Genomic DNA, 51,174 nt, shown 5'->3' with positions numbered 1-51,174 from the left:
CGCCGCCCACACCCTCACATCACCAAAGAGCCCACCCATAACCTGACCAACGACCAGCCTGGCTACCAGTCACGCCAAACACCGTTGCAGTACTAAGCCTCCGGACCGCGAACCGCCGGCCGGCTGGCGCTGGACCGGCTCACCGGTGCGCTCCTCGCAGACCTCGTCCAGTACGACATCGAGGAAGCATGGTGGCGCCGCACCGTCCAGGTCGAGCAGGCGGTGTCCCTGAACCTGGAGGAGGTCCACGGACTGGCCTTGGGGGCCCTCCATTGGTACGGCATCGGTGTGGTGAACCAGGAACTGGCCGACAACTGCGCCCTCCTCGCGGAGCGGGCCGAGCACTGCGGCGAGCTTCGTCTCGCGGGCGTCCTCTGGGACACCCGGGGCAAGGTCCTGCAGCACCCGAAGCTCGCGTCGGCGTCCAACACCGAGGAGGCGATCAGGGCGTACGAGCGGGCGGTGACGCTCTACGAGGAGCTGGAGCAGCATGCCGCGGCGGCGACGGTCAAGCACCATCTCGCGGGCGCGCTGTCCGAAAGGGCTCGGGACCGGGCCGCCTCCATCGAGCGGGGCATCGCCCTGCTGGAGGAAGTCATCGCCTCTTGGACGGCCCTGCCCGACCCGGAAGGCGTGGCCATGGCGCGCACCAACCTCGCCGTCCTCCTGCTGGACCGCAAACGCGGTGCCGTGGCGGACAACGCACGGCGCGCCCTCGACCAGTGCCGGGCCGCGCTGCGGTACGGGTCCCTGGAGCGGGACCCGGTGGACTACTTCTACTCGCTGGCGAACCTCGCGCTGGCGCAGCAGCGACTCTCCGAGAGCGACGATCGCTACCTACGGGACGTCGTGAGCACCTACGGAAAGGCCTTCGGGGCGCTGTCCTCCGACCTGGCGCCCTGGCTGCGCGCCCGGTTGCACAGCAACTTCACCGACTTCCTGGTAGCCACCGCGGAGAAGCTGCCGGACCGGCGGGACCAGCGCCTCCGCCGGGCCGAGGAACACAGCCGTCATGTGGTGGCCATCCACGGCGCACACGGCCATGCCGAGCTGCCGTTTGCCCAGAGGCAGCTGGCGCGGGTCCTGGTCTGCCGAGCAGAGTCCGACCCCGCCTCCGCCTCCCTGCACGAGGCGCGCTACCTGTACCTGGCGGCCCTGGAGGTCCTGACACCCGGTGAGTACCCGGCGGACTGCATGAGGGTCGCCGACAGAGCAGCGGAGCTGTCCGTGCGTCTCGACGACTGGCGAACGGCGTCCCGGGCGCGCATGACGGCGCTCGCGGCATGGCGGGCGACCGGCGGGGACCTCGTGAGCCGAGGAGACCTCCCCCATGAGACAGGTCCTCTCGCGGACATGCTCACCAACGTCGAACAGGAAGGACGGTACCGGGACTGCGCGTACGCGCTCTTCCGCGCGGCGTGGCAGGAGATCGCTGACGGCCACGCCGCCGACACTCCACAGGTCCAGGCCCTGCTCAGCGAGGCGGTCCGGCTCATGGAGGACGGACGCGCCACCACGCTGCGCACCGGCACCGGAGCCGACGCCGCCGACCTGGCACGGCTCCGCGCGATCGACCCGGAGCTGGCCGAGGAGTACGTCACCGCCCTGCGGGAGGCACGGGAGGAGTCGGCCGAGGCCGAGCCCGCCGCCGGCGGGACCGAGGAGACCGAACGGCGGACCCGCGCGGCTGGAAGCCCTCCTGGAGGCTGTCCGGGCCCGGCCCGCAATGGCCGGATTCGCCCGCAGGCTGCCGCCCTCGCTGCCGGACGCGCGCAGGGCCCTGTCCGATCGGCAGGCACTGGTGTACCTGATCCTCTGTCCCCAGGGCAGCTGCGCGCTCATCGTGACGCCGTCGAGCCACCCCGTCCCCGTCATCGGCCTTGACCTGTGGACTCTCAGAAGCGGCAGGGTCGTCACACTGACCCTCGGTCTGGGAATGCGGGAGGACGGCAGCCCGGACGGGATCTCGCCCGGGCGTCCCCGTTTCGGAGAGGAGTACTCGGTGGCGCCGAGCACTCCGGACTGCCGCGGTTCGGGCTGCTCCTGCGGAAGATCCTCGGAGAACTCGGGCCCCAGCTGGCCCAGCCTCTGGAGGAGGCTCTGCGCAGGACCTCCGTCACGGACGCCGTGTTGATCCCCTGCGGGAGGACGGCCAGTATTCCCTGGCATGCCGCCACCTGGCGGGACGAGCGCGGGACGACTTCCCTGTCCGCGACCCTGAAGTCCGTCGCCTACGCGCCCTCCGCGGGATCGTGGATGTCCGCACGGGAAGGGGCGGTTCGAACCGCGCGGCTTCCCGCACACCTCGTCGGCATCGCCAACCCGCGCGGATCCAGCCCGCCACTGTTCGGGGCGGAGGCGGAACTGCGGCAGATCTCAACGGGCTTCGCCCCGGAAGCCCAGGACGTCGCGTTCGGGTCGGACGCGACCGGCGCCTTCCTGACCCAACAGCTGCCCCGGGCCACGCATCTGCACCTCGGCTGTCACGGGAAGATGTGGCACGACGGCAAGGACCGCGCCGCGCTGACCCTCGCCGACGCCGAGCAACTAACCATGAGCCGCATCCGCCGCCTCGCCGGCGAGAACCTGCGCCTGGTGGTGGCCGCGGCATGCGAGTCCGGGACGCTGGAACTCTTCCAGCAGCCCGAGGAGGCAAACGGCCTGTCCACGGCCTTCCTCCACGCCGGCGCGGCCGGTGTGCTGGGGGCGCTCTGGCAGATCCCGGACCTGCCCACGGCACTCCTCCTCACCAGGTTCTACGAACTCCTCGGGGCCGAGCCCGACGGAGATCCGGCGAGGGCACTGACCGAGGCCCAGACGTGGATGCGCACCCTGACCCGCAGGGCGGCCAGACGCTATCTCGCCGAACGCCCGCTGCTCAAAGCACTCCAAACATCGGGAACCCTGCGCGGAGCGGGCAGGAGGGCGCGGCCGAGGCCGACCCATCCGTTCCGTCACCCCTCCGCCCTCGAACGGCTGCGCATGCCCTACGCGGGACCGGAGTACTGGGCAGGCTTCATCCTGCACGGCTGCTGAGCCCGTCGCATCGCCGGGACGGAGCTCCTGTCGCTCCTCGAACGCCGAGGGCCGACAGGAGGTCGGCGCGCAGGGCTGCGCGGCCAGCCGGTGGTGCCCGCCGGGGCTGGCGGGTGGGCGCAGGTCGTGGGAGATCCGACCGGCGTTCAACACCAGAACGCGGTCAGCGAGCGCGAGCGCCTCGTCGATGTCGTAGGTGACCAGCAGGACGCAGGGCCAGGTCTCAGTGGACCATCGAGAACCGGCTCCATTGCGTCCGCGACACCACCTTCGCCGAGGACGCCTCCAAGATCCGCACCGGCCACGGCCCGGAGAACATGGCAACCCTTCGCAACCTGGCGATCAACGCCCCTCCGCACCGCCGGGTACCGCAACATCGCCGCCGGCCTCCGCCACGCCTCCTACGAGCCCTTCACCCGCCCGCTCGACCTCCTGGGCATCGCCTGACCAGCGCACTCACGAGATCACCCGACTTTGCAACACCCCTGGGTCAATACCCGTCCGGTCATTACCCTCATCTCCTTTTCTTCCACGCTACGCTGCAGGCGGTGAGATCCCTCCCGGCTACTCGGCAGAGGCGCTTTCTGCTTTCCCAATCACCTGCCGGACAGCATACGCGGTGAAAGCCCGAGCCTAATGCCGTCTACGCTTGGCTTGAGGGCCGGCCCCGAAAGCAGGGTCCTCGGGGACTCGGTAGTCATTCACCAGCCCTTCGAGCGGAATCTCAAGGGCGGGGTCATCAATGTACCGGTTGAACATCTCGACGTGGTACCGAGCGGGGCGGTCAAGGATTGACGGGATCTCGTCGTCCATCGTCACGACGATATCAAATGCGGTGAGCTGCCCCGGGGTCAATGTGCCGACCCTCTGGCCGTCTTCTTGCTTGTACACCGGTACAGGGCCGACCGCGGAAAAGAATTCTGTCCCGACCGGCGGATAGTGCCGCACGACCGTTGGACCAAAGACCAAAGGCTGCTTCGGGTCGGTAACGAGAGTCCCAATCGGGGTGTGCACGACCCAGTGCACCACCCACATCGCTACAGCCGGAAAATCACGGTCCTTCTGGAGAGAGCGGATGATGCCGAACTGCGGAAGATCCGAGTTTTGCTCTACCCTGAAGGGCGTGGTGCGGACCTCTTCAGGTGCATCTTTCAGCCCAGGGGAACCCCTGAGAGGATTCGGCGCATCAGCGCCATGCCTGAGGATAGTGACGGGCATCAGCGGAACATCCTGCTGCACATGACGAGGTCCGCGATGCATGATCACGAATCCGTTCTGTCCTTCAAGCTCGAATTCGGTATCGAATCCGTCCAGTTTTACTGTGCAGGTGCACTTGCCTCTCAGTAGTTCGACACCGCCGCGCGGAGGGAAGCGCCGGGTCTCGAACCCCTGGTAGGCCTCGTTCACGAAAGGGAAATGATCGACGATCCGCCCAGCACGCTCAATGGCGGCTAGCGCCCCTACGCACTCGTTGCTTGCTGCAGCTTGCATGCGGCTGGTTGGCATCTTCCAGCGGAATACCCAAATAACAGACCGGCGGTTACCGGCGTCAAAGAGCACTTTTACGGGGTTGGAGTCAGCGAAACCGTGATCACGTAGAACGGCCCAGTATTCGCGAACGACATCGATCAACTCCGCTGCGCCGCCGGTAGGTTCAGCGATGCCTACCTCCAGCAGCGAGTCCTTGCTGCGGAAAGCTTCGATGGGCACCAGCCCCCGGTGCGGCACAGAGGCACCGTCACAAGAATCGCCCGGCTCTACGTGGCCACACTTTTCGCGCTCGACCATGATGCTACCTAACTGCTGGCAGGGTCTGCCGATCTAAACTCGGGCAGACCGTACCAACAAGAAAGCCGCGAGTGAGGTAGCCTGACCCTGCGGAACCAGCGAGTCAGTAGAATTCACTCTGACGCATCAAAGATGCAGCGTCTGGCCAGGCCCGTGCCGCCACAAAGCCAGGTCCGCTCGGTCGTCCGACGGGATGCGCCGGAAGCGCCTCACTGCGGCTGCGGTCAGCTCTGGCCAGCGTGACTACTCAAGACGACTTGGACAGTGGCGGAGGATCGTTTTCGCCCACAATCTGCAGCACCTCAGCCGAAGGGGCGTACTGTTTCGTCACGATCTGCGGGCAACGCCGGCACATGTCGGAGCCCTCTTGATGGAACCAGCGGCACTGCGCCCGGATCGAGCAATGCGGCAGGCGCTGTGTGACTTCGCCCAGCAGTTCGGTGCTGCGCGCAGCGATCTGGCAGGCTTCGTTCTTGAAGTGAATACAGGCTGAGGTCCTACACCTGCTGGCAAAACGGAAGACTTCGCCCGGTGACACCGGTCGCGCCAAGTCGATGATCTCCTGATCTACCGGCATCGCCTCCTCTGTCGGAATGATTCGCGGTTCCTCGCGAGTACCGGACACGACCCCGATCAGAACCGACTCTGCGGGGTGCGCAGGCGCACTCGGGCACAGCAGTTCTTTTTCGTCCGGCATCAAGGGCTGCCTGCATACTTCTGTGGACGGACGCTCTTAACAGCGATCCCTCCTGAGGCTGCATCCCGCTCCAGCGTCACCTCGAAGAGTTCCTCCGGAAAGTTTCCCATGACGATGGGCCCCCTGGCCTCCAAATCATCCAAGTCGCCAGAAACACCCCGGGCGGAAAGTGCGATCGCTACGCCTTGAGCAGCGGCACGCGCAATCTGCTCCGCCTTGATTCTCTCAGCTTCCATTCTTCCTCCGGTTGCCGGTTCGGGCTCGATGACTACACGGTGACACGGTTTTGCTGCTGCCGCAGAAATATCGGGCCGTTCGGGTGCTGGCTCCTTTCAGCCGGGGTTCGGCAGGGCTTGGAGTTCGTCGGGATCCCACGCCCAGCTGGTGTGCATCGTGCGCCCCTGATTCGCCCACAGCCCTCACCGACTGGTGAATACGCGACTCCCGATGACGCGAGGTCGCCAGTTTCACACCCCTATGAAGGGCCCCGCTCGGAAACCTTGACCATCCTGACAAGACAGCACGAGCCGTCAGGGAACGCCCGGGGAATGCGGCCGGGTCAGAGTTCGGGCACGAAGTGCAACCCGCGTCTGAAGGAGGCCGTGATGAGGCTCGAACCGGCGCGCAAGGCCCCAGACATCGAAGGCTCTGACGTGTCCGGCGAGAGCGTATCGCCGCCAAACCTGGCCGGGCGGACCGTCATCCTGAAGTTCTACCGCTTCGCCGCCTGCCCGATCTGCAACCTGCATGTGCGTGAGCTGGTGCGCCGGGCCGGTGAGCTGGAGGCCGCCGGGGTGGTGCCGGTCGCGGTGTTCCACTCTCCCGCGCACAGGCTGCGCAAGAGCCTGGACGGCTACTGAACTTGAATACGTGATGTCGGTCTGATCGTGGTCAGTCGTCCATGGTCAGGCCGGTTCCCGTGAGGCATCCATCGACGAGGTGCGGTCGGTACTGAATCTGCTTGAGGGTTCGTTTCACGGCCCTGGCCAGCTGGTCGAGGTTGGCGGCAGCGAGGTTGCCGATAGGGGCGGTAGGCGTCCAGCCGCGTGGTGTGGATGGCACGGTCGGCGAGTGCTTCGGGGTTTTCGCAGCGCGCGTAGCGGCGGGTGGTGTGGCGGGCCAGTCCGAGTTCGCGCCCGATCGTGCGGCAGACCCCCATCGCTCCACCGACCGCTCGCTCACCCGCAACGCAGCCGCGATCTGCCGGTTCTTCTCCCCGCCCACGAAGCATTCCACGGCCTGCAACCGGATCCGCTCCCGCGCAGCCCTCGGCGTCGGTCAAACCGCCGCCCTGCGCGTACCTCACAGCCCAGAGCTACCGGAGCCGACCGGTCACCGTCCGGCGAACAGCCCCGACATCACCCAATCAAGTTCAGTAAAGCACCAAGCCAGCGCTGGCCGCGTCACCCAGAACGCCTCTGACGAGGTGACCTGGCTGCTTGCAAGGCTGCGAAAAGCTCGGGAGGACGGGGAAGCGGTCCCGTGGCTGGCCCGTCCCCCCGGCGGCCGTCTCGACCCGGACGACCCGTCAGCCGTTGCGTGGCTGCTGGACACTCAAGGGAAACGGAATCCCATCGGGGCGGATGACCATATTCGGTTGCTGGCCCGGGCCCCCATTGACGGGCTATTCCTGGGCGATCCGCAAGACGTAGCCTGACTGTTGGACAGCCTGCTGAGGGCCGGGGCGAAGGAACAGGCTGCCGTTCTTGTCAACCGTCTCACTGCCGAGGGGCGCTTCGACGTGTTCCTCGCAATCAGGCCTGATCGGGAACGCTTCAGGTTCGGGCGGGAGCCCGACGGGAGCCCCGCGGCCCGCTGGGCATGGGAGGACCTGGTGTGATCCGTACCTGACCGAGTAGCCGCTGGTGCTGAGCGGGAGGGCAGGGATGGAGATTGTGGGTGAAGCAAGAGAGTGGTGCCCCCGGCCTCTGGCCAGTCCGCCCCGCCCATGGACTGGGAACCTGAAAGCCATTCAGCGGGCACGTCGGGTCGGACCGGCTCACCAAACAAAGCTGGACGACCGCCAGGTGCCGCTTGCGCCCGCCCACCTTCTTCCCGCCGTCCCACCCCGCTGTCGAGCGCGGGACGTTCGTCGCGGCCCGCACCGACTGCGAGTCCACGATTGCGGCCGTCGGGTCCACGCCTCGGCCCTCCTTCACGCGCATGCGCTCCCGCAGCCGGTCGTGGAACTCGGCCAGCAGGCCTGCGGCCTGCCAGCGGCGGGCGAAGGGAGACACCCGCCCGTACGGCGGGAAGTCCTTCGGCAGGTTCGCCCACTTCACCCCGTTGTCGACCACGTAGCGGACCGCGTCCAACATCACGCGGTGGCAATAGCCCTCCGGGCGGCCGCCCCGGCCCTCCAGCCACGCCGGCACCGGCATCGACGCCCGCACCACCTGCCAACCACGTCCTCGCCATCGGATGCGCACCGGTCGAGCACGGCTTCGCCCACCTCAAGAACTGGCGAATCCTCGCCAAGCTCCGCACCGAGCCCGCCCGCACCACCCCCGCCTCCTGCGCGCTCTGCTCGTCCTGACGAACCTCGAAATCAACCGCTGACGGATGAGCTACTCCGCGGACTCCCGCCCACGACCAGCATGAGTACCCCGAGAACCGATCACACCAGCCCTTTGACCTGCGACTTCAAGTTGGCGGCAACTCAGCGACTTCAGCGCGTCTGTGGCCGCCGTCCGGGCCAGCACGGTCAGCCGGGAGGTCTTCCCCGTACGGCGATGCGCGCGCTCGACGTTGGCCCACAGCATCAGCCGGGCGAGGCGACCGGCCCGGGTGCCGAGGACATCGGCGATCAGAACCAGGAACCCTGCCCGCTCGAATGTTTGTACGCAAGGGCTTGTCCAGGCCATCCCGGGGGCACAGCACCCGGCGGCGGTGACGAGCATCTGCGTAGGTTGCCGAGGTCTTCGTCTGGGCGACAGAGCGGAACATACCGCCAAGGCGTGCCATCGCCACCCGGTGGGCGAGGTCCGAGGCGACCGCGGCGTGCAGGTCGCGACGCCGCCGTCATCCCGAGACGCTCGCGGACCAGCGCCTGGAACTCGGTGCGGTGGTCCATCAGCCAGGCCATGTAGAAGAGCCCCTGCGACAGCACGCCCGGGTCCGTGGCTCGCTTGTACTCGATGATCACCGGAGCACCGTTCTCGTCGAGCCCCAGCGAGTCGATGCGTCCACCGTGAACGGGTCCGGTGCTGTACTCGGAGGCAAGGAATCGCACCCCGAGCATCGCCTCCATCGCGCCCTCGACCAGGGCCTGCACATCGGCCTCAGCCTCAGCCAAACGCGGCGTGACCTCGGCCACGCCGTTTTTCGTGTAGAACAGCTTCAGACTCGACACCCCCTTGTCGTACGCGCCGAGGGGTAACAGCCACAGGTGCAGGGTTATTCCCTCCTCCAGGTGGACCAAGATCCGGACCAATCCCGGACCAGCGCAACGCCACCACACCCCAGTTGCCGCGTCTCCGCCGGTCAGGGCGCCGCGTAGCTTGTGCCACCAGCAGACGAAGAACCTGCTGTCGACTGAAGCACAGCTTCATCAGATGAGCGAGTGAGCATGGCAGCTGGTAGGCCGAGCTACCACAAGGGCCGCACACGACCCATCTTAAACAGTGCCCACCCCGGGGCTTGATCCATGAGGTGGGCACCCCCTGGACACTCGGCGGGGCATGGGCCCCAACCGAGCGACAGCGGCCGCTTCGACTCCGTGCTTTGTTGACTGTCCACAACGCTGCGCACGGACTTCCGCGACACACCGACCGCAGGCCGCGGCCTCGACCGAGAGCCCACCTGGAGCTGCCCGCGGCCGCCGAAGAGCCCTGGACCAGGCCCCTCGGCATGACGTTCCCCTGCCGGGTGGCGCGCCCGGACTCCCCCCTCGACATCTAACTACTCGTCAGTAAAGTCAGCAAAGGGTCAGCATTCGCCCGACCAGACCTGACCACAGCCTGCTTCACATGAGACTCGACCTCGAGATCGAGAGTCGCTCCCAAAGGCCTCGCAGACGTACGACGGACCTTCAGAAGCGGAGCGACAGCGCACCCACTACCCTAACCTCACCCTCAGGACATACGCACAGTTCAGCGCACTCTTCCCCTGGGCTTCAGGCGAGTTGGAGGGAGTTCCGGGGCCGGAAGCGGAGCACCGCCGTAGCCCTTCACTTCGCCGAATCTCGTCCCATTCATCCAGTCCTCGCGGGCCTGTGCGATATCCTCTTGGGACCGTCCGATCCAGTTCCAGAACCATTGGATCGGTCGGCATTTCCGCAGGTCAGAGCCTTGCAGATCCCTGAAAGTCAGCAAACGTCAGCATCGGAGCACTCATCCACGGGTCTGACCAGGGGGATTTGTTCCTTCCGGAACTGGATCGGTGCGCGGCTCCGCCGCCCCACCTACCCAGTGACAGCCCATAATTGCAGCAGGCCGCAGCGTGCGGCATCGCCGATCTGGGCAAGCTGACGGTACGACAGAATGCCGACGGCCTCGCGACCGGAGCGCGAAGGCAGGTGCAGGTCGCATTTCGACGACCGCCACCAGCCACCGCAACTCACCCAGCCAGGCCTGCCGTCAGACCACATCACGATGCGCCGCAGGCTGCGAGGCTCAGGAGCAGCAGTCACAGCCCGGCTTGCAACCGCACCCGTCCGCAACCTCAACGGGGTCCGGCGAGGCGCCGTGCGCGGTGGGCGCGCAGCAGTCCTTTCCCTGCCAGGCGTCGCGGCCTTCCTTGACGGCGATGCCAGCGATGACGAGGGCGGCGATGGGGTCGGCCCAGGTCCAGCCGAGGGGGGCGTTGAGGAGGAGGCCCACGAGGAGGACGGCCGACAGGTACGTACACGACAGGGTCTGCTTGGAGTCGGCGACCGCGCCGGCGGAGCCGAGTTCGCGGCCCGCGCGGCGCTGTGCGGCGGACAGGAAGGGCATGACCCCGAGGGAGAGAGCGGCGATGACGATGCCGGGAGTCGACTCGTCGGCTTCGGTGGTGCCGGTCAGAGCACGAACGGCATCGATACCGACGTAGGCGGCGAGGGCGAATAGGGAGAGGGCGATGATCCGCAGGGTGGTCTTCTCCCGTGCCTGGCGTGCGGTGTGGTCGGCGGCGGAGAACTGCCAGGCGACGGCGGCTGCGGAGGAGACCTCGATCATGGAGTCGAGGCCCTGCGCCGTCTTTGGCGCCTACCTCGCTCTCCTTCAGGTCCCTCCAGGTAGCCGCGCCTCCCAGGCAGCCGACGCCGCCTCCTCCTGCGCCGTAACCGCCGCCCCATCCGTGCCGGGGACCGACACCTCGTTTAAAGCCTCCGCCGCCTGCGCCGCCACCGGCGGGAGCGGCCAGGCTGGACGCTCCCTTACCGTCCACGTCGACGAAGACAACCGACCTGGCACCGCCGCCTCCGCCCCCACCGGGTGCCACTTCGTTGCTGCTATCGCCGCGTGACGACGGCTTCTTATAGGCCCCACCCTGCCAGCCTCCCGCACCGCCCCCGCCGACCCGCACAGCGATCTTCCCGATGTCCTTCTGGCCCCGGTCGACGATGCACCCTGCGACGCCAGCTGCGCCGCCGGCCCTCCAGTGGCGCCCCACCCCATGCTCAGCCCGCCCGCAGCCGCTCGCTCGGGGCGCGGCCGCCGTCGTCGGCCTCCCGGCGCACGACGTCCACTGTGTGCGGGCTGTCCGCATTGAGCCCCCAGCCGTGTCCCGTGACCAGGCTGGGGGCTCGCCCTGAAGCGCCGACGGGTGTCAGTCGCCGGGCTTCATCTTGGTGGCGGTGGCACCCGTGGCGGCGGTCGTCGGGGGCTTGACCTGGATCCAGCCCGCCTTGCTCGGTGCGCCTTCCTCGTTGAGGAGGAAGAGCATGTAGTGACCGGGCGGGGCCGCGGCGGCGGTCGGTGGGGCCTGGAGCTCCAGGAAGTTGCCGCCGCGGCTCTTGATACGTAGTTCGAGGTGACGCTGGCTGGTGTTGATCGAGTGGGTGGCGGTGGTCGGGGCCAGCAGGACGGCGCGGGTGACGTCGTTGGGCGTGCTCGTGCTGACCGTGATCTTCTCGTTGTAGACGACGCTGGGGTTGAAGATCAGGCCGAGCGAGGGGCGGCTGCCCTGGTGGAGGTAGGCGGGCTCGTAGATCTCGATGCTGCCGTTGTTGTTGTCGGTGATGTCGGGGTCGTTGGCGAGCTGCTGTAGCTCGTCGCCCGTGATCATGACTCGGCCGTCCGGGAGGACCACGGCGTTGGAGTGGTAGCCGCGCGGAAGCCGCTGCACGGGGCCGAGCTTCCAGTCGCCGTTCTCGTCGCGCAGTTCGACCTGGCGGTACTTCAGATCGGCGTTGGGGTTGTACGGTCCGTTGCCGTAGTCGCGGATGTCGAAGGCACCGTTGACGGTGAGCAGGTTGCCGTTCGGCAGGAGCAGGGTGTCGTCCTGGGTGCGGCCGAAGGCGCGGGGCTTCTCGGTGTTCCACTTGCCGCCGGCCAGACGGTAGGTGTTCGGGTCGTTGCGGTCGCCGCCGAGGACCAGGACCGAGTCGGGGCCTCTGAAGCCGGTCGGCAGGGGGACGGCGGAGCCGTAGTTGCGCCTCCACTCCCCGCCGTCCGGGCCCGGCTTGCCCTTGTTGATGTCCGGGCGGTTCGGCAGGTCGGTCTTGGTGTCGGCGGCGGTGTCGAAGAGCCATTGCTGGTCCACGGAGCGGCCGAGTCCGTAGATCTTCCCGTCGCGCAGCGAGAACAGCTGCGGATAGTCCCACTTGAAGGGGGCTTCGGTCTTGAGCTGGTCCACTCCCCAGCCGATCGGCTTGACCGACTTCTCGAAGGGCACCTGGTGGGTCGCGGCGGGGAAGCGCTCGACGACGGGGGTGGGAGTGCCCCAGCCGAGCTCCGACTGACCGGACATGATCACCTGGCGCCCGTCGGCGCCGGTGACCACGCTCGGGTACCACCGGCCGACGGACATGTCCTTGTTCAGGTACCACTCCTCCGCCCACGGGTCGAAGACCAGGGACAGCTTGGCGCCGCTGCCTCCGTTGCCGCCAAGGTTGCCGCCGAAGACGCCGAGCATGCCGTTGGGCAGGTAGGAGTGGCCGGCGCAGAAGAACGGGGCCGGGCGGGGTTCGTTCTTGCCGTCGGGCATGTTGATGACCGGCGGCTTCTTCTCGGTGAACGCGCCGGTGCCGGTCCCCTTGGCAGGGTCCCAGATCCAGGCACGGCCGGCGTTCTCCTTGCCGATGGTTTGGGTGGGGGCGGGCTCATTCTGCGGGTTGGTCTCGATCCGCTCGAAGGAGAACAGCAGGACTTTGCCGGTGGGCAGCAGCGCGACGTGGGCCGCGAAGTCCGGGGACTGGAAGTACTCCTGGAACCGGCCGAACTCGGCCGGGTCGAAGGATGTGTTGGCCTTCTCCTGGGAGGCGGTCAGCGCCTTGAGCCGCTCCGTACGGGTGGTCTGCGGGTACTCGCCGACGCCGGCCATGGCCATCCGGGTGCGGGCATGCTCCTCGGCGTGTTCCTTGCCGAGCGTCGCAGCCTCCTCCGGGTCGACGGTGACCGGTGCGCTCGCCGCCCGGGAGGCGGGGCCGTACGGGACGGCATCGCCCTCGTCTCCGTGACCGGTGTGGGCGAGTACGGGGCCTGCCGACGCCAGGGCCATGGACACGGCCATCGCGGTGGCGGCACAGACTGAGATCGCCGTGGCGAGCCTCCGGCGGGCGGGTAGGCGCGGATTGCTGCGGGACATGGGACTCCTTGCTGGCGAGAGGAAGGCGCAGCAGCCCCGGCTGGGGGACACGTCGGGTGACACGGGCTGCACCAGGACTGCCACATGTTCACGCACAGTGACGATCTTCAGTGTTGAGGCGCGCCGGTCGGCTGTCGCTCCGAGATGCGCAGGCGGGTGACTCCGACCAACCCAAAGGTTTCTTCACGCCTTCTACCAGCGCATTCGAGGCGGAAATGGGTGGCGGTCGGCGTAATCGGCCAGTCGGTCGGCGGGAGGGCACGGGAGCGCCGCATACGTTGTTGATTACTCTGCGCAGCATCGGCGCGGAGGTGTCGATCTTCTAGGGAGAGCATCGTGGACGATCTCAAGCTGCGTGAGAGCGACGACATCCAGGGCGACGTGATCGCCGGCTTCAAGAAGGACCAGATGACCCTGCTGTTCCTCAAGTTCGAGGATGCAGCGCGGGCGCGCACCTGGGTCAAGGCGCTGGAACCGCAGATTTCCACGACGAGGCAGGTGGCGACCTTCAATGCCGCCTTCAGCAAGGCCAGGAAGGCCTCGGCCGGCGACGACCCGAAGGCGCTGAAGGCCACCTGGATCAATGTCAGTTTCACCTGCGCGGGCCTGCGTGAGCTGACCGGAAAGGACCCGCTGCCCACCGTCAAGCCCGGCAGCGGTCTGGAGGCCTTCAAGCAGGGCTCGGACAAGCGGGCACTCGGGGACACCGGCGACAGCTCGCCGGAGATGTGGCTCTTCGGCAACGGCAGGGGCCAGGTCGTCCACGCCGTGCTCACCGTCGCCTCGGACACCGTCCAGGACCTCCAGGCGACGGTCAGACAGCAGCGCGAGGCGTGCGCCGCGGCCAAGATCGTGATCGTGTTCCAGCAGGACGCCGCCACCCTGTCCGGCAGCCGGAGGGGGAAGGAGCATTTCGGCTTCAAGGACGGCGTCAGCGAGCCCGGTGTCATCGGCTTCGACGAGCCGGACCCCGTCAAGCCCGAGTACGTCAAGGGCCATCACGGCACCCGGCTGATCCCGCCCGGCGAATTCGTCGTCGGGCACGACCGGGTCGGCGGCGTGCCGCACGAGACGCCCGAATGGGCTGACAACGGCAGCTTCCAGGTGGTGCGCCGGCTCGGCCAGGACGTCCCCGGCTTCTGGTTCCAGGTCGCCGGGCAGCTGAAGGCGCTCAAGCAGGCCAAGGTGGTGCCGCCCGAGGCCACCACGGAGTGGCTGGCCGCCCGCCTCGTCGGCCGGTGGCGGTCCGGCACCCCCGTCGCCACGTGCCCGAATGCCGACCGTCCCTCCAGCGCGCTGGCCGGGGAGGACAACGACTTCGGCTACCGCAACGACCCCGAGGGCTTCATCACCCCGCTCTTCTCGCACCTGCGCAAGACCAACCCCCGGGACGGCCTGCAGGAGAAGCCCGGTGATCCGCCGTTCGACGAGAATCCGGTGATGGACCGCCGCCGGATCATCCGCCGCGGCGCCCCGTACGGCGCGCCCTTCGACCCCGCCTCGGAGGGCCCCGGAGGGCCCGACGAGAAGCGCGGCCTGCTCTTCGTCTGCTACCAGTCGGACCTTGTGCAGCAGTTCGAGTTCATCCAGAAGGCATGGATCGACAGCCCGGACTTCCCACCCAACCGGACCAACAAGCCCGGCCCCGACGGCATGGTCGGCGCCGCCGGCAAGCTCAGTTACGAGACCCCCGGCAAGACCACGCAGCTGAGCCTGAGCCAGTTCGTCTTCACCGAGGGGTCCGTCTACGCCTTCGCTCCCTCGCTGACCCTGCTACGGCTGCTCGGTGACGGCCGGCTCACCGACAAGCCGCCCACCGTAGTCCGGCCGACCGACGCCTTCCTGCCCATCCCCGACATGCAACGGGACAAGGGCAAGAGCTGGTACTGGGCGTATGGGGCGGGCAGTGACGGCGCCGTCTGCCGAACCGTCTCTATCGCCGACGGGGACGAGCACACGGACGTCATCGAGCGCCCCGACCGGCCGCTGACCATGTGGCCGTGCTACATCGGAGTGACGAAGGTCGACGCGGTCCTGCCCGTCCCGGACGAACAGCGGATCAATGGCCGCAGCCGGTTCTGGCTGTTCCACACCGTCGAGGGCCGGCAGGTCTACCGGCGGATCTGGATCGCCGACGGCGCCGAGTCCGGGCTCCCTCCCGAGCAGGCGGCCGGGACCGACCTGCCGGACCGTTCCCTCTCCGCTTGGGCCTCGTTCAGCGGCATCGAAAGGGTGGACGCCTTCCTGCCGGTGCCCGACATGCAGCGGGTGAACGGCAAGAGCCACTGCTGGGTCTTCCACACCCTCATGGGCCGCCAGGTCTACCGGCTCATCTCGATCGCCGACGGCAGGATGCACCAGGACGCCCTCGAGCGCGGCGACCGAGGGCTCGACCTATGGCGATCACTGACCGGGATCACAAGGGTCGACGAATTCCTCGCGGTCCCGGACATGCAGCGGATCAACGGCATGAGTCTGTTCTGGGTGTTCCACCAGGACCAGTACCGGATCATCGTGATCCGCGACGGCCACGGCCACGAGGACCAGATCACGGTCGAGGACCGACCCCTGACCATGTGGACGTCCCTGACGGGCTGACGGGTGCCCTGCCCTTGCCCCTCGGGAGCGACGTCTGGACCATGGCCGCACCCCGCCACGGCCGCCACCGCTGGCGGCCAGAAGCGGGTGCGGTCGCGGCGTGTTCTGGCCAGGTAGTCGCGCCGTGGCTGTCGACCAGTTCTGGCCTCCTCCACGCGGGGGAGGCCACCGCCCCGCTCGCGCTCCACAGGGCCGCCTGAGTCCGTCGCGCAGGGTGATGAAGTCCGATTGGTGGCGCGTGACGATGTGTGGCATGAGCATTCAAACGAGCGACTCGACGGTCATCTCCGCAGCGGCGCCGCCCCGCTGGGCTGTCTGCGCTGCGCATCTGACGATATGGGTGGTCCTGCCGAGCGGACTGAGCTTCCGCCAACCTGAAGTCGCAGGTCAAAGGACCTGCTGTGTTCAACTGTTGGGGTGCTCGCGCTGGTCGTGGGCGGCTGTCTGAGGAGTAAATCGTCTGGCAGGGCCGGACGGCTCCCTGGATTCTGCTCGCTCGAGTCGGTCGGCCTTCTGCGATCCGGTGCATGGATCCCGAGCTGCTGGAACGGATCACCGCGCGGCGCGCGGAACTGGACGAACTTGAAGAACAGCTGGTTAAGCAGCTGGCGGAGGTGCGGGCCGAGCGGGACGAACTCGCCGTCGCCGAACGTGTCCTTGAGCGTGTGAGCGACCAGCTCGCCGACGAACGTGCCTCAGCCGCGCTGGCGCCCGGGCAGGTGGGCGGCCGGGCGGTAATGCTGATCCCGCACCGTACGCCGGATGTGGAGGAGACCATGCTCCCGCCGGACTATCAACGCGTCCTTGCCGCGGGGCCGGTCATGGCTCGGCAAGGCGGCGAGATGCTGGGAGTGGACGTCAGCGTGCGGGCCAAGCTTGAACCGCTGCGGGGGAGGCTGGTCAGACTCGTTGATCGCGGCCGGCTGCGGAAGCTGCCCGACGGCCGGTTCACCACCTGCCTGTGACCGGGCATGCCCGACGCCCCGAGTTGGGAGGCGCGGGCGTAACCGGGGTGCCCCCGGCGGCCGTTGGATTTGTGTGACGAAAACCAAAAAACGCGCCGAGGGCACGTGCTCGCTTGTCTACCAGTGCCGTCTGCCGCTGTCCACGCGGACCGTCAACCACCTCGCTGACCTGCTGCGACGCCATCTGAAGGCGATACGGTCCAGGTGGCGGATCCTTCCGCCCGGACGGATCGCGGTGATCGTTCTGGCTGTGCTGCTTCGTCCCGCCGCCGACTCTCGCCGCGAACAGCCCGGAGGCCCTGCCGACCGCCCTACCCGCGGTGAAGCTCGCCAAGGGGGGTCGTCTCCCTGGGCGCCGTCCCCGTCAGGGGACGCGGTATGGAGTAGGCCCCGACGCCGCTGAAGCTCCCCGGAGATTTTCCCGGGGAGCCCGGCACTCTTCGGGCAACAACAAAGCCCCGGGTCCATGACCTGGGGCTTTCGCGTGGAGCGGATGACGGGAATCGAACCCGCGCCATAAGCTTGGGAATCAACGGCGCATCGGACAACCACACCCCAGCTGACCTGCAGGTATCACCTGCCGGGAGTGTGCTCGGCAGCTCATCTGGGCACCCGTATCAACCGCTGTCGACCGCTCTCAAGGATAGGGATAGGGCACGGCGATGCTGTAGGTGATCTCCAACGTCATGTGGCCACTGTGATGGGGCGAAGGTCCTCCATGGTTTGGCGCCGCCTGCGCGCATTGCTCGCACGAACGCGCATTTACCGTTCGCCGTTGGCGCCTGGCCGGTACGGCATACCGTTGTCCCGTGATGGGCTGAGGCGCTCATGGCCGCGGCGGTCGCCACAACGGCCCCGGCGCATTCACACCGCCGAGGCCGCCCTTTCGGGTCGTCGCACGTGAGAGTGTTCGACCCGAAGCCAATGCTACGACCATGGGGCAGTTCGAGCATCTCAGGCCGGGCTGGGAACAGTGCTGCCGACCCGGCGCCGTGGTTGCCTCGCGTGGCCGGCGCCTCGCCATTCATCGTCGGCAGGGGACGCTCCTGTCTCCGCCGTCCTGACGCGTTGCCCGAGGGGCTTGTCGTCCATGCTGATCGCGGCGGAGCCACGCATTCGCGCGACGCGCGGCACGCCACAACGTCGGCGTCTTGGTCACGTCCTCCCCGGTACCGGAGGGTTCCACGACTAGCCTCCGCATCATGCTGCGTATTGCCGACACTCGCACCAGCCGCTTCGTGGAGATCCCCTCAGGACGCCGCCACCTGCTGCGCATCTGCGTCCACCTGCCGGTCACCGACGCCGGGATCGGCACGGTGCACCTGCGGGCGCCCCTGGTCGGCGACCTACTGGCACGCGCCGCGGAGCTTCACGGCCTGGAGTCCCTCACGGTCCTCACCACGCCGGACCTGCCGCAAGAGCAAGCCCGTGCGCTCGATCACGCCATGGCCGCTCTCGGTATCCACCCGCCTGCCACTGTCGGTGTTCACCAGGCGACCGAGGCCCATTGCACCGCTGCCGATGTGCACGTGGTCGAGTACGGAACCGCTGTGCAGGAGGCCGTCGGCGGGGTCCGGATCGACGTGAGCCCGGTCAGCCCGGCACCCCCAGACGGGGGCGTCCCGGAGGGGACCGATCCGCTGGTTGTGAGGATGCTGCTGCTCGGCCACGCCTACCGCACGCCGGTCACGGTCACCAGCCCCGCGCTCGCCGAGGCCCTGCGGACGCTGACGCACTGGCGGCAGCAGGTGGCCCACTGGGCGCAGGAGCCGTCCAGGCCGATCCCTGCCGACGTCCTCCGACGGGCTCATGCCGCGCTCGCCGATGATCTCGGCGTCCCCGGCGTCCTGGACATGATGGCCGGCGTGGCAATGCGCGCCGACGTGCCCGCCGGAGCCAAATTCGAGACGTTCGCCTTTCTCGACCGCGTCCTCGGGCTGGACCTTGTGCGCGAGGTCGGCCACCAGCACCGGGAGACGCCATGACTTCGCGCGACTCCCGGCGCCTGGTCGTCCTGCGGCACGCCAAGTCCGCCTGGCCGGACGTGCCCGACTCCGAGCGGCCACTCGCCGCGCGCGGCCGCCGGGACGCCCCTGCGGCCGGCCGCTGGCTGCGCGAGGCCGACTGCGTTCCCGACTTGGTCGTGTGTTCCACCGCCTGCCGCACGCGCGAGACATGGGACCTCGTCGCGGCCGAGCTCGGCGCCGCCCCCGCACCGGTGATCTACGAGGCCCGCCTCTACGGGGCGAGCGCCGGGGAGTTGCTCGGGGTGGTACGGGAGATCCCCGCGCAGGTGCGGACGCTGATGCTGATCGGGCACAACCCCGGCGTACAGGAGCTGGTTCTGTCGCTTGCCGGTGAGGCGGACGGCTACGTGCTGCAGCAGACCCGTACGAAGTTCCCGACATCTGCGATCGCCGTGCTGCGCGTGCCAGGCTGGGCATCCCTCGAAGCGGGTGCCGCCCGGCTGACCGACATGGTCGTGCCCCGCGGCGCGAACCCCTGACCGGAGCGACGGCGCGTGGTGGCCGCGCGCTGAGGCCCGGAAGGGTGCCGTCCCTGGGCTGGTGTCGTCCGCCAAACCGAAGCAACCTCAGCCTGCCCTGCGGGGTTGGTCGCGCCGCTACCGCTCGGCAAGCGGTTTGTCCTGCATGCGCAGAGCCAGGGTGAGGGTGAGCAACATGAGGGGGACGCCTCTCGGACAGTTACCCCGCCGCCTACCTGGAGCGCGTCGGCCTGGAGGGCTTTGGCAAGACCACCCGCGGGGACTATCTCGGCTGGGACTTCGACCGCCACTGCTACTTCTCGACCAGCACTTCCCCAGTGGGCTCCCATGAAAATGCCCTCGTGCCCTGGCAGTCCGTCGCCGCCAACCACCTGGCACCGGGCACTCGGATCCGCATCACCGACTGCGGACCTGGCGTATACGACGAGATCTGCGCGCGGGTGAAATCCGCGCACTGGCGCGTCGACGACCTGTGCAGCATCGGCTGCAACGACGCCAAGCACCTCGACCTCTACATCGGCGAACAGACCCGGGCCGACTTCGAAAGCGAAGACTTCTACTTCGCCACCAAGAACGCCACCGTCCAGACCAGCATGCCCGAGGCCCTGCGCTGACCCCGATCCATGATGCAGGACCTCAGGTCACCCTTCGAAGGATCGCATCGGGTACTTCACCGGACTGACATGACGACACGACGGATGCCGGTACCGGCACGGCGGCCGCCAAACAAGGTGCCCAGGTGGGCGCCGTCCGCGATGCCCGTCGTCCCGGCTGCCATGGCAGGCAGGTCCGAGTCGCGCCAGACGTGGGCGCCGGCCTTGTTGCCCGGCGACGACCAGGCGGCTGTCCGCGTCGATGATGACCTGCACGTTCGCCGAGAACCGGTAGTTCCTCGACGAGGCACCGACGGTGCGGTCATGCACCGGGATCAAGGTGCCGTCCACGAGCCACAACCGGTCCACGTCGACGACCGGCCGCGCGCCGGCTCGAGCGCCAGCAGCGGCCGCAGACGCTAGATCGCCTGGCAGACGATGGCTCGGGAGATCCCGGGCCGCGCGGGCGCGGTGCGGTCGGCGTCGATGTCCGGTAGGCCATGGCGTTCAGGTCGGCCGAAGGCACAGCCACGTCCGAGACCGTAACTCCCCGGTCGGGGCGCTGCTTCTTCCACGGGCCGAACTGTCAGCCACACACCACTGAGGATGGATCATTTTCACTCCTACCGTGCCACCGCCCGCCCGCGGCGCAGACCCACTGATCAACCCGCCGCCCAGCCCGTACGGGCAGCGTGACACCAGGCTGGCCTCATCACGTTGGCTTCCGGGAGCGTCCCACGGCCACGATCGCCGTATCCGGCCCCGGCGGCCGTACACGCACCCTCCGCGTGGACGACCCCGTGCTGCTCCTGGCGGACGACGCGCAGGGGACGGACTGCTTGTCCGGTTGGGCCAAGGCGGACGACGACGTCGATGCGCTGGCCAAGCTGGGGGACGGGCCGACCGGAACGAGCGTGAAGCAGCTGACCGTGCCCGGGTCCGCGCCGCTGGCGGTGCTCGGGGATGTCCGGCTGTCCGAGCGGGCGCGGTCGGGGGCGGGCGGGCTCTGGGCGGAGTTGTCCTGGCCGACCCGGGTTCGGGGCGCCGCCGCAGGCACGTCCGGGTGGTCCGGCACGTCATCGCGTACGCCGGCTCCCGGGGAGTGCATGTGTGGGCGGCACGCCTGTGGGGGCGTCCCGGCGTCCTGGTGCCCGGAACACAGGAGCACTGCGCCTGCGATGGAGTGGCACCCCGGAGGCGGGATCCGTTGCACGGACCTGCTCCTGGGCCGCCTGGAGGGCTAGCAGCAGCCATGGGTTGAGCGCCGGCGGCTGTACCCGCTGCGCCCCGAGGCGTGCGCCGGGGGCAGTGACCTTGCGGCAGCGCGGTCCGTTGGGGAGGGCATGACGGGGGTGTCAGGCGCCCCGGCGGGTGCCGGGCCGGGGAAGTCTGCCGGGCCGGCCGGTCTTGGTTGGGCCACGGCCGGTCCGGCAGGCATCGATCCCCGGGCCCGGGAGACGATCGAGCACATCGTGCGGGCGGTCCATGACGGCGACGAGGCCCGCATCCGCACCCTGCTGGCCGACTTCGCGGCCGTCGCGGACATGGCGGCCCTGCTGTACCTGCGCGAGCGCTTGTGCCCGCCGCTGCCGGGGCATTGACGACGGTCCCGCCACCGGACGGGGTGGCGGGACCGACAAACGGATACCAGCCCAGGGTGGTGGGCCGGCTGGCACGTGTCGGGCTTTCAACGCCCGCGACCGGCCCCGCGTCACGCCGGTTGAGCCGACTAGTACGGGAGGTAGTAGCTGAGCACGTCGGCAGTGAGCGGAGGGAAAAGCACCTGGAACAGCTCCTCGTCCGCGGCGTAGACGTCGGGGCGGATCCGGGTCAGCCCCTCCATTCCGTGCGGGCCGAACAGCAGGGCCGCCAGATGGTCGGGCGCCACACCGGCGCCTCCCACAGCTCCCGGCGACTGTATCGGTCCGCCGGTGACGACCTCACCGAGCCCGCCTGCGAGCACCGGAATCCGGTAGTGGGCGCCGAAGGCGGAGATGACGATGTCCCGGCCGGTGCGGTCGATCCCGGCCGCGGTAAGGCGCTGCCAGAACAGCGGACGGAGCCTGTCGAGCAGCGCTGCGACATCCGGGATGCGGATGTAGTACTGCTCTGCGTTCCCGCGCGGTTCGTGGTCGAGGAACTCCTGCCACGCGTTGCCCGTCACGGTGCCAGCCCGATGGACGATCCGTAGTGGGTCGTCGCCGGATGCCAGAGCGGCGACGCCGCTCAGGAGGTCGCGTGCCGCCGCCTCGTCGCGTGCCGCGGCCTCGGCCAGGAGCATCTCCTCACCGGGAGGCGTGGTGCGCGCGGTGGCGATGACCGTGTCGGCCTGCTCGAGAACCCAGAGGTTGCTCGACTCGTGGTCCAGGAGCCATCGCCAGCACGCCGCCGAGTGCGGCATGGTCACATCGAACCCGCTCTGGGCCGAGGCCTGCAGGGCAGCCATGGCGGGGATGTCGGAGGGCCGGGCGGCACGGAGCGTGGGCGTGCCGCCGCCGGCGTCGCCAGGCGGCAGCGCGGTCACGTCCAGCACCTGCGGTATGTCAATGGCGTACTCATAGCCGAACAGCCGGTAGAAGTACGGGATTCCGATCATCGCCTGGACGACGTGGCCACGGGCGGCAGAACGCTCGTGAGCCCAGTGCATGAGCGCCCTGACGAGCCCGCGGCCCTCGTACTCGCTGTCGGTGGCGACCAGTTCCACCTGACCGGCGGGCAGGCGGACCCCTCCGATGCACACCTCCTCGTCGAGGAGCGTCGCGGTGGACACGACCCGGTCGCCGTCGACAACCACGGCACAGGCGGACCAGCCCGCGTCGGGGTCCGTGACAACCAGCCGGTGGTCGACGGCGTCGTCCGGCTCACCGCGCTCGGACAGGAGTGCGCCGATCTGGTCAAGATCTTCGGGCTTCGCCTGCCGCAGGACGAGGCCGTCGGGCAACGAAACAGCTCCGGAATAGCTTTTGATCATGGTCACAGCGAGACTGTGGCATCGCCCAGCCGTCCCGTCCAACAAGTTATTCGCAGCTTGCCGCTGAGGTTGAAAGGGTGGGGTGACAGGGCTACGGAGGCTCCAGCCCGAGTCCGGTCTCGGCGATGAAGCCGTTGAGCGCCAGGCATGGTGGGCCCGACTGATGAACCGCAGCTGCTACGACACCACGCATTGTTTACTGTCCACAACGTCGTGCGGCGGCGTCCACGACAGGACGACAGCAGGCCACAGCTCGGGAGGAGAGCTCACCTGAAGCTGTCCACGGCCCTCCAAGCTGCCCGCGCCACACCCGTTCGGCGTGACGTTCCACTGCTCGGCGGTAGGCCCTGACCTCTCCTCCCAATACCTAACTATTCGCCAGTAGAGTCAGCAAAGTGTCAGCATTCGTTCGACTAGACCTGACCACACCCTGATCCACATGAGACTCGACATCAAGATCAAGATTCCGCTGCAGAGATCGTGTCGACTCTCGCCGGACCCTCAGAAGCGGAACGATGCGAGCCGCCACATACAGCCCGCTCTCTTGATGGCATCAGCGCAGTTCAGCGTTCTACCCCTAGGCTTCAAACGAGTTGGAGGAAGTTCCGGGGCCGGAATCGGAGCGCCGTCGTAGCCCTTGACCTCGCCGTAGCGGGTGCCGTTCTTCCAGTCCTCGCGGAAGCCTGCGATATCCTCTTGGGACCGTCCGATCCAGTTCCAGAACGTAACACGAGATATCCGTCTTCGTGCAGGTCAGGAACGTGGTGGACCCTCCGGCGTCAGCAAAAGGTCAGCATTGGCGCCCGAGGAGTCCCACACCGCATGGCAACGAAGTCCCTGCCCCACGGCATGGGCACCTTCTACAAGGATTGCGAGCACCCCCAGTCCCGCTGGTCGAAGTGCCCGCACGACCACACACTCCGTTACCGCAACGCGGCCGGGAAGCAGACCGAGGAGGCGGGCTTCTCCACCCAGGAGAAGGCCATCGCCCGCCTCACCGCGGTCTACCAAGAGAAGAAGGCCGCTCCCCGGAACCGGAGCAAGGCCGGAATCCAGAACTACGGCGCGATGCAGTTCCGCGAGTACACCGCGGAATGGAAGGCCGGCCAGCACGACCTCGCCGAGTCCTCACTCCACACCCTGGAGTCCCTCCTCGAGCACCACATCCTGCCCACCCTCGGCAGCCGCCGGACGAGACCTTCGACCACAAGGTCGTCGACGGCTTCATCCGGACCATGGAACGCAACGGCTCCGTCCCGTAATCCCACGAGGCTGAGGGTCATGCCGTGTCCGGGTCGGCGCCGATGGCACCGGCCGAGCGAGGCGAACGCCCGAGGTCTCTGGTGAGGATGCGGGGATGACGCCACCACCACAGGTCGGGGCCGGGTAGCCTGTGGAACTGATCGAGCGCTTGGCGTCGGCGTCCATGGTCGCGACCTTGTACCGGTCGTCCAGAGCTTTGATCAGCGGGGTCCAGAGCTGGACGACGTCTTCGTCCAGCAGGAGCTACGCCTCGTGCAGCCAGTTTCGTTGGTGTACTCGTAGGTGTCGTCGCCGTAGCCGCGCTCGATGACGCCCACCAGGGCAGCCCACGCGTTCACCCTGTCCGAGGTGTCCAAGTCGGCGGCGGACCGCATCATCGACCACCTCGGGCTGCCGCCTCAAACGGCGACTGCCCCCGCCCGGGGCGACTCAGAGGTCATTTACGGGACAACCGTTAGCCCCGCCGACTGCTCACTGCACCTCATCCGCACAACGGGGAGCCGGACAAAGAGTCACATACTTCCTCTGGACTGTCAGTCCAGGTGGAACACCTCCGTCAGCGGTGCCATCGCCTGGTCGGCCGGCGTGCCGTCCAGGTACTGGAAGTAGCGGGACATCTCGGCCTGCCAGCGGGCGTTGACCTCGGTGGCGGACATCGCCTCGCGGGCGCGATCGAAGTCCTCGGTCTCCAGGTAGCCGACGAGCAGGCCGTCCGGGCGCAGGAACAGGGAGTAGTTGGTCCAGCCGGTGGCCCGGAGGGCATCGAGCATCTCCGGCCACACCTGGGCGTGGCGCTCGCGGTACTCGTCGCCGAGTTCGGCCTTCACCTGGAGCAGGAAGCAGATCCGGTGCTTCGTCATGAGACACCGATCCCCGCCAGCTGCATGTAGTACACGCCGAACTGGTCGGCGGTGAGCGTGGTGCCGGTGACCTTCACGTACCGGGCGGTGGTGGCCGTGAAGGCGAAGGAGAGGCCGCCGGCTCCGGGACGCGGGTACGAGCTCTTCGACACCACGGTGGTCCAGTTCGTGCCGTCGGCCGAGAGCTGGACGGTGAAGGCCGACGGGAAGCCGCGCCCGGTGTTCGGGACGTCGTCGCGGGGGTACAACGTGACCTGGCTGATCCGTGACGGGCCGCCGAGGTCCACCCGCGCCCACTGCGTGGTGTTCGGGGAGCCGGCCCCGGCGCTGCTCCAGCCCGAGGAGTTCCACAGGTCGGTGTGATGGGTCCCGTTGGTGAGGTTGGCGGTCAGCCAGCCCTCGTTGGGGTACTCGACCGAGCTGGAGGTGGTCGCCGTGCGGCCCAGTGCCAGATCTCCGCCGACAGCCTCGATCTCCGCGAACTGCATGCGGAAAGCACCGAACTGATCTCTGCTCAGGTTGGTCCCCGTCACCTTCACGTAGCGCGCGGTGACCGTCGCGAACGGGAAGGTCTGCACCGTGGCGCCGGGACTCGCGTACCCGGTCTTGGTGCTGACCGTGGTCCAGTTCGTGCCGTTGGTGGAGGTCTGGATGGTGAAGTCGACCGGGAAGCCCTGACCCGCGTTGGCCCCGTCGCTGCGCGGGTAGAGGTCCACCCGGCTCACCGGCCGGCTCGAGCCCAGGTCCAGCCGCACCCACTCGGTGTGGTTGGTGGCGATACTGCCGGAGCTGCTCCACCCCGCAGCGTTCGGCGCCGACAGCCGCTGTCCGTCGACCGCCGAGCGGATACCCCAGCCGTCGGCCTCGTACGAGCTGGAGGCGGTGACGGCAGCACTCTCGACCGGGGCGAGAGAGGTCGGCATGACCCGGGCGTTCCAGAAGTTCGCGCTGGCGCCGCCGGTGACCAGACCCACGTCGCCCGCGGTGAACGCCGCGTCGGTGACGGTCAGCACCGGCGCCTGCCCGGTCCCGGAGTACACCGTCAGTGCGTTCCCGCGCGCCACTACGCGCAGGCGGGTGCGCTGCCCCGGCACGTAGCCGGGCACGGACGCCGAGCCGATCCTTGTGCCGCTGCGGTAGACGAACACCTGGCCGTTGTCCCGCTGGGCGATCAGGTAGCCGGAGTCCAGGTCCGTGCCGTTGGCCGAACGCACCATCAGACCCGCCCAGTTGGTGCTTCCGCCGGACGAACTCACTCCGGTGATCTGCAGGTCCACGCCGACCGACACATCGGTGTAGCCCCGGCCGCGCAGGTAGGAGACGTACCCCCAGTTCGCCGACGCGTCGGACTGCGTGTACCGGGCGCCGCTGGTCGACCAGGTCCCCCGGGTGTGGGTCCAGAAGTGGTCGCCGCCGCTGAAGTCGTCCGTGAACGGCAGCGCCAGGTCACCGGTCGCCGAGGCCAGTTCGTCGAGGAGCTGCTTGTGCCGGCCCTCGACGTTCCACCCGGAGGGGTCGTACGCCGTCGGGTTGGTGATCAGCGTCTCGGCCAGGGTGCGGGCCGCCTGCGGCTTGACCGCGGCCAGCTGCTGCAGCAGTTCGAAGTCCTGCAGGCCCGCGGTCTGGGCCTCGCTGCGGAGGCTGTCGTAGATGCCGTAGGCGGCCTTGTTCGGATAGACAAGCCAGTGGTCGCCCGTCTGCGGGGTGTTGAAGGTGTCGGCGGCCGGGTACGGCTCGCTGAAGTCGTCGTGCCAGTAGTTCCAGCCCCAGTGCAGGTAGCCGTCGCCGCCGATCTTCCAGGTCAGCCAGGGGAGGAGTCTGGTCGCGCTGAGGTAGTTGCTGGTGAAGCGGTTCATGTACGAGCCCTGCGGGAGGATGCAGCTGTACAGCCACAGGTCCTTCCCGCTGATCCGGTAGTTCTGGTAGAGCGCGACGTTCGCGTCGTAGTTCGACGTGAGGGGAGTCTGCGTCGACAGGTGTGCAGCGTTGCCGGTGAAGTTGGTCAGCTGCGCCTCGTTGGTCCGCGGGTTCGGGAAGTACTTCTCGTACTGCGTGTAGAGCCAGTTGGCAGCCGTCGCCTGTTGCGTGGCGGTGGGCTCGTCCAGGGCGCTCATGTAGAAGTTGTCCGTCCAGCCCTTGGCATCCAGGTGCGCCTTCAGTGCCGGGAACAACTGGTTCAACCAGTTGTTGGTGTCCGGGCAGCCGTTGGCCGCAGCGGAGTTGGGTCGGCAGAGCACGTGCTTGACCGCGCCGCTGACGCCGTTGACCGGCACCAGGGTGTCGAGCTGCGGATCGGCGGCGGGCGGCTCCAGCAGAGTCGGGGTGTAGAGGTACTGCATGGCCCCGGCGCTGACGAAGAGGTTGACGAACCGGTCGAAGGTGGACCAGCCGAAGGTGAAGCGGCCCGCGGCGTCGACGGTGGTGTCCGGGATCAGCAGGGCCACCGCGTCGGCGTAGATCACGTTGTTCCGGTGCCGCGCCATGTTCGCCGCGATGTTGGCCTCGACCTTCCACCAGTTGGCGTCGTACATCTGCACGCCGTACGCGTTCGGGATCGACGCCTCGGTGCCCGCGTAGTCCCAGCCCGCCGAGGAGAACCAGTTGTTCATCTTGAACGTGGACTGCGAGGTCGGCGGGATCGTGGCGCTGTACACGGTCACCGACACCGGCACCGTGACAGCGCCCAGGCTGCTGTTCACCGTGGCGCTGCCGATGTAGACGCCCGGCGCCTGACCGGCCGGGACGTAGACCTGGTAGTAGGCGGCGTACGTGCTGTTCGCCGCCACCGGCTGCGGACTGTTGTCCATCAGCGCGTCGTAGTAGGCGATCCCCCCGTCGGGCGGGTTCTGGACGTTGCCGACCTTCTGGATGTTCGGGTGGTTGTACTCGTAGCGCGTGGTGATGTTCGCGGCGGGAATGACCGCGCCGCCGGGGCCGGTCAGTGCCCCGGAGGTGACGGACACCCCGGTCTGCGCCGAACCGGACCGCACCAGGATCTGCGCCCCCTCGTAGGCGTTGCGGGCCGCGTACAACTCGATCCCGGTCGGCGCCCAGCTCGGCGGGATGGTCGAGGTGAAGGGCCGGTCGGTGGCGTCCAGGATCCACACGGTCGGCCCGCCGGCTGCGTCGGCCTGAGGCGCGGCGAGGACGGACAGCGGCACTGCATACAGTGACAGTGCCAGGCACACCAGGAGACGCAGGGATCGGCGGCGACGCGTGCGCATGGAAACCCTCCGAACTCAGAGAAATGGCTTCGAATTCCGAACAGGTCTTTTTTCTGCATCTGTTCGGGCCGCTCGCAATTGTTTTGCGGCGCGACTTTCGGTCGACGCGGGGCCTCGCTGTTCGGAGTCCTGATGACGGCGCGCGGGCAGCTCACAGCGATGACAGCGAGATCGGGGATGACACGAAGGGCGGCCGCTGGTCGCGCGATCGCATCGGGAATACGCGCACCCGGCCACCTGACGGCCAGCACGTTGCCCTTCGGTAAATGGAGTATTTCCAGAATTGCGATCCACAACCATTCGAGCTTGAGCAATATTTGACTGATCGTCACAGTCCGGACGACGGGGAGGTGACACCGCGTCCATGTCGTGCAGCTCAGGTCAGGCGAGCCCCACACGGGCGGCGGCGGCGTCCCACGCGCGGATGCCTCCGGCCGGCTCGTAGCGTCGCAGGCGCTGGGTGCGGGCGACCAGGCGACGCATGGCGCCGAGGTCCTCGACCAGGCCGTGGGTGCGGGCCTGGACGAGAACGTTGCCGATGGCGGTGGCCTCCGCGGGGCCCGCGATGACGGGCAGGCCGGTGGCATCGGCGGTGAGCTGGCACAGCAGGGCGTTGCGGCTGCCGCCGCCGACGAGATGGACAGCGCGGATCGTGCGTCCGGTCAACTGAGCTGCTTTGAACAGCGTGTGTCGGTGCGCCAGGGCCAGGCTCTCCAGGATGCAGCGGACGACGGCGCCCTGGTCCTCGGGCAGGTGCTGGCCGGTGCGGGCGCAGTGCTCGGCGAGGCGGGCCGGCAGGTCACCGGGGGCGAGGAACTCGGGGGCGCCGGGGTCGACGAGCGCCGCGAACGGGCGGGCGGCAGCGGCGCGTTCGAGCAGCTCGGGCAGGTGGTGCCCCTCGCCACGGGCGCGCCAGGTGCGCCGGCTCTCGCTGAGCAGCCACAGGCCCATGACGTTGCGCAGGTAGCGGACGGTGCCGTCGATACCGAGTTCGTTGGTGAAGTTGGCGGCGCGGGAGGCGTCGGTGAGGACGGGCGCGTCGAGTTCGAGGCCGGCGAGCGACCATGTGCCGCAGGAGATGTAGGCGAAGTCCTCGGTGGCGGCGGGGACGGCGGCGACCGCGGAGGCTGTGTCGTGGGAGGCGACCGCGACCACGGGGGTGTCGGGGCGCAGGCCGGTCGCGGCGGCGACGTGCGAAAGGACGGTGCCGGCGTGGTCGCCGGGGCGGCGCAGTGCGGGCAGGAGGGCCGGGTCCAGGTTGAGCGCGGCGAGGACCGGGGCGGACCAGGCGCCGGTGCGGGCGTCGTACAGGCCCGTGGTGGAGGCGTTGGTGACCTCTGCGCCGACGGTGCCGGTGAGCCAGTGGGTGATCAGGTCGGGCAGCAGGAGCAGGGTACGGGCGCGGTCGAGGTGCTTCTCGGCGGCAAGCTGGAAGATCGTGTTGAACGGCAGGTGCTGAAGGCCGGTGATCCGGTACAGCTCACGGGCCGGGAGGCGGCACCAGACCGCCTGGACGGCGGCGGCGCCGCGCGGGTCGCGGTAGTGGAACGGGTTGCCGAGGAGCGCGCCGTCGGCGTCGAGGAGCCCGTAGTCGACGGCCCAGCTGTCGATGCCGACGGAGGCGAGGTCCCAGCGCGCGGCGGCCTCGCGGAAGCCGTCCAGGACGCCTTGGTACAGGCCGAGGGCGTTCCAGTGCAGCCCGTCCGGGAGTTGGACGGGAGTGTTGTCGAAGCGGTGGGTCTCGGTGAGGTCGAGGCGGTCACGGCCGACCCGGCCGACGAGCACCCGGCCGCTGGTGGCGCCGAGGTCCGCCGCGGCGAAGGCGGCCGGGGTGTATGGGGTGCGGGGCGTCACGGCCGCCTCAGCGCAGGAAGGCCGCGGCGACGCCGGCGTCGACGGGGATGTGGAGGCCGGTGGTGTGGGTGAGGTCGCCGCTGGTGAGGGCGAAGACGGCGGCGGCGACGTGCTCGGGCAGCACCTCGCGCTTGAGGAGGGTGCGCTGGGCGTAGAACGCGCCGAGCTGCTCCTCCTCGATGCCGTAGGTGGCGGCGCGCTGGGCGCCCCAGCCGCTGGCGAAGATGCCCGAGCCGCGGACCACGCCGTCCGGGTTGACGCCGTTGACGCGGATTCCGTGTTCGCCCAACTCGGCAGCGAGTAGCCGGACTTGGTGAGCCTGGTCGGCCTTGGCGGCCGAGTACGCGATGTTGTTGGGGCCGGCGAAGACCGCGTTCTTCGAGGCGATGTAGACGAGGTCGCCGCCCAGGCCCTGCCGGATCATGGTGCGAGCGGCCTCCCGGGAGACGAGGAAGGAGCCGCGGGCCATGATGGCGTGCTGCCGGTCCCAGTCATCGGCGGTGGTCTCCAGCAGCGGCTTGGAGATGGAGATGCCCGCGTTGTTGACCACCAGGTCGACACCGCCGAAGGCGAGGACCGCGGTGCGGAACGCCTCGGCGATCTGCTCCTCGGAGGTGACGTCGACGGTGACGGCCACGGCCCGGTCCGGGCCGCCGAGTTCGTCGGCGACGGCCCGGGCGGTGGCGGTGTTGACGTCGGCGACGACGACGCAGGCGCCCTCGGCGGCCAGGCGGTGCGCGATGGCCCTGCCGATGCCGGAGCCGGCGCCGGTGACCAGGGCGACGCGGGTGTCCAGCGGTTTGGGCGCGGGCATCCGCCGCAGCTTCGCCTCTTCCAGTGCCCAGTACTCGATGGCGAACTTCTCGCGCTCCTCGATCGGGGCGTAGCCGGAGACCGCCTCCGCGCCGCGCATCACGTTGATCGCATTGAGGTAGAACTCGCCGGCCACGCGGGCGGTCTGCTTGTCCCTGCCGAAGGAGAACATGCCGACGCCCGGGACCAGGACGATCGCCGGGTCGGCGCCGCGCATGGGGGGCGAGTCCGCGGTGGCGTACCGCTCGTAGTAGGCCCGGTAGCCGGCCCGATAGTCGGTGTGCAGCTCCCGCAGGCGGGCGATCGTCTCGTCCAGGGGCGCGGTGGCGGGCAGGTCGAGGACCAGGGGGGCGACCTTGGTGCGCAAGAAGTGGTCGGGGCAGGAGGTGCCGAGGGCGGCCAGGCGGGGATGCTCGGCGCGGGCGAGGAAGTCCAACACGGGCGCGGCGTCGGTGAAGTGGCCGACCTGCGGGAAGTCGGTGGAGGCCAGACCGCGGAGGACGGGGGCGAGCGAGGCGGCGCGCCGGCGCCGTTCGGCCGCTGGCAGGGCTTGGTAGCCGTCAAGCTGCGGGCCGAACGGCTCGGCCTTGCCGTGGCGGGCCAGGAAGGCCTCGGCGGTGCGGATGATGTGCAGGGCGTTGGCCTCGCACTCCTCGCTGGTGGCGCCCCAGGCGGTGATGCCGTGACCGCCGAGGACGCAGCCGACGGCCTGCGGGTGGGTCCGCTTGATCTCGGCGATGTCCAGGCCGAGCTGGAAGCCGGGGCGGCGCCAGGGCAGCCACGGCACGGCGTCGCCGAAGCAGGCGGCGGTGAGCCTCTCGCCGTCGGCGGCGGTGGCGAGCGCGATGCCAGAGTCGGGGTGCAGGTGGTCGACGTGCGCGGCGTCGACCAGACCGTGCATGGCGGTGTCGATGGACGGAGCCGCGCCGCCCTTGCCGTGCAGGCAGTACCCGAACGCGGCGACCATCTCGTCCTCCTGTTCCACGCCCGGGTAGGTGTCGGCGAGGGCGCGCAGGCGGTCCAGCCGCAGCACGGCCAGGCCCGCCTCGGCGAGGGTGCCGAGGTCGCCGCCGGAGCCCTTCACCCACATCAGGTCGACGGGCTGCCCGGTGACGGGGTCGGTGGCTGCGCCCTTGGCAGAGGTGTTGCCGCCGGCGTAGTTGGTGTTGCGCGGATCCGATCCGAGCCGGTGGGAGCGGGCGAGGAGGGCGGCGACGACGGGGTGCTGGGCCATGGCGGGAGCAGCTTCCTTGTCTGGCGGCGGTGTCGCTCTCGTGGGGTGCGCGAGGAGGGTGCGGGCCGGGCCCGTGGGTACGAGTGGTGTGGGCCGGCTCGCGTGGCGATCGGGTCAAGCCCCCCATCCGGCCTGGGCGCCGCCGACCCGCTCGGCGACGATCTTCTCGGCCCAGCCGCCGGCCCGGTAGGCCGCGACCGGGTTCGGGTCCCGCCCGGCCTCGGCGCGGACCTCGGCCAGTAGCGGACGGACGTCGGTGGCGTAGGCGTCCATCAGCACCTCGTTGGCGCCGAGTACATCGCCCGCGTTCTGAGCGGCCGTCAAGGCCGATCGGTCGACCAACAGGGCCTTGGCCGTGGCCTCCTGGACGTTCATCACCGAGCGGATGATCGCAGGGATCTTCGCCTCGATGTTGTGACACTGGTCGAGCATGAACGCGACGCCGGCCTCGGGGGCGAAGCCGCCGTTCCCGGCGACCTCGTGCAGGATCCGGAACAGCTGGAACGGATCGGCGGCGCCGACCATCAGGTCGTCGTCCGCGTAGAAGCGGGAGTTGAAGTCGAAGCCGCCGAGCTTCCCCTCGCGCAGCAGGAACGCGACGATGAATTCGATGTTGGTGCCGGGGGCGTGGTGGCCGGTGTCGACGACGACCGCGGCCCTGGGCCCGAGCCGCAGGCAGTGCGCGTACGCGGTGCCCCAGTCCGGGACGTCCGTGGTGTAGAAAGCGGGCTCGAACAGCTTGTACTCCAGCAGGATCCGCTGGTCGTCGCCGAGCCGCCCGTACACCTCTGACAGGGCGTCGGAGAGGCGTTGCTGGCGGGCCGAAATGTCGTCCTGGCCAGGGTAGTTGGTGCCGTCGGAGAACCACAGCTTGAGGTCGCGCGAGCCGGTGGCGTCCATGATGTCGACGCATTCCAGCAGGTGGTCGAGAGCCTTGCGGCGCACCCGCGGGTCCGGATGGGTGACGGAGCCGAGCTTGTAGTCCTCGTCCTGGAAGACGTTCGCGTTGATCGCGCCGATCTCCAGCCCGAGCTCGCGGGCGTGGGCGGACAGCGCTCCGTAGTCCTCGACCCGGTCCCAGGGAATGTGCAGCGAGACCTTCTGGGTGACGCCGGTGGCGGCGTGCACCTGGGCCGCGTCGGCGAGCTTCTCGAACGGGTCGCGCGGCACGCCGGGTTGGGCGAAGACCTTGAAGCGGGTTCCCGAGTTCCCGTAGCCCCACGAGGGCGTCTCGATGCGCTGGGCCCGAAGGGCGTCCTTCACGGCGGATCGGTCGGCCACCGGAGCACCTCCCACGATCTGAATCGTTTCAGCCAGACGGTAGGTGGGACCGCGGGAAGCGTCAAGGCATCGGTGAGGAGCTGTTGGTGTGATGTCGTAACCTGATCTCCGGGTCGGCCGTCGGAGCCGGTGAAACCTTTCAATGGTGGGACATGGGCGGCGCGGCGAGGATCAAGGACGTGGCCCGGGTGGCCGGTGTGTCGGTCGGCACGGTCTCCAACGTGATCAACCGGCCGGAGACGGTCGGCGAGGGGACCAGGGCCAGGGTCCGGGCCGCGATCGAACAGCTCGGCTACGTACGCGACGAGTCGGCGCGCCAGCTGCGCTCCGGCAGCAGCCGGATCATCGGTCTGCTGGTCCTCGACCTGGGCAACCCGTTCTTCGTCTCCGTGGCGCGCGGGGCCGAACAGGCGGCGCGCGCGGCGGGCCTGGGCGTGATGGTCTGCAACAGCGCTCAGCGGCTCGCCGACGAGGCGGATTACCTCGCCCTCTTCGCGGAGCAGCGGGTGCGCGGGGTGCTGTTGACCCCGGCCGACGCGGAGGGGTCGGGAGCGGCGGCGCTCCGTCGCGGCGGCGTGCCCTTCGTGCTGGTGGACCGGCTCGCCCCGGGGCTGGAAGCCTGCTCGGTGTCGGTGGACGACGTCGGGGGCGGCGCCCTGGCGGCCGGGCACCTGCTGGAGAGCGGTCACCGACGGATCGCGTTCGTGGGCGGCCGCCACCGGCTGCAGCAGGTCGCCGACCGCCGCCGCGGCGCGCTGCAGGCGCTGGCCGGTCGCGACGCCGTCCTGCTGGACCTGGAGGTGGACGGGCTGGACGTGGCGGCGGGCCGCGACGCCGGCGCCCGCCTGCTGGGGATGCTGCCGAGACCGACCGCGGTGTTCTGCGCGAACGATCTGCTGGCCCTCGGGATGCTGCAGGCCGCGTTCGCCGCGAGCCTGCGGGTACCCGAGGACCTCGCGATCGTCGGCTACGACGACATCGAGTTCGCCGCGGCGGCCGCGGTGCCGCTGACCTCGGTGCGCCAGCCCGCGGAGGCGATGGGGCGGACGGCGGCCGAGATGCTCGCCGAGGAGACCGGACCGGGCGGTGCGGCCCACCGGCACCGGCAAGTCGTTTTCGAGCCGGAGCTGGTGGTGCGGCGTTCGACGCTGGTCGTGCCGCTGCCCGGCTGAGCGTGGCTTCTACGCCGCGCATTGCCGACTGCCCACAACGTCCCGCCCGGCCTGCGCGACAGAGCGCAAGCCGGCCACAGCCTCGGGCGAGAGACCACCCAGAACCGGCCGTGGCAGCCGGAGAGTCCCAGACCTCGCGCCTCGCCGTAGCGTCGCCCTTCTGGACGACACCCGCCGAGCTCCCGATACAGGAATCTGACTACTCGTCAGCAGAGTCACCGGACCACGAGAACCGGAACGAAAAGAAAGCCCCGATTGGAGTCCCGCACCGCATGGCAACGAAGTCCCTCCCCCACGGCATGGGCACCTTCTACAAGGACTGCGAGCACGCCCAGTCCCGCTGGTCGAAGTGCCCGCACGAATACACGCTCCGTTACCGCCGCGCGGCCGGGAAAACGGCAGGGCCTGGTTCCGGGCCGACCGCAGTCCGTCCTCGGTCGCTGCGTACCGCGCCTCCGGGCTCCGGCGCCGGAGCGTGGAAGTCCTGAGCGACCAGCCCGTCGGGCCCGCCGATCACCACTGCGTCAGGCATGGCGAGCCGCTGCGTGATCCTGTTCCACGGTCCTGGCCAGGCGGGCGAGCATCCCTCGGTGGCGGAGCTGGAGCAGTACTTCGATCGCGGGGTTGTGCAGGGTTCCGCCCACGCCGCGCAGGGGGTGCTCGTCGCAGACGACGAGGGTCTCCTCGCCCCACGGCCGGAGCTGGAGGAAGATCCTCGCAGTGCCCAGCGACTTGAACGACGCTTCCAGTTCCAGTTCCCGGCCGGCTTCCCTGTGGCGTACGGTCGTCACCCCTTCTGTCGACCAAGGGCCCAGCCGCACGGTGTAGCGGAGCCGGGATCCGACCTCCGGCCAGGCCTGATCGAGCGGTGTGGACTCGGACGGACCCACCACCCACTCCCCGTACGAGACCGGATCGGCGAGCACCGCCCACACCGCCTGCGGGGGCCGATGAATCAGCTGGTTGCGGACGGCCATGAGAGAAGTCCTTCTGCCGGAACGGACACTGTTCCTGGACCGCCGACGGCCGGCCGGCGACCCGGGGCACTGGGCGAAGCCCTTCGTGTGCCGGTAGCGACGCTCGTGCCCTCTTCCTTCGGCCTCGCGTCGGCTCAGCGGGAAACTCGGCCCGCGACCACGGACGGCTGTGACCGTCTCCGGGGACTGCCGTGGCGCACCGCAAGGACGGCGCACGCCCAGACTGCGCTACCCGCGGCCGCGCTTGCCGGGCGGGTCCTGGGGGTCCACGCCCGTCGAGGCGGAAGCGTCCTTCGTTCCGCTGGGACGCTGCGACCGGCCCCGGGGGCCCAGGTCGTGCATGCCCTTCTCCCCAGAGCCCTTGCTCTGGTCCTCCCCGCGTGCTCCCCTGCTCTTCACCGGTTTGCCGTGGGGGTTTCCGGCCTCTTCCTTGGAAACCGTCCGGCCGGGCCCCTTGTCCGGAGCGTACTCGTCCGGGTGGAAGGAACGGCGGGCACTCGGGTTCTCCTGCTGACGGGTCTCGTCCACGTCCGGCGACCAGCCGTGCTGCTTGGTGCCCTCGTGGCGACTCGGACCCTTGCCGTGGACGGGCTGGGACGGCTTCGGCTGCTTCGTCATTGGCCTGGCCTGCTGTCTGTCTCGGGATGGGCGCACGGGTACAAGCGCGCCTCTACCTCTGTCTTGCCATCGTCCCACCGTTCGCGGAAGTGGTCGCGCCGGGCTCCGGAGGGCTCAGCGCGCTCCTGGGACCGGGGCACGGCCTTCGGATCCGGCAGGGCGACAGCAGCTGAGCCGGCTCGCCCACCCGCTGTGCCGCCCGAGGGAGAAGGGCGAGTCGGCGGCGCAGGCCTGAAGTGTCAGCAGCCAGAGGCGCATATGGTCGGCCGGCGCGAGGACTTGACCGCGCCCCGTTCGCCCCGACGTGGATGCGGCAGCCGCACACCATCCCGTCGTGCGAGCGACCGGGGAGGGCCACCGGGCGGGCGTCCGCTCGTGAGCGCAGTCGGCTTTCACCACACGCGGCCTCGGACGGGTGGGAGCCGCAGCCGGCTCTTGCGCAACACCTCGGGCCCACCCCGCCGCTCGGCCGCCGGTCGCGGCCGGGAGCCGCCCCTTCGACGCCCGCGCCCTTGTCACCGTAGACCGGCGAAGCGGCCCTCCGCTGGCCTACCATGCCTTTGAGGGCTTCGGGACAGCGCGGCCGGAGGACAGATGCCGAAACAAGGCCAGGAATCCGGAGCGGACCCGGGCAGCGCACAGCGGCGGGCCGTGAGGCTGGCCGGGCTTTCGGCAGCCTCCGATACCGGGATGGACCGGTTCGCCCGCCTGGTTTCACGACTGCTCCGCGTGCCGGTGGCCTTCGTTTCGCTGGTCGAGGAGGAGCGGCAGATCCTGCCCGGACTGTTCGGTCTGCCGGAGCCCTGGGCGGGGAGCCGCGCGCTGCCGCTGTCGCACTCGCTCTGCCGTTACGTGGTGGCCTTCGGGCAGCCCCTGGTCGTGCCCGATGCCCGCGCCGACGACCGGCTCCGTACCAACCCGGCCGTAGGAGATCTCGGGCTCATCGCGTATGCGGGGGTGCCGCTGACCGACGCCGACGGGCTGGTCCTGGGCTCCCTTTGTGCCATCGACCACGAGCCGCGGACGTGGGGTGACGGCGAGCTGGCCGACCTGAAGGATCTGGCCGCGGCCTGCTCCGCCGAGCTGTGCCTGCGCATCCTGTCGGCGCAGAGCCGGTCCGCACAGAAGGTGCTGGAGACCGCACGGGCCGCCGCCGAGCGGGCCCGCAGTGACGCGGAGCGCCTGGAGCAGGAGGCACAGGCCGGCATGGACCATGCCGAGCTGCTGCTGAGGGCATCGGAGGAACTGGCCCAGACGTCCGGGCTGGAGGACGTCCGGCGCCGGCTCCGGGACCTTTTCGTCGGTGCCGGGAAGCCCTCGTACGTCGGCCTGTTGGTCGCTGACAAGGACGAGTTGCACCGGGTTGCCGACCCGGACGTCGAGCACTCGGTGGAACGGGAGGTCCTCACACTGCCCGTGAGCGCCGCGTTCCCGAGCACGCGGGCCATGCGGGAACGGCGGGCGGTCTTCGTGCCCGACCGTGATGCGCTCGTCGCCGGGTACAGCCCCGAGGCGGTCGGCTTCTTCGACCGCATGGGCTTCACCACAGTTCTGTGCCTGCCGCTCTGGGGCAGCCGCGCCCTGCTGGGCGTAATCGCCGTCTGCTGGGCCAAGCGGCACGAGGTGGGGGTCACGGAGCGGGCCACGCTCACCGCCGCGTCCGGCTACATCGCGCAGGCGGTGGAGCGCGCCCTGCACCTCGACGAACGCATCTCCGTGGCCCGGCAGCTCCAGGAAGCCATGCTCACCGACCTCCCCGTTGCCGACGGCATCGAGATCAGCGCCCTGTACGAGCCGGCCGCGGTCGGCGACATGATCGGCGGGGACTGGTACGACGCCTACCACCTGCCGCCCGCCTCACCCGGCGGCGAGCCCGGAGCCCTCATGGTGACGGTGGGTGACATCACCGGCCACGACATGCACGCAGCCACGATCATGGGCCAGATCCGCAGCATGCTGCGGCAGGCCACCCTCGACCACCCGCCGTACAGCCCGGCCACGGCGCTGACCGCCCTCGATACCGCTTGTTCGATCCTGCCCTTCGAGGCCGGCGGCACGCTGGTCCACGCACGCCTCGACCTCGCCGACGGCGGTCCCGGCTGGACGCTGACCTGGTCCAACGCCGGCCACCCGCCGCCGCTGCTCCGTACCCCCGACGGCCGGGTGACCCTCCTGGAGGAACACGACATCCTCCTCCACAAGGACCTCGGGCCGTCCCGCCGCACCGAGGCCCGGCGTGCCCTTCCCCCTGGCTCGACGCTGTTGTTCTACACCGACGGGCTCATTGAACGCCGCGGCCACGACATCGATGCCTCCCTCGCACAACTCGTCGCCCTGCTCGCCCGCCACGGTGACCGTCCGCTGCCCGAACTGCTCCACCGAATCAGCAAAAGGCTGGCGGACCCGGCTCCCGGGGACGACGTCGTCGTACTGGCGCTGCGCGTTCCCTGACGGCGTGACCGGCCGCTTCCTGGATCCAGCGAACGTCCGATGACCAGCGGAATGAGGATGGCCCAAAGGATCGGAATTCCCGTCACGAAGCGGATGACGAGGAGAATGACGCCGATGACAGGACCAATGTCCTCCGTTTCGGCGTGACGGTTCACAACCGGGGTAGACGCGAGCCGTGTCCGGCGGCTTGTTCGGGCGCGCATCCAAGGAGCAATTCCATGATTCTCATCCTCGGGCTCATCATTCTGATCGCCGCCATCGTCGTCGGCCTGGCCGGAGTATTCGGCAATACCGGCGCGGGACATGATCTCGGCGTCGGCAGCGATTTCTCGATTTTCGGCTACCACGTCACCGGTTCGACCGGATCCCTCTTCCTGAGCGGAATCATCGTCGGAGCCGTCGCCCTCTTGGGTCTGACTCTGGTCATGATGGGCGCCCGTCGTTCGGCCCGTCGCTCGGCGCAGGCCCGACGGGAACGCGGCACATCACGCCGTGAGGCCGCCGTCGTCGACCGCGAGCGCGACGATCTGATCAAGCAGCGCGACGACGCCCTCGCCGGGGCCGGTGCTCCGACGGCCGACGTGCCCCGCGCCGAGACCGGTGCGCCGGTGACCGACGCCCCCCGCGGCCGAGGCCACTGGTTCGGCCACCGGGCCGCGCACCGCTGACGGCAGCCATTGTCATTCCGCAGAACCTTGCCGATGCACCATCAGCCGCAGGGAGCGGCGCGCCTTGCCCGAAGAGGCCGACGCGCCGCTCCCCCTGGTCGAGAGCCCGCCCTCACGGCCCCGGCAGGGGCGTACGCAGAGCGCTGCGCCCCTGGTCCCAGGCCTCGCAGATGTGGACGGCGAGGCGGTCCTCCAGCAGGACGGTCGCCGCGCACCCGAACGCGATGTCCGCCTCCAGGTCCGGCTCGTCGGCCAGCAGGCCTCCGATCACCTCGTGGCGCACCACCTGTTCGTGGACGGCGTCGGCCTCCACGTGCTCCGCGTAGAAGTGCTCTGCGGCGGGTCCCGCTCCGCAGCGCCGCATGGCCTTGGCCAGTCGTCTGGAGCCGGGCGACGACGTGACCTCGACGCACGCGAAGTGACCGACGAGTGCGCCGCGCAGGGCGCGGTGGAGCCCGAAGAGGGACATCAGGTTCACGGTCGCGAGCAGCGGCGCCGGCGCGCGGTCCACGTAACGGCCGTAGGCGGGATCCAGCTCCAGGTCGACCATGAGGTCCGCGAAGAGCCGTGCGTGGATGCGGTCGGCGCGGCCGGCGCCGAACTCGTCGTACTCGATGGCGACCATGGCGGCCTTGGCCCGTCCGGTCAGCCGCGGGATGACCCAGGCATGCGGGTCCGCCTCCTTGAGGTGGTAGAGGGAGCGCAGGGCCGCGTACTCGCGCAACTGCCAGAGCTCGCCCTCGGTTTCCAGGTGGTGGCTGAGACTGCCGGAGAGGTCCACGGGCTCGACGAGGAGCGGGGCGAAGGCTTCCTCGATCGTCTGGGGCGCGTCGGGCAGCTCGGTGCGCAGGGCGTGCAGCACGCGGGTCTCCATCGACCGGCGCAGCCGCAGCATCTCCGGGTCCCATTCGCGCTCGTCGTCCACGCCGTCGAAGCCGCGGTAGTGCAGCTCGTACAGCAGGTAGAGGGCGAGCTGGAGGTCCTCACCCCACGGGTCCGCCTTCAGCACGGACCTCGTGGCGTACACCGGCGGGCCGCCGGACCGCAGGGCCTGCGTCACGGCGCAGGACAGCTCGCCCCGCCCTTCGACCAGACGGGGGCCGGCAGCGGTCGTCGTGGCGCTCGGGCCGGGAGGGGTCATCGCGGGTTCCTCTCCACGGGGGGCGAGCCGCCCCGCTCACGGCAGCGGTGACTGGTGTCGCACCAGGGGTACGTACGGCTGCGGCGGCAGGTGCACACCGCGACCACGAAGCGGTCGGACCGGGCGACCGTCCCGTCGTCCAGGACGATCTCGACCGGGCCCTCGACCAGCACCGGGCCCTGCGGGTCCACCGACACCCGGCGGGCCGGCGTCCGTACGGAGGCCCGGACGGGGGCCGGGGAACCGTCAGAGGGACTGGGCACGGATGATCACCAGCTCTTCCCACTCGTCGGTTTCTGCCGCCAGACCCCGCTGCTCCAGCCAAGCCCGTCGCGAACGCAGTACGGGGCCCCACGGCACCGAGGCACTCGCCGTGACCTCCGCGGCCAGCCCCACCCCGGTCAGGCGGTCGAGGGTCTCCCCGGCCCCGCACAGCGCCGAGTGCACCATGAGCAGGACACCTCCGGGACGCAGCAGGGCCGGGGCACCGCCGCAGATCCGGTCGATGACCCCGCGCCCGTCCGGACCGGCGTCCCAGGCCCGCTCAGGCCCGCGCGACGGCAGCCTGACCCCCGGGGCCGGGACGTACGGCGGATTGGCGACCACCAGGTCGAAGCGGCACCCCGCGGTGCGCGCCGCGAAGTCGCCGTGCAGAACGCGCAGCGGCAGCCGGCGGCGCAAGGAGTTCAGCCGCGCCGTGACCACGGCGGGCCAGGAGACGTCGACCGCCGTGACCCGGGCTCCCCTGCCCGCGGCGTGCAGGGCCAGCGCACCGGTGCCCGTACCGATCTCCAGCGCGTCGATCCGCGGCCCGAGATCCTCCAGGGCCAGCGCCTCCGCGAGGAGAAAGGTGTCCGCCTGCGGCCGGTAGACGCCCGGCAGGGCCATCAGGGCGACCGGGAGCGGGGGCAAGGACAGAGCCGTGGCGGGCACCGCGTACCTCCCGGATTCGGATGCGGCCCGCGGAGCGGACCGCGGAAATTGACCGACATGCTGCGGCTTCCCCGATCCGAGCGGCCCATCCGAATTCTCGTCGATCTTCAGAGGATCAGACGAACATCGGCCTTTCCCGGTATTCCCACGGGCGGCCAATCGGTGCTTCGCGTCCCGGAACGCACCGGGCCGGCTCACACGCGGGGCGCCTGGTCGTCGGCGTTTCCGTCCGGCGTCTGCCACGAATCCTCACGCCCTCGCGCCACGGGATTCTGCTCGGCCGGCCGGACAGGGGCCCGGCGCCGCGCGCTGCGTCGGCTGCCGTACCAGAACGCGCCGAGCAAAAGGACGACCACCACCACGCCGGCGAACATGAGGAAAAGTGCTCCTTGGCCTTCGGCCGCGAGAATTTCGGTAGGAATCATGGTTCGCGCCTACCCACAATCGGCGGGCTTACGGGACATCTCCCTCCCGGACTCTCTCCCGAAAGCCCTCCCGGAACGGAAGCAGCACCTCCCCCAGTCACCGAGGCACCGCACGGCCCTGCCCGGTGGTCTGGACGTGCAGGTCGGCGTCGGTGCGGGGTCAGCCCGGCCAGGTGCCCGTCACACGACGTGTGGCCACGGCACCCGAGCGGTCGACAGCGGCCTTGACCACGGCGAAGATCGCGCCCTGGAGGGCGGCGGCGATCAGGATCTGCTTCCACGAGCGGTCTTCGTCCGTTGCGCTGGGAGCATCGCCTTCTCCCTCGATGACCTTCCAGACCTGCTTGAACGCCGCCCCCGCGATCATGCCGCTGACAGCACCCAGGGCCAGACCCACCGGCTTGTACGCGACCTCGGAGGCTTTCATCGGCTTCGGCGGCTGCGCCGCACCAGCAGGAGGACGACCAGAACGGCGCCGCCGGCCACGAGCAGCGGCTTGCGGTTGGCGCGTGCCATGCTCGCGGCCCGGCCCGCCTTGTCCAGAACCGGCTCGGGCGTCGTGTCCTTCACCAGCTGGGCCGCATGCCGGGTCTTCGTACGGATCCGGTCGGCGACGGCGCCGGCCGTTTCGGCGGCCTGTTGCTTCATGACGGCCGTCTTCTCTCGCGCCTGCGCCTTGACGTCGGCCTTGTCCGCCAGCGCCTCGATGCTCTGACCGAGTTCGTCGCGGGTGCGCTCGACCTGCTCGCGCAGCCCGTCGGGGGTGGGTGTGCCGATATCGGTTCGGGGTTCGTTCGTCATCGGAACGCTTTCTCCTTGATCTCGGCCAGATCGGCCTTGCCGCTGTCGATGGTCTGCTCCGGGACGGGTGCGCCTGCCTCGGCGATCCCTCTCACGATGCGCACGCCGTTTGTCAGGGCGCGCCTACCCGGTAAACGAACGAGCAGCCATGCCACGAGCAGATGCTTCTGCGCGGGCGGCGCGGTCCTGTGCGATCACCTCTCCATGCGGCGGCGGTCCTGATCGCTCCAGGCGCGGGTTCCACGGGGCCGGACATAGGGTTCGGCGTCCTCGGGCAGCCCTCCGGCTATCGCACGCTGACGGGCCAGTTCCGCGTCGAACTCCAGCCCGAGGAGGAAGGCGAGGTTGGTGATCCACAGCCAGACCAGGAAGACGATCACGCCGGTGACCGTGCCGTACGTCTTGTTGTAGGAGGCGAAGTTCGCGACGTAGAAGGCGAAGACGGCCGAGGCGGCCATCCAGATCACCAGGGCCAGGCAGCTCCCCGGCGTCACCCACCTGAATCCACGGCCCTTGGCGTTCGGCGCCGCCCAGTACAGGAGCGCGATCGTGATGGTGACGAGGAGGACCAGGACCGGCCATTTCGCGATCGACCACACCATCAGGGCGCTGTCGCCGATCCTCAGGGCGGCGCCCGCGCGCCGCGCCAGGCCGCCGGTGAAGACGACGATCAAGACGCCCCCACAGGCGAGGACCATCAGCGTGACGGTCAGCGCCAGGCGCAGCGGCAGCACCTTCCACACCGGGCGGCCCTCCGGCACGTCGTAGACGGCGTTCGCGGACCGGATGAACGCGGCCACGTAGCCCGAGGCGGACCACAGGGCCACGACGAGGCCGACGATCGCCATCAGCGATCCGACGCCGCTACGGCCCTGCAGTTGCTCGACCGCCTCCCTGATCACGTCCTGGGCGGATCGGGGCGTCAGCTCCTGCAGGTCGTCCAGCAGTCGCGCGGTCGTCGACTCCCCCGCCAGGCCCAGCAGGGAGACGAGCACCAGGAGGGCGGGGAAGAGCGCCAGCACCCCGTAGTAGGTCAAGGCCGCGGCCCGATCGGCCAGCTCGTCGTTCCGGAACTCCTCGGCCGTGCCGCGCAGTACCGCCCGCCAGGAGCGTGCGGGCAGGTCGGAAGGCTGGTCCGGGGCCCGCTCCTCGACCCGCTCGCTCGGACCCGCGAGAGAATCCCGCCTGGTGTCGGCACGATCACGGTCACGGCCCTGAGCTGGGCTCGGTAGGGGTGTCATACCCCCCGGCTTTCCCCCGCAGCGCAACTCATGCCCGTACGGCCTTCGGAAACAAGGCCCCTTCGCGGGGCGCGGCCCCGGACTCCGACCTGACCGGCAAGAAGCCCCCTGGAGCCAGGCGTTGCGGCGGAAGGAGCGATGGAGGAGGTGAGCGGTTCGTCGAGCGTCCGCACTTCGGTGTCGGTGCGGTGCAGGTGATCGGCCACGTCGCGGAAGTAGGGCAGGACCGTCGCCGGACGCCCTTCGTCTGCCGGACCGTTCAGCAGACCGGGCAGGACGGGCAGGACGGGCACGAGCGGCTGCACGGCGTCCCGGAACTCACGGACCTCTCGCTTCAAGGAGTAGATCTCCTCGGTGTGATCGACGCGAGAGGGCGAGAAGAGGCGGTCCTCCAGCCGGTCGAGCGCGGCGCGCACCGTCTCGGCGGCCTCGCTGTAGGCGTCGACGACGACGTCGAGCACGGCGCGCAGAGCCGACAGCGGGCCGAAGAGCAGCATGGACGGGTCGGCTTCCAGCCGGCGGGCTGCTTCGGCTGCCGGGTGCACCGGGCCGTGGCGGACGGTGAGTACGTAACGGGGCCGACGAAGAGCATCAACTCGCCCGTCTCCACCGACGTTTCCTCGTCGACGTACCAGAGGGTCTTCAGCGCGACGGCCAGTACGTCGCCGAAGCGCTCCCGCTTCGGCCGCTGGCCGGCCTGGACCGCGTCCTCGACCGCCAGGCGGTGCAGGCCCAGTTGCTCGGCCAGCTGCACGAGCTCGCCCTCGGCCGGGTCGACCAGTCGTACCCAGCCGAACTCGCCGTCGCCCAGCCCGCGCAACCGCTTCAGCACCAGTCGGCAGGCCTCGTCGTCCGCGCCGCACTCGACGGTCTCCGACCGGCCCGACCGCTCCTCGTACACCACGCATTCCATACGCCGCACATGCGCCAGAACCCTGATTTCATGCGCGCCCACGGACCGCTCGCGGTCATGCCTCCGGCCTCCGGCGGATGCCGCAGGAGGGATGAGGGAGGCGCTGACCTCTCTCCGCCCCGCTGCGCGGCGGACTCATCGGCGGCTGACGGGAGCGTGAGGCGCTACGCGTACCGCCTTGCCCCGCCGGTCGTCGCAGGCCCCTTCGTGCGCTCACGCGGCCAGGTGTCGGACCAGGACGCAGGGACGCGCTTCCGCGACTTCCACACCGCGCGACGGAGCCAATGGGGACGAATCGTATCGCTTGCGACATCAAAGAGGGATGTGCGGGTAGCCGGACACCATGGACCCCAACAAGCACACGCCGCTCCGCGCTGTCGCGCTCGTCTGCACCCTGTCCCCCTCCCCCGCGCCGTCCAGCTCCCAGCTGCTGGCCGAACAGACGATGGCCGCCCTCGCCGAGCACGGTGTCACCGGGAAGACCGTCCGGATCGCCGACCACGACCTGAAGCCCGGTGTGAAGACGGACATGGGCGACGGGGACGCCTGGCCGGAGATCCGGGACACCATCCTGGGCTGCGACATCCTGATCCTCTCCACGCCCATCTGGCTCGGCCACCCGTCCAGCATCGCCCAGCGGGTCCTGGAGCGGCTGAACGCGGAGATCTCCGAGAGCGACGACGAAGGCCGCCCGCTCACCTACGGCAAGGCTGCCGCGGTCTGCGTCGTCGGCAATGAGGACGGCGCGCACAAGGTCGGAGCCGATCTCTTCCAAGGGCTGAACGACGTCGGGTTCTCCCTCGCTCCGAACGCCGTCACCTACTGGGTCGGCGAAGCCATGCAGAAGACCGACTACCAGGACCTCGACAAGACCCCCCAGAAGACGGCGGCCACGACCAAGACCCTCGCCGCCAACACCGCCCACCTCGCCCGCCGCCTCAAGGCCGCCCCCTACCCGGCGACCTGACCCGCGGCTCCGCCCCTGCACACCGCGCACCGCGCAGCCCGGACCGGAGATGTCACGGCTCTCGCCCGTCCACCGCGTCGACGGCCCCAAGGAGAAGGATCATGAGCAAGCAGCAGTCATCGACCGGCACCGCCAGGAGCGAGCTGCCGGGCAGGCCCGGCCCCGAGTCTCCGCAGCTGATCGAGCCGACGGAGCCCACGGAACCCCTTCCGCCGAAGCCCGACCAGGACGGCCCCGAGACGGTGGGGCCGACCGGACGGGAGACAGGGGTGGACCAGGCGCGCGTGGCGCAGAGCGGCGCGTACATGACGACGGCCCAAGGGACGCGGCTGCCCGACACCGATCACTCCTTGAAGGCCGGACCCCGCGGCCCGGTGCTGCTGCAGGACCACCATCTGCGCGAGAAGATCACGCACTTCGACCACGAGCGGATCCCGGAGCGGGTCGTCCACGCGCGTGGTGCTGCCGCTCACGGCGTGTTCCAGGGGTACGGAACGGCCGGGGAGGTGTCAAAGGCCGCGTTCCTCGCCAAGGACGTGGAGACGCCGGTGTTCGTGCGGTTCTCCACGGTCCTCGGCTCGCGCGGTTCGGCCGACACCGTGCGCGACACACGTGGCTTCGCGACGAAGTTCTACACCGACGAGGGCACCTTCGACCTGGTCGGAAACAACATCCCCGTGTTCTTCATCCAGGACGCCGTCAAGTTCCCCGACGTCATCCACGCCGCCAAGCCGCATCCGGACCGCGAGATCCCGCAGGCGCAGAGCGCGCACGACACGTTCTGGGACTTCGTGTCCCTGCACACCGAAGCCACCCACCACACCATCTGGAACATGTCCGACCGCGGGATCCCGAGGTCGCTGCGGATGATGGAGGGCTTCGGCGTCCACACCTTCCGTCTGGTCAACTCGGCCGACGAGAGCGTGCTGGTGAAGTTCCACTGGAAGCCGAAGCTCGGCGTGCACTCCCTGGTCTGGGAGGAAGCGCAGATGATCAGCGGGATGGACCCCGACTTCCACCGCCGAGACCTCTTCGACGCCATCGAATCCGGCGCCTTCCCCCAGTGGGAACTGGGCATCCAGGTCTTCCCCGACACCGAGGACCAGACGTTCGAGGGCATCGACCTCCTCGACCCCACCAAGATCGTCCCGGAGGAGCGCTCGCCCGTGCAGCCCATCGGGCTGATGACCTTGAACGCCAACACCAAGAACTACTTCGCCGAGACCGAGCAGGTCGCCTTCCACCCCGGACACCTGGTTCCGGGCATCGACGTCACCGACGACCCGCTGCTCGCCGGCCGGCTCTTCTCCTACCTCGACACACAGATCAGCCGACTCGGCGGCCCCAACTTCGGCCAGATCCCCATCAACAGGCCGCACGCCCCCGTCAACGACATGCTCCGCGACGGCATGCACCAGAGCGCCGTCCACACGGGCGTCGCCCCCTACCGTCCCAACAGCCTCGACGGCGGCTGCCCCTTCCTCGCCGGAGCCGATACGGCCGCCTTCATCGAAACGCCAGTGCAGGTGCCGGCGGCGAGCAAGGTCCGTGAGGCGCCCGCCTCGTTCTCGGACCACTTCACCCAGCCGCGCCTCTTCTGGCTGAGCATGTCTCCGCCCGAGCGTGAACACATCGTCGCCGCCTACACCTTCGAACTGAGCAAGTGCTACGAGCAGGCCGTCAAGGAACGCACCCTGAAGGTGCTGGCGAACATCGATCCGCAGCTGTGCGAGCAGGTCGCCGCAGGCCTCGGACTGCCAGTCCCCGCTGCGACCGTGCCACTCGTCGCGGCCGACCCCAGTCCCGCCCTCTCCCAGATGGGCGGGACCTGGCCGACCGACGGCCGCGTGATCGGCATCGTCGCCGACGCCGCGGCCGACCTGGACGGCGTACGGACCGCCCGCCAGGCCGTCCTGGACGCCGGAATGGTGCCCCTCGTCATCGCCCCGACCGGCGGCACCCTCGACGGCGACGGCGACCCGATCACCGTTCAGCGCACCTTCGGCACCGCCCGCTCCGTCGAATTCGACGCCCTCCTGCTGGCCGGAGTGCCCCAGGCCGGCGCGGACGCGTACGGCGCCCGCGATGCCAAGGCCGGCACTGCCCAGCCCCCCGAAGCCCCCGACCCGCGCGTACTGCTGCTCCTCACCGAGGCGTACCGGCACGGCAAGGCCATCGGCGGCTGGAACGGCGCGGAGCGGCTCCTCGAAGCCGCCGGCATCACGGCGGACGAACCGGGCATCGCCGTCGCCGACAGCGGCAGCGCGGTCGTGGACGCCCTCGCGACGGCGTTGGGCGAGCACCGGGCCTGGGACCGGTTCCCCGCCGCGCTCTGATCCGTGCCGGGGCCGGGTTTCCCTCGACAGGCTGGGGAAGCGTCAGCGTTCGGCGTAGGGAAGGTCGCCTGTACGAGGCATCCCGCTCGGAGAACAGTGAAACCACCACCCCACCGGGTACACGGGGGCAGGGCGATGGGCCGCGCGCCCATGGACGAACGAAGGAGAACCGGTGGACGGGATCGTGCTGCTCAAGGAAGACCACAAGACGGTCGAGAAGCTGTTCAAGCAGTTCGAGAAGGCCGGCGACAACGCGCACGCCACGAAGCGGAAAATCGCCGACCAGGTCATCGAAGAACTCACCACGCACACCTGGATCGAGGAGAAGATCTTCTACCCCGCTGCCCGCGAGGCCGACCCCGACACCAAGGACCACGTCCTCGAAAGCATCGAGGAGCACCACGTCGTGCTGTGGATGCTCTCCGAACTCAAGGGTCTCGACGCGAGCGACGAGCGGTTCGACGCCAAGATGACGGTCCTCATGGAAAACGTCCGCCACCACGTCGAGGAAGAGGAGAAGGAGTGGTTCCCGGACGTCCGCAAGGCCATGGGCCGCAACCGCCTCACCGAACTCGGCGCACAGATGGAAACGGCGAAGAAGACCGCCCCGTCCGATCCCTTGGCCGTCCCCAGCGCATGACCTCTCCAGCCGTCCGGACGGCCGGGATCCGAGGGCATGGACACGCCCGTGCGACCGCCCCGGCGGGAGACTGGTCGTTCGGGTGCCAGTGGGGACCGGGCGGGACCGCGGCGTGACACCGGGTAGGCGTCGAATATGAACTCACACACCCGACGCCTCGGCCGTGACCGGGCGGACCGCAGTACTCGACACCGCCTCGACCCGGTGGCTGACCGCGCTGGACCGGCTGGAACGGACCACGGTCGCCGATCCGGCGATCAGGGTGCTCCAGCGGGGCATCCGCGCACTCCCCCTGGGCGGGATGCGTGATCTGCTGCGTGGCAGGCCGCTCGGGCACCCCCTGCATCCCGTCCTGGTGCAGGTACCCATCGGATGCTGGCTCTCGTCCGCCGTGCTGGACGTCGTACCCGGGACGCAGCGTGCGAGCAAGACCCTCACCGCCGTCGGACTGGCCGGGATCGCCCCGACAGCCGTGGCCGGCTGGGTGGACTGGGCGGACCTGCCTCCCGAACAGGCCCGGGGCGACCTGGCCCACGCGGCCTCCAACGCGGCCGCGGTGGCCTGCTACACCGTGTCCCTGACCTCGCGGCTCCGCGGCCGCCCGGCAAAGGGCCGGCTGTGGTCCCTCGGCGGGCTGGCCGCCGTCGCGCTCACCGGCGCACTGGGCGGGCACATGGCCCACCGCCGGGCCGTCGGAGGTTACCCGGCAACATGAGCGACACCGGCGGGCTCCCCTCCCTCCGGGCTCGGCCCTCGTTTCAGGAGGCGGGCGGCGTGGCGGTGTGGTCCGGATGGCCGTGGGTGCGGCGGATCGTCTTCAGGCGGGCCTCCAGGAGGTGCTCACGCCCGCCGGCCAGCTCGTCGACGATGTCGCCTTCCATTGCGGTGAAGGGCCGGTGGTAGGTGGAGTCGTAGGCCTCGATGATCTGGAACGTCCAGTGTCCCGGGATGACGTTGCGGCCCACGATGTCGCGCTCGAGGCGTGCGGCCTGCTCCTCGTGGCCCGCCTCGCGCAGGAGCCGGACGGCGTCGCCGAGCTCGAAGTCCGCGGTCCCGGTCAGCTGGTGGAATCCGTAGAGGTGTCCGCGGGCCCGCTCCGTGGTCTCCAGAGCCTTCGAGAGCGCGCCCAGGGCGCGCAGTGTCTTCTCGTCGACGCCTTCGGGCACCTGGTGCTCCGGGTCCATCTCGCGATTGCTGTCCATGGTGATCTTCTGCCCTCAAGGCGCCTTCCCGAGCCGCCGATTGAGCCGTACGGAGCAAGGCATCCTCACGGCCCAGGCACCACATGGCGGGGACCGTCCCGGTCCCGCGTTCGATCCAGGTGCGTGAAGCGGGGAAGGGGGGCAGGCGAAGTCCAGGCGGAACGCAGTACATCCGCCGAGCACGGCATACGGAACAAGGAGGATCGGCGGAGAGGCATTTCCCCGCCGTCCCCCGTTGACCGGAGGAGTTGTTTTCGCGTGACTGAACATGTGTGGAGTTACCAGCCGACCGCGGGCCACCTGGCCGGTACGGACCTGACTGGCTACAAGGTCGAGGCGACCGACGGGAGTATCGGCAAGGTCGACAAGCACTCCGACGAGGTCGGTGACGCCTACCTGGTCGTGGACACCGGCGTGTGGATCTTCGGCAAGGAGGTCCTGCTGCCGGCGAGCACGGTCGTCAGGATCGACCCCGAGGACAGGAAGATCTTCGTCGCCGACACCAAGGAACAGATCAAGAACGCCCCCGAGTTCCACCGGGACAAGCACCTCGACGACGTCGGCTACCGGGAACAGCTGGGCACCTACTACGGCACCGGCGGCCCCTTCGGCGGCCGACCCGCCTGACCCCGGCGGCCCGGATCCGAGCGAGCCCGCATCCCCGGCCGGGGGTGCGGGCTCGCCGCGTCCCGGGGGTTCAGCGCCTCCATCGGCAGGGAGGAACCGCCCACTCGCCGTTGCGTCATCGCCACGCGCGCCTACGGCTACCCGCGCCGCAGCGACCTGCGGCCGGTGCGGCGATCACGGCCGGGCGGCCGGCGCTGCGGCGGCCGGCAGCTCCTGCGCGGCGCGGGTAATGAAGCAGCGGGTGTGCTCCGGGTCCAGGGCCTGAGTCTGAAGGCGGTCGAACATGGCGCCGTAGTGCCGCACGTCGGATCGTTTCTCCAGGTAGAGGTCGCTGGTGAACCGCTCCAGGTACACCGTCCCCGTGGCGGTGTCCGGGAAGTCGAGGATGGAGAACTGTCCAGAGATTCCCGGATGGGCTCCCGCACTGTGCGGGAGGACCTGCACCGTGATGTGCCGCTGCTCGCCGAGGCGGTTCAGGTACTCGAGCTGTTCGCGCATGATCTCGGGGCTGCCGACCACGCGGCGCAGGGCTGACTCGTCCAGCACGACCCCTAAGCGGAAAGGCCGGGCCGGGTGGTGGGCGCGGGACTGACGGCGCAGCCGTACCTCAAGGCACACGGCGATCTGCTCCTCCGTGGCCAGAGGGATCGT

The 51,174-nt window shown here is 69.5% G+C and carries 42 protein-coding genes and 7 pseudogenes (1 of these 49 only partly in view); 18 read left to right on the top strand and 31 right to left on the bottom strand.

Annotation, left to right across the window (positions count from 1 at the left end; translation table 11 throughout):
- The first annotated feature begins 222 nt into the window (after positions 1-222).
- Together ACIPYQ_RS24955 and ACIPYQ_RS24950 are read left to right on the top strand one after the other, a co-directional pair.
- On the top strand, positions 223-1,884 hold the full coding sequence (locus ACIPYQ_RS24955) for a hypothetical protein (RefSeq protein ID WP_401255023.1): 1,662 nt from the start codon (positions 223-225) through the stop codon (positions 1,882-1,884).
- A gap of 3 nt (positions 1,885-1,887) precedes the next feature.
- A complete protein-coding gene (locus ACIPYQ_RS24950) occupies positions 1,888-3,036 on the top strand; it encodes a CHAT domain-containing protein (protein ID WP_401255020.1) in 1,149 nt (382 codons plus the stop codon).
- On the opposite strand, the pseudogene ACIPYQ_RS24945 reads toward ACIPYQ_RS24950, so the two are convergent.
- The 4 genes and pseudogenes from ACIPYQ_RS24945 to ACIPYQ_RS24930 form a co-directional block, all read right to left on the bottom strand.
- Positions 3,017-3,252, bottom strand: a pseudogene (locus ACIPYQ_RS24945) (hypothetical protein); the annotation flags it as partial. The gene ACIPYQ_RS24950 and the pseudogene ACIPYQ_RS24945 sit on opposite strands and share 20 nt — an antisense overlap.
- Before the next feature lie 417 nt (positions 3,253-3,669).
- Positions 3,670-4,824, bottom strand: coding sequence for a hypothetical protein (locus ACIPYQ_RS24940; RefSeq protein ID WP_401255017.1), 1,155 nt, complete (start codon positions 4,822-4,824; stop codon positions 3,670-3,672).
- Positions 4,825-5,071: 247 nt separating this feature from the next.
- Positions 5,072-5,521 (bottom strand): hypothetical protein, encoded by a 450-nt coding sequence (locus tag ACIPYQ_RS24935; protein ID WP_401255014.1) that lies wholly within the window; start codon positions 5,519-5,521, stop codon positions 5,072-5,074.
- Positions 5,521-5,757, bottom strand: coding sequence for a hypothetical protein (locus tag ACIPYQ_RS24930; protein ID WP_401255011.1), 237 nt, complete (start codon positions 5,755-5,757; stop codon positions 5,521-5,523). Before ACIPYQ_RS24930 ends, ACIPYQ_RS24935 begins: the two co-directional genes overlap by 1 nt.
- Before the next feature lie 369 nt (positions 5,758-6,126).
- Between ACIPYQ_RS24930 and ACIPYQ_RS24925 the strand changes: the two genes are divergently transcribed.
- Positions 6,127-6,381: a redoxin domain-containing protein gene (locus tag ACIPYQ_RS24925; RefSeq protein ID WP_401255008.1), complete on the top strand. Its 255-nt coding sequence runs from the start codon at positions 6,127-6,129 to the stop codon at positions 6,379-6,381.
- Between the two features lie 31 nt (positions 6,382-6,412).
- Here the strand turns inward: ACIPYQ_RS24925 and ACIPYQ_RS24920 are convergent, their stop codons facing one another.
- The 6 genes and pseudogenes from ACIPYQ_RS24920 to ACIPYQ_RS24895 all read right to left on the bottom strand — a co-directional run bounded on the left by ACIPYQ_RS24920 (position 6,413) and on the right by ACIPYQ_RS24895 (position 13,249).
- On the bottom strand, positions 6,413-6,745 hold the full coding sequence (locus tag ACIPYQ_RS24920) for a hypothetical protein (RefSeq protein WP_401255006.1): 333 nt from the start codon (positions 6,743-6,745) through the stop codon (positions 6,413-6,415).
- 551 nt (positions 6,746-7,296) lie between these two features.
- On the bottom strand, positions 7,297-7,902 hold the full coding sequence (locus ACIPYQ_RS24915; RefSeq protein WP_401255052.1) for a transposase: 606 nt from the start codon (positions 7,900-7,902) through the stop codon (positions 7,297-7,299).
- Between the two features lie 626 nt (positions 7,903-8,528).
- Positions 8,529-8,873, bottom strand: a pseudogene (locus ACIPYQ_RS24910) (transporter); the annotation flags it as partial.
- 739 nt (positions 8,874-9,612) lie between these two features.
- Positions 9,613-9,774: pseudogene (locus tag ACIPYQ_RS24905) on the bottom strand (pirin family protein); the annotation flags it as partial.
- Positions 9,775-10,134: 360 nt separating this feature from the next.
- A pseudogene (locus ACIPYQ_RS24900) lies at positions 10,135-10,689 on the bottom strand (cation transporter); the annotation flags it as partial.
- Between the two features lie 580 nt (positions 10,690-11,269).
- A complete protein-coding gene (locus ACIPYQ_RS24895; protein WP_401255003.1) occupies positions 11,270-13,249 on the bottom strand; it encodes a galactose oxidase-like domain-containing protein in 1,980 nt (659 codons plus the stop codon).
- 336 nt (positions 13,250-13,585) lie between these two features.
- Here ACIPYQ_RS24895 and ACIPYQ_RS24890 point away from each other — a divergent pair, with 336 nt between their 5' ends.
- The 5 genes from ACIPYQ_RS24890 (at position 13,586) to ACIPYQ_RS24870 (ending at position 19,932) form a co-directional block, all read left to right on the top strand.
- Positions 13,586-15,847 carry a Dyp-type peroxidase gene (locus ACIPYQ_RS24890; protein WP_401255000.1) on the top strand — a complete coding sequence of 754 codons (2,262 nt, stop codon included), beginning with the start codon at positions 13,586-13,588 and terminating at the stop codon, positions 15,845-15,847.
- A gap of 527 nt (positions 15,848-16,374) precedes the next feature.
- On the top strand, positions 16,375-16,812 hold the full coding sequence (locus ACIPYQ_RS24885) for a hypothetical protein (protein WP_401254997.1): 438 nt from the start codon (positions 16,375-16,377) through the stop codon (positions 16,810-16,812).
- 1,202 nt (positions 16,813-18,014) lie between these two features.
- Positions 18,015-18,797 carry a hypothetical protein gene (locus tag ACIPYQ_RS24880; protein WP_401254995.1) on the top strand — a complete coding sequence of 261 codons (783 nt, stop codon included), beginning with the start codon at positions 18,015-18,017 and terminating at the stop codon, positions 18,795-18,797.
- A complete protein-coding gene (locus ACIPYQ_RS24875) occupies positions 18,794-19,318 on the top strand; it encodes a histidine phosphatase family protein (RefSeq protein WP_327388123.1) in 525 nt (174 codons plus the stop codon). Before ACIPYQ_RS24880 ends, ACIPYQ_RS24875 begins: the two co-directional genes overlap by 4 nt.
- Before the next feature lie 341 nt (positions 19,319-19,659).
- Complete coding sequence (locus ACIPYQ_RS24870; protein WP_401254992.1) at positions 19,660-19,932, top strand: hypothetical protein; 273 nt, start codon at positions 19,660-19,662, stop codon at positions 19,930-19,932.
- A gap of 116 nt (positions 19,933-20,048) precedes the next feature.
- Here ACIPYQ_RS24870 and ACIPYQ_RS24865 read toward each other — a convergent pair.
- A pseudogene (locus ACIPYQ_RS24865) lies at positions 20,049-20,366 on the bottom strand (IS5/IS1182 family transposase); the annotation flags it as partial.
- A 1,017-nt stretch (positions 20,367-21,383) separates the two neighbouring features.
- On the opposite strand from ACIPYQ_RS24865, the gene ACIPYQ_RS24860 reads away from it, so the two are divergent.
- Positions 21,384-21,512 carry a hypothetical protein gene (locus ACIPYQ_RS24860; RefSeq protein WP_401254989.1) on the top strand — a complete coding sequence of 43 codons (129 nt, stop codon included), beginning with the start codon at positions 21,384-21,386 and terminating at the stop codon, positions 21,510-21,512.
- A 128-nt stretch (positions 21,513-21,640) separates the two neighbouring features.
- Here ACIPYQ_RS24860 and ACIPYQ_RS24855 read toward each other — a convergent pair whose 3' ends face one another.
- Together ACIPYQ_RS24855 and ACIPYQ_RS24850 are read right to left on the bottom strand one after the other, a co-directional pair.
- Complete coding sequence (locus ACIPYQ_RS24855) at positions 21,641-22,882, bottom strand: GNAT family N-acetyltransferase (protein ID WP_401255049.1); 1,242 nt, start codon at positions 22,880-22,882, stop codon at positions 21,641-21,643.
- Positions 22,883-23,452: 570 nt separating this feature from the next.
- Positions 23,453-23,611, bottom strand: a pseudogene (locus ACIPYQ_RS24850) (pirin family protein); the annotation flags it as partial.
- A gap of 93 nt (positions 23,612-23,704) precedes the next feature.
- On the opposite strand from ACIPYQ_RS24850, the gene ACIPYQ_RS24845 reads away from it, so the two are divergent.
- Complete coding sequence (locus tag ACIPYQ_RS24845) at positions 23,705-24,229, top strand: hypothetical protein (protein ID WP_401254986.1); 525 nt, start codon at positions 23,705-23,707, stop codon at positions 24,227-24,229.
- Positions 24,230-24,678: 449 nt separating this feature from the next.
- Here the strand turns inward: ACIPYQ_RS24845 and ACIPYQ_RS24840 are convergent, their stop codons facing one another.
- The 5 genes from ACIPYQ_RS24840 to rhaI form a co-directional block, all read right to left on the bottom strand.
- Complete coding sequence (locus ACIPYQ_RS24840) at positions 24,679-25,005, bottom strand: L-rhamnose mutarotase (RefSeq protein WP_385335233.1); 327 nt, start codon at positions 25,003-25,005, stop codon at positions 24,679-24,681.
- Positions 25,002-28,166 carry a discoidin domain-containing protein gene (locus ACIPYQ_RS24835; protein ID WP_401254982.1) on the bottom strand — a complete coding sequence of 1,055 codons (3,165 nt, stop codon included), beginning with the start codon at positions 28,164-28,166 and terminating at the stop codon, positions 25,002-25,004. Before ACIPYQ_RS24835 ends, ACIPYQ_RS24840 begins: the two co-directional genes overlap by 4 nt.
- 444 nt (positions 28,167-28,610) lie before the next feature.
- A complete protein-coding gene (locus ACIPYQ_RS24830; protein ID WP_401254979.1) occupies positions 28,611-30,083 on the bottom strand; it encodes a rhamnulokinase family protein in 1,473 nt (490 codons plus the stop codon).
- Between the two features lie 7 nt (positions 30,084-30,090).
- Positions 30,091-32,130: a bifunctional aldolase/short-chain dehydrogenase gene (locus ACIPYQ_RS24825; protein WP_401254976.1), complete on the bottom strand. Its 2,040-nt coding sequence runs from the start codon at positions 32,128-32,130 to the stop codon at positions 30,091-30,093.
- A 114-nt stretch (positions 32,131-32,244) separates the two neighbouring features.
- On the bottom strand, positions 32,245-33,411 hold the full coding sequence (rhaI, locus tag ACIPYQ_RS24820; protein WP_351589677.1) for an L-rhamnose isomerase: 1,167 nt from the start codon (positions 33,409-33,411) through the stop codon (positions 32,245-32,247).
- 152 nt (positions 33,412-33,563) lie between these two features.
- Between rhaI and ACIPYQ_RS24815 the strand changes: the two genes are divergently transcribed.
- Complete coding sequence (locus tag ACIPYQ_RS24815; protein WP_401254973.1) at positions 33,564-34,583, top strand: LacI family DNA-binding transcriptional regulator; 1,020 nt, start codon at positions 33,564-33,566, stop codon at positions 34,581-34,583.
- Positions 34,584-35,107: 524 nt separating this feature from the next.
- On the opposite strand, the gene ACIPYQ_RS24810 is transcribed toward ACIPYQ_RS24815, so the two are convergent.
- Both ACIPYQ_RS24810 and ACIPYQ_RS24805 read right to left on the bottom strand, forming a co-directional pair.
- On the bottom strand, positions 35,108-35,560 hold the full coding sequence (locus ACIPYQ_RS24810; RefSeq protein ID WP_401254970.1) for an SRPBCC family protein: 453 nt from the start codon (positions 35,558-35,560) through the stop codon (positions 35,108-35,110).
- Between the two features lie 228 nt (positions 35,561-35,788).
- Positions 35,789-36,178 (bottom strand): hypothetical protein, encoded by a 390-nt coding sequence (locus tag ACIPYQ_RS24805; protein ID WP_401254967.1) that lies wholly within the window; start codon positions 36,176-36,178, stop codon positions 35,789-35,791.
- A 690-nt stretch (positions 36,179-36,868) separates the two neighbouring features.
- Here ACIPYQ_RS24805 and ACIPYQ_RS24800 point away from each other — a divergent pair.
- Positions 36,869-38,629, top strand: coding sequence for a SpoIIE family protein phosphatase (locus ACIPYQ_RS24800; protein WP_401254964.1), 1,761 nt, complete (start codon positions 36,869-36,871; stop codon positions 38,627-38,629).
- A 218-nt stretch (positions 38,630-38,847) separates the two neighbouring features.
- Positions 38,848-39,297 carry a hypothetical protein gene (locus tag ACIPYQ_RS24795; RefSeq protein ID WP_401254961.1) on the top strand — a complete coding sequence of 150 codons (450 nt, stop codon included), beginning with the start codon at positions 38,848-38,850 and terminating at the stop codon, positions 39,295-39,297.
- A gap of 112 nt (positions 39,298-39,409) precedes the next feature.
- Here ACIPYQ_RS24795 and ACIPYQ_RS24790 read toward each other — a convergent pair whose 3' ends face one another.
- The 9 genes and pseudogenes from ACIPYQ_RS24790 to ACIPYQ_RS24750 form a co-directional block, all read right to left on the bottom strand.
- Positions 39,410-40,438 carry an iron-containing redox enzyme family protein gene (locus ACIPYQ_RS24790; protein ID WP_401254958.1) on the bottom strand — a complete coding sequence of 343 codons (1,029 nt, stop codon included), beginning with the start codon at positions 40,436-40,438 and terminating at the stop codon, positions 39,410-39,412.
- Positions 40,435-40,701: a CDGSH iron-sulfur domain-containing protein gene (locus ACIPYQ_RS24785; protein WP_401254955.1), complete on the bottom strand. Its 267-nt coding sequence runs from the start codon at positions 40,699-40,701 to the stop codon at positions 40,435-40,437. Before ACIPYQ_RS24785 ends, ACIPYQ_RS24790 begins: the two co-directional genes overlap by 4 nt.
- Positions 40,685-41,326 (bottom strand): HemK2/MTQ2 family protein methyltransferase, encoded by a 642-nt coding sequence (locus tag ACIPYQ_RS24780; RefSeq protein WP_401255046.1) that lies wholly within the window; start codon positions 41,324-41,326, stop codon positions 40,685-40,687. Before ACIPYQ_RS24780 ends, ACIPYQ_RS24785 begins: the two co-directional genes overlap by 17 nt.
- A 239-nt stretch (positions 41,327-41,565) precedes the next feature.
- Positions 41,566-41,796, bottom strand: a complete 231-nt coding sequence (locus ACIPYQ_RS24775) for a DUF6479 family protein (RefSeq protein WP_361768744.1) — start codon at positions 41,794-41,796, stop codon at positions 41,566-41,568.
- A 160-nt stretch (positions 41,797-41,956) separates the two neighbouring features.
- Positions 41,957-42,223: a DUF4235 domain-containing protein gene (locus ACIPYQ_RS24770; RefSeq protein ID WP_401254952.1), complete on the bottom strand. Its 267-nt coding sequence runs from the start codon at positions 42,221-42,223 to the stop codon at positions 41,957-41,959.
- Positions 42,220-42,597 (bottom strand): DUF3618 domain-containing protein, encoded by a 378-nt coding sequence (locus tag ACIPYQ_RS24765; RefSeq protein ID WP_401254949.1) that lies wholly within the window; start codon positions 42,595-42,597, stop codon positions 42,220-42,222. Before ACIPYQ_RS24765 ends, ACIPYQ_RS24770 begins: the two co-directional genes overlap by 4 nt.
- On the bottom strand, positions 42,594-42,752 hold the full coding sequence (locus tag ACIPYQ_RS24760) for a hypothetical protein (RefSeq protein WP_401254946.1): 159 nt from the start codon (positions 42,750-42,752) through the stop codon (positions 42,594-42,596). The genes ACIPYQ_RS24765 and ACIPYQ_RS24760 overlap by 4 nt, the downstream gene beginning before the upstream one ends.
- Before the next feature lie 39 nt (positions 42,753-42,791).
- Positions 42,792-43,838: a YihY/virulence factor BrkB family protein gene (locus tag ACIPYQ_RS24755; RefSeq protein ID WP_401254943.1), complete on the bottom strand. Its 1,047-nt coding sequence runs from the start codon at positions 43,836-43,838 to the stop codon at positions 42,792-42,794.
- Positions 43,835-44,751: pseudogene (locus ACIPYQ_RS24750) on the bottom strand (CorA family divalent cation transporter). The gene ACIPYQ_RS24755 and the pseudogene ACIPYQ_RS24750 overlap by 4 nt, the downstream one beginning before the upstream one ends.
- 343 nt (positions 44,752-45,094) lie before the next feature.
- Between ACIPYQ_RS24750 and ACIPYQ_RS24745 the strand changes: the two are divergent.
- The 4 genes from ACIPYQ_RS24745 to ACIPYQ_RS24730 all read left to right on the top strand — a co-directional run bounded on the left by ACIPYQ_RS24745 (position 45,095) and on the right by ACIPYQ_RS24730 (position 49,409).
- Positions 45,095-45,718, top strand: coding sequence for a flavodoxin family protein (locus ACIPYQ_RS24745; protein WP_401254940.1), 624 nt, complete (start codon positions 45,095-45,097; stop codon positions 45,716-45,718).
- A 101-nt stretch (positions 45,719-45,819) separates the two neighbouring features.
- Complete coding sequence (locus ACIPYQ_RS24740) at positions 45,820-48,054, top strand: catalase (RefSeq protein WP_401254937.1); 2,235 nt, start codon at positions 45,820-45,822, stop codon at positions 48,052-48,054.
- 172 nt (positions 48,055-48,226) lie between these two features.
- Positions 48,227-48,694 carry a hemerythrin domain-containing protein gene (locus ACIPYQ_RS24735; protein WP_361768754.1) on the top strand — a complete coding sequence of 156 codons (468 nt, stop codon included), beginning with the start codon at positions 48,227-48,229 and terminating at the stop codon, positions 48,692-48,694.
- Positions 48,695-48,857: 163 nt separating this feature from the next.
- Positions 48,858-49,409 carry a DUF2231 domain-containing protein gene (locus ACIPYQ_RS24730; RefSeq protein WP_401254933.1) on the top strand — a complete coding sequence of 184 codons (552 nt, stop codon included), beginning with the start codon at positions 48,858-48,860 and terminating at the stop codon, positions 49,407-49,409.
- Between the two features lie 43 nt (positions 49,410-49,452).
- Here the strand turns inward: ACIPYQ_RS24730 and ACIPYQ_RS24725 are convergent, their stop codons facing one another.
- Positions 49,453-49,896: a hypothetical protein gene (locus tag ACIPYQ_RS24725; protein WP_327388254.1), complete on the bottom strand. Its 444-nt coding sequence runs from the start codon at positions 49,894-49,896 to the stop codon at positions 49,453-49,455.
- Between the two features lie 258 nt (positions 49,897-50,154).
- Between ACIPYQ_RS24725 and ACIPYQ_RS24720 the strand changes: the two genes are divergently transcribed.
- Entirely contained in the window at positions 50,155-50,523 is a 369-nt protein-coding gene (locus ACIPYQ_RS24720) for a PRC-barrel domain-containing protein (RefSeq protein ID WP_401254930.1), read from the top strand.
- 174 nt (positions 50,524-50,697) lie between these two features.
- Here the strand turns inward: ACIPYQ_RS24720 and ACIPYQ_RS24715 are convergent, their stop codons facing one another.
- Positions 50,698-51,174 carry the 3' portion of a helix-turn-helix domain-containing protein gene (locus ACIPYQ_RS24715; RefSeq protein WP_401254927.1) on the bottom strand. Its footprint extends 402 nt past the window's final position, so the window shows 477 of its 879 coding nt (coding positions 403-879); the start codon falls outside the window, past its right edge; the stop codon is at positions 50,698-50,700.

The sequence above is a fragment of the Streptomyces sp. NPDC090045 genome, assembly GCF_044747975.1.
Classification (GTDB): Bacteria; Actinomycetota; Actinomycetes; order Streptomycetales; family Streptomycetaceae; genus Streptomyces.
The sequence above is the reverse complement of the archived record's forward strand: the minus strand, read 5'-3'. Positions and strand labels throughout refer to the sequence as shown.

What these genes read in the sequence shown, in the direction of transcription:
- ACIPYQ_RS24895 (WP_401255003.1), bottom strand. Translation starts at nt 13,249, where the DNA reads ATGTCCCGCAGCAATCCGCGCCTACCCGCCCGCCGGAGGCTCGCCACG.
- ACIPYQ_RS24940 (WP_401255017.1), bottom strand. Translation starts at nt 4,824, where the DNA reads ATGGTCGAGCGCGAAAAGTGTGGCCACGTAGAGCCGGGCGATTCTTGT.
- ACIPYQ_RS24840 (WP_385335233.1), bottom strand. Translation starts at nt 25,005, where the DNA reads ATGACGAAGCACCGGATCTGCTTCCTGCTCCAGGTGAAGGCCGAACTC.
- ACIPYQ_RS24805 (WP_401254967.1), bottom strand. Translation starts at nt 36,178, where the DNA reads ATGACGAAGCAGCCGAAGCCGTCCCAGCCCGTCCACGGCAAGGGTCCG.
- ACIPYQ_RS24790 (WP_401254958.1), bottom strand. Translation starts at nt 40,438, where the DNA reads ATGACCCCTCCCGGCCCGAGCGCCACGACGACCGCTGCCGGCCCCCGT.
- ACIPYQ_RS24925 (WP_401255008.1), top strand. Translation starts at nt 6,127, where the DNA reads ATGAGGCTCGAACCGGCGCGCAAGGCCCCAGACATCGAAGGCTCTGAC.
- ACIPYQ_RS24800 (WP_401254964.1), top strand. Translation starts at nt 36,869, where the DNA reads ATGGACCGGTTCGCCCGCCTGGTTTCACGACTGCTCCGCGTGCCGGTG.
- ACIPYQ_RS24775 (WP_361768744.1), bottom strand. Translation starts at nt 41,796, where the DNA reads ATGATTCCTACCGAAATTCTCGCGGCCGAAGGCCAAGGAGCACTTTTC.
- ACIPYQ_RS24725 (WP_327388254.1), bottom strand. Translation starts at nt 49,896, where the DNA reads ATGGACAGCAATCGCGAGATGGACCCGGAGCACCAGGTGCCCGAAGGC.
- ACIPYQ_RS24875 (WP_327388123.1), top strand. Translation starts at nt 18,794, where the DNA reads ATGACTTCGCGCGACTCCCGGCGCCTGGTCGTCCTGCGGCACGCCAAG.
- ACIPYQ_RS24780 (WP_401255046.1), bottom strand. Translation starts at nt 41,326, where the DNA reads ATGGCCCTGCCGGGCGTCTACCGGCCGCAGGCGGACACCTTTCTCCTC.
- ACIPYQ_RS24930 (WP_401255011.1), bottom strand. Translation starts at nt 5,757, where the DNA reads ATGGAAGCTGAGAGAATCAAGGCGGAGCAGATTGCGCGTGCCGCTGCT.
- ACIPYQ_RS24770 (WP_401254952.1), bottom strand. Translation starts at nt 42,223, where the DNA reads ATGAAAGCCTCCGAGGTCGCGTACAAGCCGGTGGGTCTGGCCCTGGGT.
- ACIPYQ_RS24855 (WP_401255049.1), bottom strand. Translation starts at nt 22,882, where the DNA reads ATGATCAAAAGCTATTCCGGAGCTGTTTCGTTGCCCGACGGCCTCGTC.
- ACIPYQ_RS24935 (WP_401255014.1), bottom strand. Translation starts at nt 5,521, where the DNA reads ATGCCGGACGAAAAAGAACTGCTGTGCCCGAGTGCGCCTGCGCACCCC.
- ACIPYQ_RS24755 (WP_401254943.1), bottom strand. Translation starts at nt 43,838, where the DNA reads ATGACACCCCTACCGAGCCCAGCTCAGGGCCGTGACCGTGATCGTGCC.
- ACIPYQ_RS24825 (WP_401254976.1), bottom strand. Translation starts at nt 32,130, where the DNA reads ATGGCCCAGCACCCCGTCGTCGCCGCCCTCCTCGCCCGCTCCCACCGG.
- ACIPYQ_RS24765 (WP_401254949.1), bottom strand. Translation starts at nt 42,597, where the DNA reads ATGACGAACGAACCCCGAACCGATATCGGCACACCCACCCCCGACGGG.
- ACIPYQ_RS24795 (WP_401254961.1), top strand. Translation starts at nt 38,848, where the DNA reads ATGATTCTCATCCTCGGGCTCATCATTCTGATCGCCGCCATCGTCGTC.
- ACIPYQ_RS24810 (WP_401254970.1), bottom strand. Translation starts at nt 35,560, where the DNA reads ATGGCCGTCCGCAACCAGCTGATTCATCGGCCCCCGCAGGCGGTGTGG.
- ACIPYQ_RS24845 (WP_401254986.1), top strand. Translation starts at nt 23,705, where the DNA reads ATGGCAACGAAGTCCCTGCCCCACGGCATGGGCACCTTCTACAAGGAT.
- ACIPYQ_RS24885 (WP_401254997.1), top strand. Translation starts at nt 16,375, where the DNA reads ATGGATCCCGAGCTGCTGGAACGGATCACCGCGCGGCGCGCGGAACTG.
- ACIPYQ_RS24915 (WP_401255052.1), bottom strand. Translation starts at nt 7,902, where the DNA reads ATGCCGGTGCCGGCGTGGCTGGAGGGCCGGGGCGGCCGCCCGGAGGGC.
- ACIPYQ_RS24740 (WP_401254937.1), top strand. Translation starts at nt 45,820, where the DNA reads ATGAGCAAGCAGCAGTCATCGACCGGCACCGCCAGGAGCGAGCTGCCG.
- ACIPYQ_RS24880 (WP_401254995.1), top strand. Translation starts at nt 18,015, where the DNA reads ATGCTGCGTATTGCCGACACTCGCACCAGCCGCTTCGTGGAGATCCCC.
- ACIPYQ_RS24745 (WP_401254940.1), top strand. Translation starts at nt 45,095, where the DNA reads ATGGACCCCAACAAGCACACGCCGCTCCGCGCTGTCGCGCTCGTCTGC.
- ACIPYQ_RS24815 (WP_401254973.1), top strand. Translation starts at nt 33,564, where the DNA reads ATGGGCGGCGCGGCGAGGATCAAGGACGTGGCCCGGGTGGCCGGTGTG.